Source organism: Roseibium sp. 10G30-5, assembly GCF_055809635.1.
In genome coordinates, this window is record NZ_CM147918.1 from 2,848,971 (window position 1) to 2,906,641 (window position 57,671).

Consider the following 57,671-nt stretch of genomic DNA (forward strand, 5'->3'; position numbering starts at 1 on the left):
TACCCATGCTTCTGGCAGGAGCTTTTCTCGCACAGGTAAACACAAAAAAGGGGCCCTCGCAAAAGGGCCCCTCGTGATCGTTGTCTGCTGTGTGCAGATCAGCTCTTGTCGTCTGTTTTCTTCTTTTTCGGCATAAGGAAGCTGAGATTGTCCCACAGTTCGATCTTCACGCCCTGACGGCGCATGATGATGTACTGCTGGGTAACGGACAGCGTGTTGTTCCAGACCCAGTAGATCACCAGCCCGGCTGGGAATGACGCCAGCATGAAGGTGAAGACGATGGGCATCCAGGTGAAGATCATCTGCTGTGCCTTGTCGGCCGGGGCAGGGTTCATCTTCATCTGTACGAACATGGTGCACCCCATGATCAACGGCCAGACGCCGATCATCAATGCGTGCGGCGGCGTCCAGGGGATCAGGCCGAACAAATTGAACACTGTGGTCGGATCAGGTGCCGAGAGATCGCGAATCCAGCCGAAGAACGGCGCATGCCGCATTTCGATGGTGATGAACAGCACCTTGTAGAGTGAGAAGAAGACCGGGATCTGCACCACGACCGGCAAACAGCCTGCCAGAGGATTGATCTTTTCCTTCTTGTACAGCTCCATCAGCGCTTGCTGCTGCTTCTGTCGATCGTCCTTGTAGCGCTCGCGAATTTCCGTCATCTGCGGCTGCACAAGCTTCATCTTGCTCATGGAGACATAGGACTTGTTGGCCAGCGGGAAGAAAATCGCCTTGATCGTGATCGTCACCAGCAGAATGGCGATGCCGAAGTTTCCGACGAGATGGTACAGGAAGTCGATGAGATGGAACATCGGCTTGGTCAGGAAGTAGAACCAGCCCCAGTCGATCATCAATTCGAAATTCTTGATGCCGAGCTTGTCTTCATAGCCGTCCAGGACACGGGTGACTTTGGCGCCGGCAAAAAGATAAGAGCTTTTCTGTGCTGTCGCATCCGGAGCAATGGTCATTGCCTTGCCCAGATAGTCGGCCTGATAGTTGTCGGTCTTGGCGGAATAGGTGAAGCTCGGCTTGAAGTCGTCACCGGGTTTCGGGACAAGCGCTGTCGCCCAATACTTGTCGGTGATGCCGAGCCAACCTTGATTGATCTGCTTGGGCAGGTCTGCGCCATCGTCCTTCAGCGTCGAGTATTTGATTTCTTTCAGGCCGTCGTCGCCCATGACGCCGATCATGCCTTCATGAAGCAGGTAATAGCTCTTGTGATCAGGAGCGCCCTTGCGCACGACAAGACCATACGGGAACAGTGTCACCGGTTTGCCGGTGGTGTTCTGAACCGACTGGTCGACGGTGAACATGTAGTCGTCATCAAGCTTGAAAGTGCGCTTGAAGATCAGGCCTTCGCCATTGTCATAGGTCAGTGTAACCGGGGTGGAAGGTGTCAGCTCGCTGCTTCCATCGACAGACCAGACAGTGTTCGGTCCTAGCAGCTTTGTCTTGGAACCGCTGTTCGGCACCCAGCCGTATTCGGCGTAATAGGGGTGAGCGGTTTGGCGTGGCGACAACAGGACAATGGTCGGGCTGCTCTTGTCGACTGTCTCATGATAATCGTTGAGGCGCAGATCATCGAGGCGGGCGCCTGTCAGATTGATTGAGCCACTCACCTTTGGCGATTTGATCGAGACGCGCTGACTGGAGGCGAGAGCAGCCTCCCTGCTCATCTGAGCCGTTTTGCTAGAGCACGGCCGCACCAACATCCGGTGTTGCGGATGTGCTGGCGCTGGACGATCCTGCGTTGTCGGGCGTCGGGGCGGAACTTGCGGTCTGATCAGACGTTGTCGAGTTGTTCTGCTTCGCAGACTGGGCCTGCTGTTGTGCTTGCTGGCGTTCCATATGCGGGCTGGCAACGAAGTATTGCCAGCCAAGCAGAACGGCCAATGAAAGCACCACTGCTATGATTGTGTTGCGGTTTTCGGAGAACAACTGGTTTTACCCCTGTCTAGTCGAAGGTCCCTTGCCTGAAGCAGCCTTGGATTGGCCCCTACGCGTCTTGTTGCGAAGCTGGGGGGATTTGGGATTCAATGCAAGTGGCAGACCCGATTTCAGATCCGATACAAGCACCTCGAACGGCACGCGCAATGCGTCTTCACGGCCAATCAGCACAAAGTCGGCCATGTCAGGTATGTCCTGATGGTCGAGAGCTGCCACCGCAGAGCGGAGCCGTCGTTTGATTCTGCTTCTGACGACTGAGTTGCCGGTTTTCTTCGTCACCGTATAGCCAACTCGTGGCGGCAGATCCGTATCGCGTTTCAGCCCTTGAAGCACAAAAGCGCGCCGACCCACACGACCGCCTTTGGCGACCGCTAGGAACTCGGAGCGCTTTTTAAGTGTTTTCATTGGTTGCGGCGCAATTTGAATGTCAGGAATAGCCATGTCAGTTCACGCCGCATGCGTCGGCCTTATCAGGCACTCAGACGCTTGCGACCCTTGGCGCGGCGACGGGCCAGAACGAGACGGCCATTCTTCGTCGCCATGCGCGTGCGGAAGCCGTGACGGCGCTTGCGGACAAGACGGCTCGGTTGATACGTACGCTTCATTGTTCAAATCCGCGCGTGAGCGCGGCCCTCATTTTATAAATGTCAAGGATTGAGCATCCACTCAAATCGCTCGCAACTTGCACGCAACAAGTCGTGCGACCAGGATGCAAATCTCAGTCGTGCGCGCTTATACGAAGGTCGCAGCGTTGAGTCAACGTGGGATCTTTCGCGAGAGCCCGAAAAACCCGGGAAGCTGCCGCAGACTCGCCCGAACGTGATGAGAATGCAATAGGAATGTCTCTAAACTCGTTTCTGCGGGTCTCTCTTTGTGTTCGGGGCACCCGCGCGTGGAAAGACTATCTCCTGTGGTGAGCGCGACTGGAAATCAAACGGTGATGCACACGGGTGGCGTATGAGTGGTTTTCAAGTCTTTGTTTAAATTGTAGAAATAGAGAATACGATCGGAGTTTCACGCAACAATCAGGAGTGTCTTCCTTGGGGAGCCAGTCAGATCCGATGCCAACTGCACAGCTTAAGGCCGATGTTTGCGTCATTGGGGCGGGTCGTGCAGGAGCGCGTCTGGCAGGTCTGCTTGCGCAGGCTGGTGAGACGGTGGTGCTTGTTGAAAAGCCTGTCGGGAAACTGGAGCGACGTTATGGGGCGCATTTGCCGCTTGTTGCCTTGCAGGCGCGGGCGGCCGCTGCCTGGACCGCTCATCTTAATGGGGCCCCCGGGTGGGAAAGCGCGGCGGACATAGATTATGAGACGGCGGTGGCGCATGTCCGCGACGTCGTTACCCGAGCAAGTGCGCGGGATGGTCTGCCCACGTTACAGCAAAGGGGCGTTCTCCTGTTGACTGGCAAGGCGCAATTTCTATCCAGGCGGGCGATCCTTGTCGGGACAACGGAGGTGCGGGCAGCGCGGTTCGTGATCGCAACGGAGGGCAAGCCCGTGGTGCCGCGCATTGATGGGCTTGATCAGGTGCCGGTGTTGACGCCGCATAGTGTTTTCGCTCTCGAACGGATTCCCAATCACCTGATCATTCTAGGCGGCGGGCGAAGTGGGCTGGAGCTGGCGCAAGCCTATTCACGTCTGGGTAGTCGCGTGACTCTGATTGAGAAGCGTGACCTTTTGGCTCGCGCCGAGCCGGCCTTTGTGGCGGTCTTGCGAAGTGCTTTGCGGGCCGAAGGCATTCAGATTCTGGAACGCACAACGGTGGTCGCGGCGCAAATTGATGAGGAGTTGATTTCATTGACGCTGGATGGCAGCACGGATGTCGGGTCTGTCGTGGGGACGCATCTGGTGCTTGCCACGGGAAGTCAGCCTTCACTTGACGGGCTTGATCTCGATAAGGCTGGTGTGCGCTGGGATGCCGACGGAATTGACGTCAATAGATCCTTCCGCTCGCGCAATCGGAGGATCTATGCCATCGGCAGCGCGATCATGGCGCGCGGTGGTGGGGCCGCAGCGTCGCACCACGCACGGCTCCTGGCTCGCATTCTGACGGAACCCTTCCGACATCATCGCAAACGACCGTCACATGTGCCGTGGATTGTCGCCACGATCCCGGAGATCGCCCACTGTGGCGTATCGGAAGGGCAGGCGCAAAAGCTGGCGGGACGTCATCTCAGTGTCGTTACGGTTGGTTTTGATGCCTCCGACCGAACGCTTGCGGAGGGGAAAAGCGATGGTCAATTGGTTCTGTTCGTTGGTCGCCACGGGCGAATCCTTGGCGCTTCTGCCATTGGTAAAGAAGCGGGTGATTTGATTGCACTCGTCTCTCTCGTGATTTCGAATGGTCAAACATTGTCATTTTTCACGAGGGGTGCATTGCCAGAGCCAGTTCACGCCGATTTGCTACGTCAGGCGGCGCTGAAGTATTCGAGACGTGTTCGGAAGCATCTGTTGCTCAAGGTTTTCCTTAAGATGTATAGATTTTTTATGTAATTTAAGCGTTTCACGCAGGTCTCCGGGAGACTTGAATTAAAATCGCGGAAACGTGACTTCAGCTTGCAAAACGCCATTTGCTGACGCAAGATCAGTGCCATGAGACACGAGGTCTTCCATATCAGGGCTCGACGGTCAGACCAAGCTGGACTGACAAGTTCTCTTTTGCGTTCCTTTAAAAAGACTGTCGAGAGAGTGGAAAAGACTAGAAGACTTGGATGGGGGCTCTCGACAAAGCTGCTGGTCTTTACGATCGGCTTTGTGATGCTTGCCGAAATTTTGATTTACGTACCGTTCGTCGCGAATTTTCGCGAAACGTGGTTGAGTGATCATATGGTCACGGCGCGTGTTGGTGTGTCGATGGCGCATGACGGACCGCGCCTCTCTCCAGTTTTGCAACATGACCTTCTGAGTGCGGCCGAGGCTGTGGCGATTTTCGTCGATTATGGCGATGCGCGTCAGGTGATCGCCCGTCGTGAGACCACGCAGAAGGTGACGGCGACCTATGACATGGAAGATCTGAATTTGTTTTCGGATCTGGTCGGTACGGTGGCAACGCTGTTCCATCAAGGCAATGGCCTGATGCTTGTGCGTCAGAACCTCGAAGGTGTTCCGGGTGCAACGTTGGAGCTGGTGGCGCCTCTGTCCGTTCTGAAGCACGAGATGTGGGCGTTCTCCGGCCGAATTCTGTGGTTGTCTTTGCTGATCTCTCTGATCACCGCTAGTCTTGTGTATGTCACGCTGCAATTGCTGTTTGTGCGGCCCCTGCAAAAGCTGACAAGGTCGATGGACTATTTTGCTGAAGCGCCCGAAGAGGCATCTCGGATCATTCCGACGACGGACCGCAGGGATGAATTGGGTATGGCTCAACGCCGCCTCTCGGTCATGCAGGAGGGGCTGGCCAAGGCCCTTCAGCAAAAACAAAGGTTGGCCGAACTGGGCCTCGCGGTTTCCAAAATCAACCATGACATGCGCAACCTTCTGGCATCGGCGCAACTCTTCATGGAGCGGCTGGAACATGTGCCGGATCCGACCGTGCGGCGTATCGCGCCCAAGATCCTGACGACACTGGACCGGGCGGTCTCCTATTCGCAGGCCGTGATGTCATATGGCAAGGTGCAGGAAACCGCTCCGAAGTGTCGTTTGTTGAATTTGCGCCGTCTGGTGCAGGATGTCTCAAGCGTTCTGGGGCTGAAAGATCAGGACGGTATCCAGTTTGACAATCACGTTGCGGCGGGGTTGGAGATATATGCCGACCCTGAGCAGATGTTTCGTGTGCTTCTCAACCTCTGTCGTAATGCGGTCCAGGCGCTGGAAAATGATATCGACACCAGTTTGGTGAAGCGCATCACGCTTGAGGCCAGCCGTGCATCCGGCAAGACCATTATAGAGGTGCGCGATACAGGGCCGGGCATTCCGCCAAAAGTGCGCTCGGCCATGTTCAAGGCCTTCCACGGTGGCAGCAAGCCAGGCAGCACCGGTCTGGGTCTGGCGATCGCGTCTGAAATCGTTCAGGCGCACGGCGGGTGCATCAAGCTGGCAGAAGACGTCAAGGAAACCTGTTTCGTGATCACATTACCGGATCGGCAAGAGAAGGGGTCGGTTTGACAGCGTTCGTGTGCATGAAGTGCTCTCAGCAAGTTCGTGGATAACTCGGCAGTGGCATTCGCGGCGGTCCGCAGTTTTCATGAAACTCTGATGACTGTTGCCGGTTTCAAATACATTTTCTTGCGAAAAATAGAAAATGCCTCTTGCCAAGTCGCAGGCAGACCAGTAGACGTAGCGACCTGTTCGGGGGCATTGCCAACATGGCCTTTTTCGCGAACAAACAGAAGCGGAAACGTTAGAGAATTCATTGCTTTAGCAATTCGCTTGATGCACCGGTAGCTCAGCTGGATAGAGCACCAGACTACGAATCTGGGGGTCGGGGGTTCGAGATCCTCCCCGGTGCACCATTTCAGGCTTTCCTGAAATCTGAAGATCCATACAGATCCTCTTGCCCGGTCTATGGGTGATGACGGATCACCGAAGATGCACCGGTAGCTCAGCTGGATAGAGCACCAGACTACGAGATCTGGGGGTCGGGGGTTCGAATCCTCCCCGGTGCACCATTCCCCCTCAAAATTTTTCTCGAAAATTATAGCCTTTGCCGTGCGTTGAAGTGACGTGTGGTCTGCAGTGATGTTGCGCTTGCGTGGCTTTCGGCTCGCTTGCTTTCATCGTGGCGATCTCTATGAGCTGAATGTGCCCTGTGAGGTCCTCCTGATAAGGGCTGAAGGTTGGCCCGCGGTTTAAACGAGGGGATGGTTGCAGGCGGTCAACTCCTCTTGCGTGGCCAATGGCTTGGGCATTTCAGTACAGATTTTGCAGCGCCTTTCAAATTGGCTGCCTGAGCATATTTTCATCGTGAAAATTGCTTTTTCTCGGCGTAGGGTGAGGGCGAACCGACTGGCAGTCTGCATAGCTGGACCGTTGGACAGAGATCCGGACCAAGACCCGAAAGAGGACTTCGATGAGCCACTTGCCCAATTCCGCTGAAGCGCGGGACATCGCTTTTCACCTGCATTCCTACACGGATGCCCGCAAATTTGAAGCGGAAGGTCCGATCGTGATCGAGCGTGGCGAGGGCATTTATGTCGAGGACAACACCGGCAAGCGCTATCTGGAAGGCATGTCGGGCTTGTGGAGTGTGGCGCTAGGGTTTGGGGAAAAACGTCTTGTAGAGGCTGCTACCCGGCAGATGAGCAAGCTGCCATATTATCACACCTTCACCTCCAAGACGCATGGCCCGTCTGGCGAACTGGCGGAAAAGCTGGTGTCCATGGCGCCGGTGCCCATGTCGAAGGCCTATTTCACCAACTCCGGCTCGGAAGCCAACGATACGGCGATCAAACTGATCTGGTATCGCTCCAATGCGTTGGGGCAGCCACAGAAGAAAAAGATCATCTCACGTGTGCGCGGCTATCATGGCGTCACAATTGCTTCGGCCAGCCTGACCGGCCTGCCGAACAACCATCGCTCGTTTGACTTACCTCTCGATGGCATTTTGCACACGACCTGTCCGCACTATCGGACAATGAAAAAGGAGGGCGAGAGCGAAAGCGCTTTCGCCAAACGGTGTGCGCAAGATCTGGACGATCTGATTGTATCTGAAGGCCCTGAAACCATTGCTGCGTTCTTTGGCGAGCCAGTCATGGGCGCCGGTGGCGTTGTCGTGCCACCCGTTGGCTATTGGGAGGCTGTGCAGCAGGTTTTGCGGAAGTACGATATTCTGTTTGTCGCCGATGAAGTCATTTGCGGCTTTGGACGGACGGGCAAAATGTTTGGCTCGACGACCTACAAGCTTCAGCCGGACATCATGACTTTGTCCAAGGCTCTGTCCTCGTCTTATCTGCCGATGTCGGCCTTGCTGGTCAATGAAAAGGTCTATGGCCCGGTGGCTGATGAAAGCCACAAGATCGGCATCTGGGGTCATGGGTATACAGCCAGTGGCCATCCGGTGGCGGCCGCTGTTGCACTGGAAAACATCAAGATCATCGAAGAGCGCAACATTTTGGCGCATGTGCAGGATGTTTGTCCGTTGTTTCAGAAACGGTTGGCTGCATTGGGGGAGCATCCGCTGGTTATTGAAACGCGTGGCGTAGGGTTGATCGGGGCGGCCGAAGTATCGCATCCTGATTTTGCAGGCACGATCGGAGCGCTGGGCGGCAAGATTAACGGCATGTGCCAGTCCAATGGTCTGATTTCGCGGGCAATGGGAGATTCTCTGGCCTTCTGTCCGCCGTTGATCATCACGGAAGCGCAGATCAACGAGATGTTCGACATTTTTGAAGCCAGTCTTGAAGACGTCGCGAAGACCCTCTGACCGCAGGACCGAAAGGCGCAGCCAATGGTACGCATCATAGGAACCATGAGCGGCACGTCTGCTGATGGAATTGATCTCGCGGAGATTGAAACGGACGGCGAAACCGTCTCCCATTTCGGCAAGGCTTTCACAGTGCCTTATCGGGAGAAAACGCGCACGGCCATTATCAAGGCCATTCATGGTGGCTCTGGCGAGCGCAAGTCGTGGCCTGCTTTGGCGGATGAGATCACACAGGATCACCATGAAGCGCTGACGTTCTTCATGGCACGCACCGGTGTGCATCCGGACTTCGTGTCATTTCATGGGCAGACGGTCTGGCATGACCCTGATCATGGTGAGACGGTGCAGCTGGGTGATGCGCAGGCGCTTGCGGATAAGCTGGGTCTGCCGGTCGTAGGCGATCTTCGTTTGGCCGACATGGCGGACGGCGGGCAGGGCGCTCCGTTGGTGCCGGTCTTCCACCGGGCGCTGGCCGAGGGTCAGGAGCTGCCGATCTGTTTCCTGAATATTGGCGGCGTGTCCAATCTGACCTTTGTCGGGTCGTCCGAATTGGTGGCTTTCGACATTGGTCCGGGCAACGCGTTGATTGATGACTGGCTGACCCTGCACAAGGTGGGAGAGTTCGACGAGGATGGCCGTATCGCTGCCGCGGGCAAGGTGCATGAGCAGCGTATCGAGGCAGCGTTGTTGCATCCGTTCTTTGCCATGAAGGGACCAAAATCGCTCGATCGCAACGCGTTTTCATTATCGATGGTGGATGGGCTGTCGCTTGAGGATGGGGCAGCGACCTTGACCGCCTTCACGGCAGAGTGTGTTGCGCGCAGCGTCGACTTTTTGCCGCTGGATCCCAAGCAATGGGTGGTGTGTGGTGGCGGGCGTCTTAATCCGGTATTGATGCGCGAGCTGGACCTGCGTCTCACAGGCGACATTTCTCCCAGTGAAGCACTGGATCTCGATGGCAATGCCATGGAAGCGCAGGCAATGGCGTTTCTTGCTGCCCGGCTGTTGAGCGGCCTGCCAACCAGTTATCCGGAGACGACCGGCGTGAGTGCACCAACAGTTGGTGGGCGGCTGTATCGTCCCTCCACTTGAGCCGGGGGCGGGTGTTCGTCTGATGGAGCGTGTTTCTGTGTTAAGTTCTGCTGTCTAAATGAATGCAGCTTCGCTACATAAGGCAAAACCCTGTGCATCCTCAGGGTACGGAAAACACAAGAAGTATTTGGTATATGTCCGACAAGCCAACACAGCCGATGAATGGATCCGGCGTCTATCAGCGATTGATCCGAGCCATCGAAGACCGGCAACTCAAGCCGGGTGACCGGCTGCGCGAGGCGGATCTTGCGGTGGAGTTCGGTGTGTCGCGCACGCCTATTCGCGAAGGCTTGAAGCGGCTTGAGGCACAAGGCCTCGCCGTGCATGAGCCCAACCGCGGCATGGTGATCCCGACGTTGGATCATGGCCAGATCAATGAAGTCTATTTCATGCGAGAAGTGTTGGAAGGCACTGCGGCAGGGCTTGCGGCCAAGCATGCGTCGGCGCCCGAGGTGGAGATCCTGCAAGATCTCGTGGCTGCGGATCTGAAACGCATCGAAGATCAGGACAGCCTTGTCCGGTCCAACCGTGAATTTCATCGCAGACTTTGTCTTGCGTCCCACAATCGCTATCTGGTCGATCAGATCGAACATCTGCGCCTGTCGCTTATCCTGATGGCAGGAACGACGCTCGACACACCAGAGCGCCGAGAAACGGCTGTTGGCGAACATGCCGCTATTGTCGAGGCAATTGCGGAGGGCAACTCGGAACGGGCGGATCAAGCCGCGCGGCGTCATATCAACCATGCCCACAAGACCCGTCTGAAGCAGATTTGACACAAGAGACGTTCAAGGAACAGGTTCGTTCGTCTGTTTGTGGCGGAGATCAGACGATCTGCGTCAAGGAAAGCAGCAGGGTCTCAAACAGGCGCGGGGCTGTATGGATGATCAGGCCAATACTTTCTAAAAGCAGCACCAGAAACGTCAACAAGACGCCGAAGGTGCGCTAGGAGAGAGATTCAGGTGTCTTGCCAACGCCGTAGGCGTGCGCCAGCCGCCCGATGATCAGCAGGCCGCCAATCAGATGCAGGCTCATCGTGGGAATGCGCATCAACTCGCCGATCAGCAGCATGATCAGGGCGAATGGCACATACTCGATAAAGTTGCCATGCACTCTGATGCGACGTTGCAACTCGGCATCCCCGCCATCGCCAAGGCTGACCCAGATCTGTTGGCGGCGCATGATGACGCGGACGCTCAACATGATGTAAATCAGTCCAAGAAGACCTGCATAAAAAGGCGTGATGAGAACGGCCATGCGATTGCGAGTGGTCCTTTCGACGGTAAATCTGCGTGCGGCTGGGGCCAAGCGCTTTTGGCGACACTTAAGGGGCCTCGCCATTCGCAGCCCGCTTCCCTCTCCATACATTAGCGTGAAAAGACGCCGGGTGCATGTCTTCGTGATCAAAGTCTTCTGCAATTTCCGGGATCAAGGCGACATCAGTACTTTTAACGTTATGCCTTATTGGAGAAGCAGGCAGGCACATGCCGTTTTCTTTCTACCTCGCTCTGCGTCAAGAGCAGAGTTGCAGGACTGCGAGCAGGTGTTTGTGAGCAAACACCGGGATGCTGCCGACCGCCCCTTTGCGGATCGGTCAAGGCCAGTTTTGGAAACTTCGTCTGCTTGAAGGCGCAATTCTTGCAAAAAACATGATAAAAATGTCTATTTGTTGTGAAGTTCAGCCGCAAATCACCTTTTCCCTGCGCGACAGCGCGTGGGTCATGCGATATGTCGCCAGTGGGGATTGACTGGGTTGTTGTCGGATGCAGGTAAGCCAGCCTACAAGAGAGCAAGAATTTCCCGATAGATATGTCCGAAGCGTAATGAAGCTTTAAGAAGACTGCTTATGTTGAAGCGGCGAGATGAGGGCGAATGCTGGAACTGAACCAGCTTGTGATGGATTTTAACGGCTTTCGAGCCGTGAACGGGTGTTCCTTCAATGTGAAGGAAGGCAGCATCACCGGATTGATTGGTCCCAATGGGGCGGGCAAGACAACTCTTTTCAATCTGATTGCCGGGGCTTTGCCGCCATCCGGTGGCTCTCTGCGTTTTCAGGGCAAAGATGTGACAGGTTTGTCCAGCGACAAACTGTTCCACAAGGGTCTCGTTCGCACCTTTCAGATCCCGCACGAGTTTCATCATCTCAGTGTGCTTGAAAACCTGATGATGGTGCCACCGCACCAGCACGGCGAAGGGCTGCTGGCCAATTGGCTTGCGTGGGGACGCGTGCGCCAGGAGGAGAGCGCCGTTGCGCGCCGCGCGCATGAAACACTGGCGTTTCTGGAGCTGACCCACGTGACACATCTGCGAGCCGGGTCACTTTCCGGCGGGCAGAAGAAGCTGTTGGAACTTGGCCGCACCATGATGACGGACGCCAAGTTGGTGCTGCTTGATGAGCCTGCTGCCGGTGTCAACCGAACGCTGCTGCGCAAGCTGGAAGAGAAGATCCAGATCCTCAACCGCGAGCGCGGCTATACCTTCATCCTGATCGAGCATGATATGGAGATGATCGAAAAGCTCTGTGATCCGGTCGTTTGCATGGCGGAAGGGCGGGTGCTGATCGAGGGCGATTTCCAGACAGTACGCTCTGATCCTCAAGTGCTTGAAGCCTATCTCGGCGAAACCACGGAGGCGGTGGTATGACAGCCTTGCTTTCCATTGCACTGTTGAATGGTGGCTATGGCGATGCGGATATTCTGCACGATCTGTCTCTCAGTGTGTATCCCATGGAAATCGTCACGATTGTCGGCCCGAACGGGGCCGGCAAGTCGACAGCGATGAAAGCCGTCTTCGGCCTTTTGAAGATCCGCTCTGGTGAGATCTCCTTCGACGGCGACACCATCACCCATTGGGCGCCAAACCAGATCGTCCAGCGCGGCATTTGTTATGTGCCACAGGTCGATAACATTTTCCGGGACATGAGCATTCATGAAAATCTGGAGATGGGCGGTTTCCTCAAGACTGGCGATTTGTCGGCCGCCTATGACCGCGTCTATGAGCTGTTTCCGGATCTGAAAGAGCGTCGTCGTACACTGGCTGGGCGGCTCTCCGGCGGGCAAAGGCAGATGGTGGCCATGGGCAGAGCCCTGATGCTGGATCCGAAGCTGTTGCTGCTGGATGAGCCGACCGCCGGGTTGTCGCCACGCTACATGGAGCAGATTTTTCAGATCTGCCGGGGTGTGCGCAATGCCGGTGTTTCCATTCTGTTGGTTGAGCAGCATGCCAAGCAGGCGCTGGCATTTGCAGATCGTGGTTATGTTCTGGCTCAGGGTCAGAACCGCCATGAGGGCAGTGGACAAGAATTGCTGGCGGACCGTGAGGTCGCCGAAATGTTCCTCGGCGGCTGAGAGCAAGACATGACATTTTTGGATTTCATCAACTTCTATTTCTTGCCGGGGCTGGTGATCGGCTCTGTCTATGCGTTGGGTGCGGTGGGTGTGACACTGATCTTTGCCATCATGCGGTATGCGCATCTGGCACATGGCGACCTTGCGACACTTGGAGCGTTTCTTGCGCTGGCCGTGGTGACCGGGCTGGGGCTGTCTCCCTATGTCGCGTTGCCATTGGCCATGGTGATGACCGCGGCTGTCGCCATCGGTATCGACAAGGTGTTTTATGAGCACCTGCGTGAGCGGCCGAAGATCATCACTGTCATGGCATCGCTTGGTATCGCGCTGATGGTGCGATCTGTCGTTCAGGTCTTCTGGGGGGTCGACAGCGAGAGTTATGTGCGCGGCATTGTACGCCCGGAAGTGTTTTTCGGTCTGCGCATCAAGGATCGTGAAATCGTTACGATCGTCTTCCTGCTGGTCATGGTGGGAGCGTTGCATATGTTCCTGTCACGCTCCAAGTGGGGCAAGGCCATGCGGGCCATGTCCGACAATCCCAATCTGGCGCTGCTGTCGGGCATCGACAACCGCAAGGTGGTCATGTTGACATGGGGCATTGCCGGAGCCTTGTGCGCTGCGTCGGGCTTTTTCCTCGGCCTGAACACCGAGTTGAAGTCGATGATGGGCTGGAACATGCTGCTGCCGATCTTCGCAGCCACCATTCTGGGTGGTGTGGGGCGTGTGGAAGGTGCAGTTTTGGGCGGTCTGATCGTGGGAGTTGCCGAAGAGATGTCGGTGATGGTCGTGCCCAGCGAATATAAGTCCGCGACGGCCTTCGTCATTCTGTTGATCATGCTGCGTGTCCGCCCAACCGGGTTGTTGCGCGGCAAGGTACTGTAAGGGGGCTCGTCATGGATCTCATCGGATTTCTCAACTACGCGCTCTTCCTGTCGACCTTCATCGCGATTTATGCGCTGCTGGCGCTTGGCTTGAACATTCAGTGGGGATTCGCCGGTCTGTTCAATGCGGGCATCGCCGGGTTCTTTGCCGTTGGGGCCTATACTTCTGCCATTCTGACAAGCCCGGAGGCGGCTGGTCGCATCGGAGGCTTTGATCTGCCAACGCTGATCGGTTGGGTTGGGGCCATGGCCATGTCCGGGTTGATCGCCTGGCTCTATCGGCAAGATCTGTCTGCGGTTTCGGTCTGACTATCTGGCAATCGCGACCGTGGGCGTGGCCGAGATTATCCGTCTGGTGATCAAGTCGGAGCCAGAACTGACCAACAGTGCGCGGGGCATTTCCAATATCCCGCGTCCGTTTGGCGATCTGCCGTATCTGGAAGCGCAATTTGCCTATCTGGCGGTTGCCGTGGTGGTGTTGTTCGTGGCCTATCTGATGGTCGAGCGGCAGGTTCGCTCGCCATGGGGCCGCATGATGCGTGCTATTCGCGACAATGAAGTTGCAGCGCGGGCGATGGGCAAGAACATCGAGGCGCGCCGCTTGCAGGCCTTCATCTTCGGTGCCGTTCTCATGGGACTGGGCGGTGCGCTCTATGCGCATTTCAATCGCTCGATCACACCAGAGGCAATCGACCCCATGGTGGCGACCTTCCTTGTCTGGATTATGCTGATCCTGGGCGGGGCTGGCAACAACCGAGGCGCAATCCTGGGCACGCTGGTTGTCTGGTTGATCTGGTCCATGTCGGAAATCGCAACGGACCAACTGCCGAGCCACTATGCCATCACGGCAAAGTATATCCGCCTGTTCCTGATTGGCCTGCTCTTGCAGGTTGTGCTCAAGTTTCGGCCGGAAGGGCTGCTACCCGAGCCGCAACGATCGGATGAAGCGGTCGTGGACAAAACGGGCAAGACGTAAAACAGGGAATGTGGACTTGCTGGGAGCCGAGGGGCTCGCGTGTCGAGGACCACATTTCGAGGGGATCAAACTGTGGAGGTTTTTGAAATGAAAACTGGACTTATGAAACTGGCCGGCGGCCTGATGGCAGCCACGATGCTGGCTGCCGTGCCGGCCAAGGCCGATGTCAAGATTGGCGTTTTGGGTGGGATCTCCGGTCCGATTTCGGCGATGGCGCCTTCGATGATTGACGCGGCCAAGTTCGCTTTCAAGCAGGTCAATGATCAGGGCGGCGTTCTGGATGGTCAGAAGATCGAAGCCGCAGTTGCAGACAGTGCCTGTAATCCTCAGGGTGGTACGGATGCGGCTACCAAGGCCATCAATATTGAAGGCGTAACCGCCATCTGGGGGCCGATGTGTTCAGGGTCGACTTTGGCTGCCGCGGGGTCTGTGACCATTCCTGCTGGCGTCGCTCTCATCACACCGTCAGGAACTTCGCCGGAAATCACTGGCTTGAAGGACAATGATACCGTTTTCCGGACCGTATCCTCCGACGACTATCAGGGACGAGCTCTGGCGCGTGCGCTCATTCAGCGCGACGTCAAGAAGGTAGCTGTTGCCTATCTCAACAATGACTACGGCTCCGGCTTGGCCAAGTCCTTCAAGGAAGAATTCGAAAAGCAGGGCGGCACCGTTGCCGGTTATGCAGCACATGAGAACGGCAAGGCGTCTTATCGCTCGGATCTGGCGGAACTGGCTCAAAAAGGTGCCGACACGCTTGTCATCTTCGACTATGGCGATGGCTCCGGCTTGACGTTGCTGCGTCAGGCGCTCGAAAATGGCTTCTTCACCAATTTCATTGGCGCTGACGGCATGAAGTCCGAAGCTTTGATCCGTGAATTGGGAGCCGATAACCTGAAGACCTTCATGACGTCCTCTCCGGTTGGCACCAAGTCACAGGCGCTTGAAAACTTCAACACGGAGTTCAAGAAGGCTGGCTACGACCCGAACGCAGTCTTCGTGACCACGTCCTATGATGCAGCGTTCCTGCTGGCCTTGGCCGTGGAAAAGGCAAAGGGCAAAAAGGCAGACGTTCCTGCGGCGCTACGGGCCGTTTCCAACGGCACGGGCGAGAAGATCCTGCCGGGGGAATGGAAGAAAGCGAAGGCGCTGATCGATGCTGGCAAGGATGTCGATTATCAGGGCGCTGCCGGTGAAGAAAACTTCGACAAGAACGGCGATGTCCCAGGCAACTACGCCTTGTTCAAGGTCGACGGCAAGACCTACACGTTGGTGCAGGACATGAAATAACAGGCTTTTGTCTGTTGGAGTGCTGAAAGAGGCCGTCGTCCCGCGAGAGGCGATGGCCTTTTTTCATGTTCCCGCCCTGCGGCGGTAGAAGCTTGGGTTACTTTGTCAGGATGAGCTTACCCAGCTTCGTGATCGACAGGCGATAGGTCTCACTATTGTGCAGGATCTTCAGTTCCTTGCTGCCCTTGAACAGCGCGCGTGTGTCCAGCATCACCTCTTCAGTTCCAACCTTTGTTCCGGCTGGCGATGGGTTGGCGTCAGCACTGTGACCAAGTGAGAGCTTGTCCTGTCGGACCTTTCCATAGTGTGTAATTCATAATGTCCCCTCAGTGTTTCTTGCGATGTCCGGGACTGTATAAAATATGAGTTTTATACTCAAGAAAAAAATCTTGACACAAATAGTCATATTTAGCTAAAAAGGCAGTGTCTTACCAAGGGCCTTGCGGAACTCGCGTCCTCCGCTTTGCATCTGGTCAGGCTCGGCAACATGCCGATATGCGATCTGGCAAGCCAACCGCCTCTCCTCTCCCTCAACGGTCAGCCAGCCATCGTCATTGCCACAAGACAAGACACCATGACCCACATGCGTCACCGCTTGTGGGTCTTTTGGTTTTTGGAAGGGGCGTTGCCTGCTTGCAATTTGCTCGCCATGTAACCGACGCAGGAGAGGTGCTTCAGGCATTAAAAAAGGGCCGCGAAAACGGCCCTCGTTCAGTTTGCATCCATAAACGCACATCGGCGTTGGTGTCAGCTTGCCGTCACTGCTGGTTGATCGATCTTCAACCATTGGCGAAGGTCGGTGCGGTTCTCGGACAAATCCGCTATGGTCTTGGTGTCGAGCACATCCATGAAGGCTTCCAGCGCTTCATGCAAGATGCCGTTGAAACCACAGGACATGATCAGCGGGCAATCTGTACGGCCGGAATCGAAGCATTCGGCAAGCAGGAAGCTTTCTTCTGCGGCGCGAACAACTTCGCCAACCGTAATGTCTTCCGGGGGACGCGCCAATCGAATGCCGCCGTTGCGACCTCTTATCGTCTGGATAAGGTTCGCGTCCACAAGCACCTTCATGATCTTGAAGAGATGGGTTTCGGACATGTCAAAGCTGGCCGCGATGTCCGCGACCTTGCTGGGGCGCTCCGGGTTCGCGGCGCAATACATGAGCGTACGAACAGCGTAGTTGGTTTGTTGTGTCAGGCGCATGTCAATAGATATGCGGTCTCTGTGCCCGAACGTCAATGTTTCTTATTGAGTTTTTTATTCCAGTTCTAAAGAGGCTTTTGTCTTGAATGACTGACAAGAAATTATAAAATGTATTTTTGGATTTTACTTTCGAAGAAACAATTATACTAAATTTTTTTGATAGATTTTATTGTTTTCAGTATATCTGAAATATTTATTTTTAACTTATTATAAAATTTGTTCATGAAAAGAAGATAATATGTTAAAATGCGATATTTTTGCGCATGAATAAGAGGATAGTGTCGATAAAATCTGTCATGTTTCTCTGTTTTTATTGATCTGACTGATCTTCCTTGGTGCGGATGTGCAGCCGCCTGCGACGGGGAATATGGCGGTATTCGCTGCGCCTTGGAGTGACGGTGCGGTTGACCTGCTGCCATTAACGAGCAAAGTGCCGCGACTGACGAAATTCATGCAATGTGAGCGAGGTTGTAGAAGGAACACAGCGGGTCGCAAACTCGCTTGACTTGGTACAATGACGCGGTGCCCAGAACATCGGAGACCGCCGTCACTGTGTCCGATGTCCCGGAAACGCTGGAACGCGAAGCGAAGACGATCCGCCTGTTGTCGATTGAAAATTCCTTGCCGACGTCCTGCCTGATCCATCGAGCTCGATGGTTGGTCTGAGATAGAAATCTGCTCAATCTCCGCCGTTACTGGCACCTTTGATTGAGCGGATTTTTCTGTAATCGGCAAGGAGTGGATTGGTTTAGACAGCTTGTCCGGCAGCATGGCCGGAAGACCAGGACCCATTGGAAGTTGAAGCCGCCAAGATGGCCGGTCACGTCGACCACTTCGCCGATGAAATACAGGCCCGGCACATCACGCGCTTCCATGGTCTTGGAACTAAGCGCATTTGTATCAACGCCTCCGAGCGTCACTTCTGCCGTGCGGTAGCCTTCGGTGCCAACCGGCGTCAGCTGCCAGTGTGTCAGGTTGTCTTCGGCGCGTTGCAATACCTTGTCCGACTGATCGGCCAGACGGCCTGTCAGCTTGAAGACCTTGACCAGCTCATCTGCCAGACGGCCTGGGAGCAACTGGGAAACTGCCGTCTTGAGATCCTGCTTTGGATTGCTCTGCCGTGCCGCGCGCAAGTGTTCGAATACGCCACCAGACGGACACAGGTTGACGCTGATCGATTTGCCTTCCTGCCAATAAGACGAGATTTGCAGGATGGAGGGGCCGGACAGACCGCGGTGTGTGAACAGCAGGCCTTCGCGGAAGGAGGTCTTGCCAAATGACACCACTGCGTCACTGGACAGACCCGCAAGCCGCTTGCACAAATCCTTGTTGCTGTCGGAGAAGTTCAACGGCACCAAAGCAGCACGTGGTGGCACAACATCCAGCTCAAACTGACGGGCAACATCATAACCGAAACCGGTCGATCCCATTTTAGGGATTGACGGGCCGCCAGTGGCAATCACCAGAGACTGTGCAGTAATCTCTTCCTTGTTGGTCGAGATGCGGAAGGTGTCGTCCGGTTTGGAGATAGAACGCACGGTGGTCTCAAGTTGAAGACGGCCACCTGCCGTCTTCAACTCGCTCAACAGCATATCGATGATTTCCTGAGCCGATCCGTCACAGAACAGCTGTCCGAGCGTCTTTTCGTGCCAGAGCAATGCGATGTTTCTCGACCAGCGCAAGAAAATCATGTTGCGTGTACCGCTTGAGCGCCGATACGCAGAAACGTGAGTTTTGCGACAGAAAATTGGCCGGTGCGCAGTGCACATTGGTGAAGTTGCAGCGACCGCCGCCAGAAATGCGGATCTTTTCCGCAGGCTTGCGGGCGTGGTCGATCACCAGGACCGAGCGACCGCGTTTGGCGGCTTCGATGGCGCACATAAGCCCGGCAGCGCCGGCTCCAATCACCAGAACATCTATTTGTCTCATGAAGATCGCTTAAAGGTGGACGCTCTCCCGCACAAGTCAAAAGACTGGCAGGAGAGCGTCCTGTTTTGAAAGGAAGACTGTGTGGGAGCTTAAAATGCGGCTTCGACGTCGCCCATTTCCACGTAAACACTCTTGATCTGGCTGTAATGCTCGATTGCAGCGTGGCCGTTTTCACGGCCGATGCCGGAGTTCTTGTAGCCGCCAAAGGGCATTTCGACAGGGGTCAGATTGTAGGTGTTGATCCAGCACGTCCCTGCTTGCAGGCGGTTGACCACCCGATGAGCACGCTGAATGTCGCTGGTGAAAACACCCGCAGCCAAGCCAAATCCGGTATCATTTGCTTGAGCAATGGCGTCTTCTTCTTCCTCGAAGGTGAGCACGCACATGACCGGACCGAAGATCTCCTCGCGCGCAATGCGCATGTCGTTGGACACATCGGCGAAGACGGTCGGCTGGACGAAATAGCCTTGCGGGAAAGATGCGACTTCGGCCTTGCCGCCGCCGAACACAAGTGTCGCCCCTTCTGATTGGCCAAGCTTCATATACTCCAGAACCTTGTCGTATTGTGCCTTGGAGACAAGCGGACCAATGCTGGTGGTTTCATTCATCGGATCGCCGAGAATTGCGTTCTCGGTGCGTTCGGCCAGCCGCTTCAGGAAGGAGTCCTTGACGTCTTTTTGCACGAAAACGCGAGTGCCGTTAGAACAGATTTGGCCGGTCGAATAGAAGTTGGCGTTGATTGCAGCGGACACCGCATTGTCCAGATCGGCATCATCAAAGATCACCAGAGGCGACTTGCCGCCGAGCTCCAAGGTGGCTTTGGTCAGGGTTTCACCTGCCGCCGCGGCGACCTTCCTGCCTGTCGGGACCGACCCGGTCAGCGAGACCTTGGCGATTTCGGGATGCGCAATCAGGTTGGCTGCAACATCTCCAAAGCCCTGGACCACATTGAAAACGCCGTCTGGCAGACCGGCATCCTTGTAGATTTCGGCGAGCTTGAGAGCTGTCAATGGAGTCACTTCAGACGGCTTGAAGATCATGGAGTTGCCGCAGGCAAGGGCCGGTGCCGACTTCCATGCCGCAATCTGCATGGGATAGTTCCACGCTCCAATCCCAAGGCAAATGCCCAGAGGCTCCCGCCGTGTCAGCGCGAAGGATCCACCAAGGTCAATGTATTCGCCCGTCAGCGTTGCAGCCAGGCCGCCATAATATTCCAGACATTCGGCGCCGGATTCTGCGTCTGCGACAAGCGTTTCCTGCAAGGGCTTGCCGGTGTCGAGGGTTTCCAGCTCGGACAGTTCGCGGTTGCGGGCGCGGATCAACTCGGCAGCTTTGCGCAGCACCCGGCCACGTTCCACTGGTGATGTCGCTGCCCAGACCTTCTGCCCTTCGCGGGCCGCTTCGATAGCCTGTTCGATGATAGCAGCATCCGCTGTCTTCAATTCGGCGATCGTTTCGCCCGTCGCCGGGTAGATCGACGTAAAGGCCGTGCCTTCGGTGCTTTCGATATAAGTGCCGCCGATGAAATGGGAGGCTGTTGGATGTGCACGCATAAGTGTCTCTCTCGGGTCAGAGGTGTCTCGGGACGGTTGAGCGTTCAGCGCTGACGACTTTCCCAATCGGGATGAATCCAGGGTTCTGCATTGGAAGCGGGCAGCGGTGCCTTGCCTAGAATATGATCTGCGGCCTTCTCGCCCACCATCAGCGATGGTCCGTTGAGGTTTCCATTGGTGATTTGGGGGAAAATTGAGCTGTCGGCAACCCGCAATCCATCAACTCCGATGACACGGCACTCAGGATCGACCACAGCGAGCGGATCGGTGGCCGCTCCCATCCGGCAAGTGCCGCAGGGATGATAAGCGCTTTCGACATGCTCGCGGATAAAGTCATTGAGGTCCTCGTCCGACTGCACCGCGTCGCCCGGCTGGATTTCCTTGCCTCGATACGGCGCAAAGGCTTCCTGTGCGAAGATCTCGCGTGTCATGCGGATGGCAGTGCGGAAGTCCGCCCAATCGTCTGCATGCGCCATGTAGTTGAACAAGATCGACGGTTTGGCTCTCGGGTCGGAGGAGGTCAGCTTGACGTGGCCGCGCGATTTGGACCGCATCGGCCCGACGTGTGCCTTGGAAGCCATGGCCTTCGGCCGCCGCTTTGCCATCATAGCGCACGGCAAAGGGCAGGAAGTGATACTGGATGTCCGGATACTTGACGCCTGCCTTTGAGCGCAGAAATGCTGAGCTTTCAAACTGGTTGGAGGTGCCAAGCCCTTTTTTCAGGAACAACCACTGTGCGCCGATAAGGGCTTTGGAAAACACGTTCCAGTGCTTGTAAAGCGTGATCGGCTGAATGCAGGCCTGCTGAATATAGAGTTCCAGATGGTCTTGCAGATTGGCCCCGACGCCAGGGCGGTCGGCGATCACATCAATCCCGAGCGCTTGCAGCTCGGCCGCATTGCCGATACCCGACTGCATCAGGATTTTAGGAGAGTTGATCGAGGAGGCAGACAGGATGATTTCTGAATAAGCGTGCGCTGTCTTGATCTCTCCGCCAACTTCATATTGCACGCCGACCGCGCGCTTCCCGTCAAACAGCACCTTGTGCACGAGGGCGCGTTGTACAAGTTTGAGGTTCGACCGCTTGAGGGCAGGCTTCAGATAGCCATTGGCCGCAGACCAGCGACGGCCCTTGTAGACGGTCATCTCCATATCGGAGAAACCTTCCTGCCGTTCGCCGTTGTAATCTTCGGTCAGACCATATCCGGCTTCAACACCGGCCTGTTTGAAGGCGTCGTAAAGCGGGCTCCATTTGGTGCCGCGCGTGACATGGATCGGGCCGTCAACACCGCGCCAGCCTTTTTGGCCGCCGTGGCTGGTTTCCATGCGCTTGTAATAGGGCAGTACATCGCGATAGCCCCAACCTGCTGCGCCCATCTCCTCCCAGGTATCGAAGTCACAGGCGTGACCGCGCACATAGACCATGCCGTTGATTGAAGAAGATCCGCCAATGACCTTGCCGCGTGGGGTCGCCAGACGGCGCCCCCCAGATGCGGTTCCGGTTCACTCTCGTATCCCCAGTCATAGCGCGGCATGTTCATCGGATAGGACAACGCTGCGGGCATCTGGATCATTGGTCCGGCATCTGTTCCGCCGAATTCCAGCAACAACACCTTGTTGTTGGAGTCTTCCGACAGACGGTAGGCGAGGGCGCAGCCAGCAGATCCGGCACCGACGATGATATAGTCGAAATATCCTTCCATCAGAAACTCCCTTTGGATTTGGTTTTCCGTGCCGCGCTCCGACAGGTGATTTGGCTTTCCACGAAGTCTTCCACCATAGTGATGGCTTGCTCGGGGTCGGCGTCTCCCTTACTCAGGGCTTGGCGAATCCAGACGCCATCGATCAGGGAGGCGGTGGTTTCGGCAACTTTTTGAGCCTGTTTGCGGCCCATGAACTTTGTCAGATCGTATGTCAGGTTGGAGACCAACCGGGCGGAATAGATTTGCAAAAGGCGGCGACTGGTCTCCTTGGTGCGGGCCTGATCGTAAAAGGCCAGCCATGCGCCGATGACCGAGCGACGAAACTGGCTCGGTGCAAAGTTGCCGGCAATGATCGCTGAAATCCGCTCGCGGGGCGTGGTGGCCGCTTCCAGTCGTTCACGTACGCTGTTCGACAGATCCCGGAGGAGATGGCGCATTGTCGCGGCCAGAAGTTGCTCCTTCGTGCCAAAATAATGCAGAGCCAGTCCGCTGGAGACACCCGCGCCTCTGGAAATCTGCGCTAGGGTCACTTCGCTGTAACCGCGCTCGCTGATGGCTTCTACCGTCGCAGCGATGAGGCTTTCGCGTCTTTGAAATTCGACACCGATTTTAGGCATAGGCGCACTCCTTCGCTGCTAGGTTTATTTTTGATTGAATAATCAATCAATAAAAAACTTGAGAACACGGCGGGAAAGTGTTTTGTTGTGCATCTCAAACAAGAAAATGATACGTGTTTATGCGAGGGGTTTCCTCCTTGGGTGGAAGCCTTGCGAGATCCATGGCGCTGTGTGCAACGGGCGTCTGACACGTGATTTTGGACGTTGCACAATCTGGAGGGTTCTATTGATGAAGCTTGTTCAAAAGTTGGTGGCCGGCGCGGCGATCGGTCTGACGTTCAGCACCGCAGCATTCGCAGCCGATGCGCAGAGCTGCAAGACAGTTCGTTTTTCTGATGTAGGCTGGACGGACATCACCTCGACAACAGCTGTCACGACGACCATTCTCGATGCGATGGGGTACAAGACAGAGGTCAAGCTGCTCTCTGTTCCGGTGACGTATGCCTCGTTGAAAAACAAGGATATTGATGTCTTCCTCGGCAATTGGATGCCAAGCATGAAGGGCGACATCGCACAATACACCAAGGACGGCTCGGTTGAGACGGTTCGCGCCAACCTCAAGGGGGCGAAGTACACGCTGGCAGTGCCGAAATACACGTATGAAAAGGGCCTGAAGACCTTTTCCGACATTGCCAAGTTCAAGGATGACCTGGGCGACAAGATCTATGGCATTGAACCGGGCAACGACGGCAACCGTCTGATCCTTGAGATGATCAAGAAGGATGCCTTCAAACTGAAGGGGTTCCGTCTGGTTGAATCGTCAGAGCAGGGTATGCTGGCGCAGGTTGGTCGGTTCGAGAAGCGCAAGAAGGACATTGTCTTCCTTGGCTGGGCTCCGCATCCGATGAACACCAAGTATGACATGAAGTATCTGTCCGGTGGCGATGACTACTTCGGTCCTGATTTTGGTGGCGCGACAATCTACACCAACGTGCGTGCTGGCTATCTCAAAGAATGTCCCAATGTTGGGCAGATGCTGAAGAACCTCAAGTTCTCGCTGCCAATGGAAAACGAGATCATGGGCAAGATCCTCGACGACAAGAAGAAGCCGGCTGTTGCGGCCAAGGAATGGCTCAAGGCCAATCCGGATGCCATCAAGCCGTGGCTCAAGGGCGTGAAGACGGTTGATGGCAAGGACGCCGACAAAGCCGTCAAGACAGCTCTCGGCCTCTGAGACTTCCTCTGATTTCCGGATCCGCGGGGGCCTTGGCTTTTGCGGGTCCGGTCTGCTCATGACCGACAAGAATAAGGAGAGTCGACCTTGCATTGGCTGACCGACAACAAGATCCCGATCGGGGATGTTGCGTCCAACTTCGTTGACTGGCTGACCCTGCATGCCGGAGGCGTTTTCGACACGATTTCTCTGGTGTTGGGATGGGTGCTGAGTGGCATCCTCTGGGTTTTGCAAACACCGCCGCCGCTTTTGGTGGTGCTGGTGGTTGTGGCATTGGCCTATTTCGTGCGCCGCAAGATCTCCTTCACGATTTTCGTCCTTTTCAGTCTGCTGTTGATCATCAATCAGGGGTACTGGGAAGAGACGACCGAAACAGTCGCGCTCGTCATTGCCGCGTCTCTCGTCTGCATGATTATCGGCATTCCAATTGGTGTTGCCGCAGCGCATAGGCCGAAATTGTTCGCCGTGCTGCGCCCCATTCTGGATCTGATGCAGACAATCCCGACCTTCGTCTATTTGATTCCGGCATTGATCCTGTTTGGTCTCGGAATGGTGCCGGGGCTGATTGCAACCGTGATCTTTGCCATCCCCGCACCTATCCGCCTGACCCAGCTCGGCGTGTCGTCTACACCAACGCATTTGCTGGAGGCTGGCAAAGCATTCGGCGCAACCAAATCGCAGTTGTTGTGGAAAGTCGAACTGCCCTACGCTCTGCCGCAGATCATGGCCGGTCTGACCCAGACCATCATGCTGTCGCTGTCCATGGTGGTGATTGCCGCTCTTGTCGGCGCGGATGGTCTTGGTGTGCCGACCGTTCGTGCGCTGAACACGGTGAATATTTCGATGGGCTTTGAAGTGGGTGTCGCAATCGTTCTGATTGCCATCGTGCTGGATCGTTTCTTCCGCCGTGACGACAAGGGAGGCACCAACGGATGAGCCATAAACCTGTTGTGAGCTTCAAGGACGTCGATATTATTTTCGGCGACAAGCCTCATATCGCCTTGCCATTGGTTGATGATGGCAAATCGCGCGAGGAAATTCAGGCTGCTACCAATCAGACCCTGGGTGTGACCGGCGCCAACTTCGACGTTGAAGAGGGCGAGGTCATCGTGTTGATGGGCCTGTCCGGTTCGGGAAAATCGACCTTGCTGCGGGCCGTGAACGGTCTCAACCCGGTGATCCGGGGAGAGGTGCAGGTACATACCGAGACCGGCCATATCAACCCGCATGGGTGTTCCGAAGCCGAATTGCGCGATCTGCGACGTCACCGCATTGCCATGGTGTTCCAGCAATTTGCCCTGCTGCCATGGCGCACGGTCGAGGACAACGTTGGCTTTGGTCTGGAGCTTGGCGGAATGCTTGAGAAGACCCGCAAGGCCAAGGTGCGCGATCAGCTTGAACTGGTCGGCCTTGATGGGTGGGGCAGCAAATATGTGCATGAGCTTTCAGGGGGGATGCAACAGCGTGTGGGTCTAGCGCGCGCGTTTGCGACGGATGCACCAATCTTGTTGATGGACGAGCCGTTTTCTGCGCTTGATCCGTTGATCCGTAACCGCTTGCAGGACGAGCTTCTGGAATTGCAGCGCTCGCTGAATCGCACAATCATTTTTGTCAGCCACGATCTGGATGAGGCTGCCAAGATTGGATCTCGTATCGCCATAATGGAAGGGGGCCGTGTCATTCAGCTTGGAACGCCGCAGGAAATCGTGCGCCGTCCGGCAACGCCCTATGTCGCGGATTTCGTCGGACACATGAACCCGCTGAATGTGCTGCGCGCGCGTGACATCATGGCCGATCCGCATGGCCGGGATGTGTCGGCTGATGCCGTGTCCTGCTCGCCGCGTACGCCTATCCGCGAGGTCGTTGCGGCGAAGAAAACCTCCAACGGCCCGATTGTCGTGGAAGATGCCGGCAAGATCGTCGGGATTATCGGTGAGGCAGAAATTCTCGACTGTCTCGAATAGGCGGTTTGGGTCGGCATACCGATCCACTCCGTGTCCCGCAAACGACAAAAGCCCCTGAAGCAGCGCTGCTTCAGGGGCTTTTGTGTGTCATGTGGAGGAGTGGTTTGTTGATCAGATGTCGCCAGCAAGCGCCTTGTCGAAGATCTCCAGCGCGCCTTCCTTGGTCAGCTTGCGTGGATTGCCTCCGGCGGTCGGGTCGACGATTGCCATCTCCGCCACCAGTTCGCGCTTTTCTGCGCCAATGTTGAGACCGGCAAGTGTGTGGGGGATCTCGAACGCCTCACGCAGATCGAGAATGGTCCTCATGAAGCCGTCAAACCCACCGGAAATGCCAAGAAAGCCGGTCAGCCGGGCCATCTTGTCCTCGATGGCAAGGCTGATTGAAAGCCAGCACATAAGGCATGAAGACGGCATTGGTCAGACCATGGTGCGTGTCATAGAGAGCCCCGACCGGATGCGACAGGGCGTGGATCGCGCCAAGGCCTTTCTGAAACGCGACAGCCCCCATGGCTGCGGCACTCATCAGGTGACCCCGGGCCTCCAGATCATTGGGTGTGTCGACGACCTTAGGCAGATTTTCGAGCGTCAGACGCATGCCTTCCAGCGCGATACCCTCAGACATCGGGTGATAGGCGGGCGCACAATAGGCTTCGATGCAATGAGCCAGCGCATCCATGCCGGTGCCGATTGTGATCATCCTGGGCATGCCAAGCGTCAGTTCCGGATCGCAGATGACGATTTCCGGCAGGATCATCGGGTGGAAGATCACTTTCTTGGTATGCGTCTCCTCATTGGTGATGACGCCAGCGCGACCGACTTCTGAGCCGGTGCCTGCGGTGGTCGGCACGGCGATAATCGGCGCGATGCCTTCAACGTCGGCGCGGGTCCACCAGTCACCGATGTCCTCAAAGTCCCAGATCGGGCGAGTTTGCCCGGCCATGAAGGCAATCAGCTTGCCTGCATCCAGTCCGGAACCACCGCCACAGGCAATGACGCCGTCGTGGCCGCCTGCCTTGTAGGCGGCGACGCCTGCCTCGACATTGGCATTCACCGGGTTCGGCTTGACGTCTGAAAAGACTGCGGCCTCAAGGCCAGCGGCTTTGAGGAGGCCAATGGCATCGGCGACCATCGGCAGCCCGGCCAGCCCCGGATCAGTGACAAGAAGCGGGTTCTTCATGCCGATGGTCTGCACGGCCTCGGCAAGTTCCTGGATCCGGCCTGCACCAAAACGCATGGACGTCGGATAGGACCAGTTCATACTCGGAAGGGAAGACATGGATATTCTCTTTGGTGCTTGAGCAGGTTGAAAATGGGGATCAATGGTCGACGCGGAAGTGGAAGGACTTCGGTCGCGTCAGATTATGAAAACCGATTTCCGACAGGGCCGCGCCCTTGCCGGTGTCCTTGACACCGGTCCACACGAGGGCCGGATCGAGGTAATCGCATCGGTTCATGAAAACGGTGCCAGTCTCAATGCCATCGGCTAAGGCTGGAGGCGGCGTCAACGTCTTCCGTCCATAGCGAGGCTGTCAGGCCATAGGGGCTGTCGTTCATGAATTGCAGCGCTTCGGCATCGTCTTTGACCTTCATGATGCCGACAACCGGACCGAAGCTTTCTTCGCGCATCACTGACATCTGATGATTGACGTTGGTCAACACCTGTGGCGCCAGATAGGGCGAGCCTTCCTTGTTCGCGGCAAAACTGGAGGTGTCGATGTGGGCTTTGGCTCCCTTGCGCAACGCTTCCCCGGTCTGCTCGCGCACCCAATCCGCAAAGCGCGTCTGCGCCATTGGTCCGAGTGTGCTTTCGCTGTCCAGCGGATTGCCCAGCTTGTATTGCGATGTCAGATCGACGAAGCCATCGACAAAGCGGTCGAACAGGCTCTCATGCACATAGAACACGCTCGATGCCGCAACAGCATTGTCCGGCATTGAAGAAAGCGCCGTCAACAAGGTTCTCTATCGCGTAGTCCAGATCGGCGTCCGCGCGGACATAGGCGGGATCCTTACCGCCCAGTTCGAGGCCGAGTGTTGCAAAGGTGCCTGCGAGAGCTTTCTCGATGGCGCGGCCACCGCCCACCGAGCCGGTGAAATTCACATGGTCGATCAGACCGGAACCGAGCAGCTTCTCGGTACCCTGGTGCGTCAGAACGATGTTCTGGAACACGCCGTCGGGAAGCCCCGCCATTTCGAAAGCCTTTGCCAGACGCTCGCCGACCAGCAGTGTCTGATTGGCGTGCTTCAACACAATGACGTTGCCTGCCATCAAGGCGGGCATGATGGTGTTGATTGCCGTCATGAACGGATAGTTCCAAGGTGCAATCACCATGACGACGCCAAGCGGTACGCGCTTCAGGTAGCGCTTGAAGCCCGGCTTGTCGGTGCGTTCGATATCGGCCAGCGCCTCTTCTGCAATGCTGGCGCAATAGCGGGTACGTTCTTCCGTGCCGCTCATTTCTCCGCCAAAACGAACAGGACGGCCCATCTGCCAAGCCAGTTCGGTGACAACATCATCGTTCATGCTTTTCAGCGCTTCTAGCGCCTTTTCACAATACGCCACGCGCTCGACGACAGATTGTGCCTGCCAGTCTGCCTGCGCCAGTTTGGCGCGGGAGATCGCATTGACGGTAGCTGCTTCGTCCAATGCAGGACGTTCGGCATAAACAGAGCCGTCGATAGGGGAAATGAGCTTCAGCGTCTCGGACATAATGTCACCTCGGATGGCTGCCGGTTTACGGTCAGTGTCAGTCTTTGCGGGCCGAGCCTGCTTTTTCAGACAGGGTCGTGTTTGCCTCAGGTAGAGTTGCGGTGCGGATCAGGCCCGTTCAAATCCCCTGTTGATTTCATAGTCTGTCACGACGCGCTCGAAGTCCTCAAGCTCCCATTCTGCTGCACGCACATAATGATCGACGACGGCGTCAGAAAACGCTTCTCTCATCATGGCAGAACCTCGCAAAGCGGTTGTGGCTGCACTCAACGTGGTTGGGACATCGCCCACCTCTGCGGCTTGATAGATGTCGCCACCTGCCGGGGGAGCCAGTTCCAGCTTGTCTTCAATGCCCTTCAGTCCGGCGGCGATCTGCGTGGCCAGGGCCAGATAGGGGTTGAGGTCCGACCCGCCGATACGGCATTCGATGCGCACCGACTTGGTGCCCTCCCCACACAGACGGAAACCTGCGGTCCGGTTGTCGACGGACCAGGTCGTCTTGGTCGGTGCAAAGGTGCCTTTTCGGAAACGCTTGTAGCTGTTGACGTAGGGGGCAAGAAAACAGGTGTAGTCGGGCGCATAGGCGATCAGCCCGGCGACGTAATTCTTCATAAGAGCCGACATGCCATGTGCGTCGGAGGCGTCGAAGAAGACGTTTTCACCAGCCTCATTCCACAAGGACTGATGCACATGTGAGGAACTGCCAACCTTGTCGTGATGCCATTTGGCCAGAAACGTAGCGGAGCAGCCCTGTGCCCAGGCGATTTCCTTGACCGCATGTTTGGCGATGCTGTGATGATCGGCACAGTCCAGCCCTTCGGCGTAGCGGATGTTCAGTTCTTCCTGTCCGGCTTCGGCCTCGCCCTTGGTGTTCTCCACGGGGATGCCTGCGGCATAGAGATGGTTGCGCACCGGGCGCATCACATGCTCTTCCTTGGTGGTTTGCAGGATATGATAATCTTCATTGTAGCCGGAAATCGGAGAAAGCGCGGTAAAACCCGCCTTGCGGTTTTCATCCAGCGTGCGCTCGAACAGAAAGAACTCCAGCTCGGTCGCCATCAAGGGCTTGAGTCCCTTTTCGGCCAGTCGGGCAATCTGCTTTTTCAAAATTGCGCGCGGTGAATGAGCGACTTCCTCGTGGGTGTGATGATCGAGCACATCGCACAAGACAAGTGCGGTGGCCTCCAGCCAGGGCGCACGCCGCAGCGTTGTCAGATCAGGCTGCATGATGTAATCGCCATAGCCTCCAGACCAGCCGGTGGAGGTATACCCTTCAACGGTGTTCATCTCCAGATCAGTGGCCAGCAGGTAGTTGCAGCAATGGGTTTCTGCATAGGCACTGTCGAGAAAATGCTGGGCATGAAACCGCTTCCCCATCAGGCGGCCCTGCATGTCGACAATGCACGCAAGAACTGTGTCGATCTCTCCGCCAGAAACAGCGGTCTTCAGGGTGGTCATGGTCAGGGTGCCGGGCATTCTGGAAGGGTCCGTTCAAAGTCTGCAAAAGGTCTGAGGCGGGAAGGGCGGGGCCAAATGGCCTCGCCCTCAAAAGATCAAGTCATCCGAGTGTATTAGGTATCCTGCCCGTAGCGATAGGGGCGTCCTGCCTTCTGCATGTCGGAATTGTACTTCTTGAAGATCTCGACGACCTTGGCTTTGGTCTCGGACTCCTGTGCAATCTCGTCCCAGAACTTGATGGCTGCGGTTTCGACCTGCTCCCACTCCTTGTCGGGAATAGAGGTCAGCTTCATCTTGGTGCCTTTGACCCGCAACGAGGCTTCCCCGCCCCAATACCACCACAGGCGGTGATAATGAGAACTGTCCATCGCCATTTGCAGCAGAACCTTCAGCCGGTCCGGCAGAGCATTCCAGCGCTCCATATTGGCGAAGAAAGATCCTGCCCATGCTCCTGAAATGTTATTGGTCAGGAAATAGCCGGTCACATCGGCCCAGCCCACGGTGTAATCTTCTGTGATGCCTGACCAGGCCACGGCATCAAGTTCACCTGTCTGCATGGCCACTTCGACATCTTCATAGGGAATGGAAACCGGCACGACACCGAATTGGGCCATGAAGCGGCCTGCCGTCGGGAAGGTGTAGGTCTTCAGGCCCTTCAGATCCGCCAGCGAGGTGATCGGCTTGCGCGTGGCGAAGTGACAGGGATCCCAGGCCCCGGCGGAGATATGCTTGACGCCGACCTTGGCGTATTCTTCTTCCCAGATCTCCTTGAGGCCGTATTGGTTGAACAGCACCGGCACATCGAGCGAATAGCGCGAGGCAAACGGGAAGTAACCGCCGAAGACCGTTACCTCGGTGGGAGACGCCATGGAGTCATCGTCCGACTGGACGGCGTCAATGGTGCCCGACTGCATGGCGCGGAACAATTCGCCGGTCGGCACAAGCTGATCGGCGGTGTAAAGCTCGATCACCATCTCGCCATTGGCGGCCTTGTTAAAGGCCTCGATCGACGGCTGGATCACATGCTCCGCAAGGGCTGCGCCCGCATAGGTTTGCAGGCGCCATTTGATAGGTGCCTGCGCATGCACGGCCGGTGCTGCAAGTGTTGTTGCTCCGGCGGCAGCCACGGTGCCCATGCCTGCCTTTTTCAGAAAGTCACGTCTGCTACTAGTCATTTCCAATCATTCCCCTCAATTATGAAACAACTTTGAGAAACTCCGGGTCTTTGGACGTTTGTTGTGCGGACTTTCTCGGCTCTTTTGCACTCCTTGATGGTTTCCTCGGTCGCTCTCCTGGCGATTGACACTCAGCTATCGACCGTAGACTTCATGTGGAAGCCACAGGGCGATTTGCGGAAACAACATGACGATGATCAATGCCAGCACCATCACCCCGACAAAGGGCACGATGGACTTGTAGATATCGCCCATGGTGATTTCTTTCGGAGCCATGGCGCGCATCAGGAACAGGTTGTAGCCAAACGGTGGCGTCATATAAGCAATCTGGGTGGTGATCGTGTAGAGTACGCCATACCAGATCAGGTCGAAGCCGAGTGCACGCACCAGCGGCACGTAAAGCGGTGCGACGATGACCAGCATCGCTGTATCGTCCAGAAAAGTGCCCATCACCAGAAAGGAAAGCTGCATCAGAACCAGGATCATCCATGGTTCCAGCCCGAGCTGATCCGTGAACAGGTTTTCGATGGATTTCACCGCGCCGAGGCCGTCAAACACCGCGCCAAAGCCCAGGGCCGCAAGGATGATCCACATGAACATGCAGGAAATGCCAAGTGTTTGCCGCATACAACTGATCAGGATGGGCAGTGTCAGCCGACGCCGGAAGATCGCTGCGAGAAGGGCTGCAAGCGCGCCGATGGCGGAGCTTTCGACCAGCGAAGTCCAGCCGTTGACGAAGGGCACCATCATGCAGGCAAAAATGACCAGAGGCAGGATGCCGGAGGCAAGAAGCATGTATTTTTCACGCTTGGGCGTGAAGCGTTCTTCCTTGCTCAGGGCCGGGCCAAGATGCGGCTGCAACTTGCAGCGGATCGCGATGTAAAGGATGAACATGCCCGCCATCATCAGGCCGGGAAGAATGCCTGCCAGCCACAATTGGCCAACGGGCGCGCGGGCGATCATCGCGTAAAGCACCAGGACGACGGAGGGCGGAACGAGAATGCCCAAGGAGGACCCCGCCTGGATCACCCCCGTGACCATGTGCTTGTTGTAGCCGCGCTTCAGAAGTTCGGGCAGGGCGATGGTCGCACCAATGGCCATTCCGGCGACGGACAGGCCGTTCATGGCCGAGATCAGCACCATCAGGAAGATCGTGCCGATGGCGAGGCCTCCGGGAAGAGGTCCCATCCAGACATGGAACATCTTGTAGAGATCGTCGGCAATCTTGGTTTCCGACAGGATGTAGCCCATGAAGATGAACATCGGCAGCGTCAGCAGAGGATACCATTTCATCAGCTTCATGGCGGCTGAAAACGGAATGTCGCCGCCACCGGTGCCCCATAGCATGATGGCGGCAATGGAGGCGATACCGCCAATGGCCCCGAACACGCGCTGTCCCGTCAGCAACATCAGCATCATCGACGAGAACATCAGAAGAGCGATCATCTCATAGGACATCGGAACGGCCTTCCCTGATGTGGATGATGTCCTTCAAAAACTCGGAGATCGCCTGGAGAAGCATGAGCGTGAACCCAATGACCATCACCAGCTTCACGGGCCATAGAAACGGACAGCCAGGCGGTCGGGCTGCGTTCGATGTAGCCCATGGTCTTGGAAGCTCCTTCCGGGCCACCGCTCAGGAAAGACCAGATGAGATGCCCGAAAAATGCAAGGCTGTGCTTGCCAAAATAGCCAAGCGAATAGGCGAAGGAATTGAGTGCGCCGTACAACAGGACACCGAGATAGAACATCAGCAGAAGCACGGTAAAGGCATCGACCAGGCTTTCTTTGTTGGCGACCACTCCGCATAAAACAGGTCCATGCGCACGTTGGACCCCATCTGGATCGAGTATGGTCCACCCAGCACATAGTAGGCGACCATCGCGAATTGCGCGACTTCCAGCGTCCACAGCGAGGGATGAAAAAAGGTCTTCGAGATTGAGGACCACAGCAAGATGCCAGCCATGGCGAAGATGCCCCACATCATGATCTTGCCGAGACCGCGATTGAAACCGTCCACCCAGCGAATATAGGCGTGTGCTGCGTTCATGGCTGCGCTTCCGCTCTATCGTCAAGACAGGACTGGAGAACATCGCTCAGCAGTGTGCCCCAGTGCATTTCGCTGTCCGCGTCGGTGATCTGATCGTTGCGAACCTCAATCATGAGGGTTTGCAGTCCCTGATCATCGCCATGGGTTTTCAGAGTGTAATAAACGCCGTCCTCTGGCGTGTAAGGGGCGTTGAGGCCGACAGTCAATTCTGGGTGAGCCACGGACAGTCGGTTCACAAATCGGCGCGCCAAAACGCCATCGGCACCATGAATGAGGCCAATCTCCCAAGGGCGGTCTACTCCCTTGTAGGTGGGGGTGAAACTGTGAACGGAGACCAGAACCAACTGTCGACCTTCATCGAGGCGTGGGGCCAAAACCTGATCGATTGTCGTATGAAAAGGGATATGAGACAGGCGGATGCGTTGGGCTTTTGCGTCCGCGTCGAGATTGGCATTGCCGGGAATGCGTGTTGTTTCACTGGTCTCTGGGATCAGGTCGTCGGCGGTTTCCGCGCGATTGCAGTCAATCACCAGACGCGACACGTTGCTTGAGACAAGTGTCGCGTCCAGTTGCTCAGACATGATCCGCGCAACGCCAAGCGCGCCCGGATCCCAGGCGATATGGGCTTTCAGATCGTCTTCCTCGAGGCCAAGATCTCCAAACTGCTGCGGAATATGCCGACTGGCATGATCGCACAGCAGGACGACCGCGCTTTTGCCAAACGCGTTGGTGATCGTGACCGGAGAGAGCTCCGTGCTCTCATCCCTCACACATGCCATCACTGTTCCCCTCAGAGCATCGCGGCGGTGTGTATTATTTATTACATCTTCTACCTGGTGCGAGCGTCTATGTAATATTTGATACAAGTTCTTCCGTAAAGTCAAACGGAAAAGCACAGCAATAATGCCGATGTGAGGGTGTGCGGTGACATCAAGAAAGATGCCTGCGACGGAGCCGTCGTTGCGCGATCAGATCCGTGCCGAGGCTTGACGATTTTACGACGACAGAGCGCAAGGCTGCTCGGGCGCTCCTGAGCAATTATCCCATGCTGGGTCTGGAAACAGTGGCCCGGTTTGCCGGGATGGCCGATGTGTCTGCGCCGTCGATCCTGCGATTTGTCGCCAGGCTCGGCTTTCCCGGCTTTCCCGACTTTCAGGCGCAGTTGCGCAGCGAACTGGAGGCGCAACTCAACACGCCTCTGGCCCGCACTGCCAACATGCAGCTTGGGTCTGCGCCCGAGCGTGATACGCCAATGGTAGAGCGCATTCTGGCCAATATCCAACAGACGTTCGAGCAGCTTGCCTCATCCGACCTTGAGGCGGCGGTGGCGATTCTGGCAGACGAAACCCGCTTTTTACACATGATCGGCGGGCGTTTCACCGACGCGTTGGCCCGTTATATGACAGCACATTTGCGCATCATCCGCCACAACGTGTTTCATATCGCCGGTCAGGAGGCGAGTTGGCTGGATCAGGTGATCAATCTGGGCAAGGGCGATGTCATCGTAGTGTTCGATATTCGCCGCTATCAGCGCGATCTGATTGGCTTTGCCGAGCAGGCGGCACGGCAAGGCGCAGAAATCATTTTGCTGACGGATAGCTGGCGCTCTCCCATTGCTGGCAGCGCCACTCTTGTCATTCCGGCAGAAGTGGCTGTGCCTTCCATGCTAGGATTCAAGCCTTGCTTTGATGGCTTTGGTGGAAGTGTTGATTGAGGGGGTCACGCAGGCCAACCCGGATCGCAGTCTCAAGCGCATGAAGCATCTGGAAAGTCTGCGTGATCTTCAGGACGAAGGGAAAGCCAAGGATGACCGGCTTTGAGGCGCGGCCCATTGAGAGCTCTGAGATTTTGGAATACCATGGCGTAAAGGCCCTGAGTAGTGCGAGGAGAGGCCTGAGACAACTGGCTGTCCTGCACGGGCACACTACTGGAAATGGCGAACCTCAAACAGGAAACGCCGGAGCTGCTCGGCACCGACGTTTCTTTGTGATTAGGTTTCAGGGTGAAGTGATCTGCGGTCACGCCACATGACACTGCAGTCTTGCTTCATCCCCTGAGTCAATCCATCAAATTAGACCAGCTCGAGCTGCGAAGCCTGCTTGCCACGTCCACGACGATCATCTTCAGCAATGAAAGAGATCTTTGCGCCTTCCTGAGGTGTCTGCAGACCGGCTTGTTCGAAAGCGGTGATATGGACGAATACGTCCTTGCCGCCATCGTCCGGAGTGATGAAGCCAAAGCCACGATCGTGGTTGAAGAACTTGATGGTGCCGTTCTCACGCATTGGAGAAGCCTTTCCGTAGTTGTATGCACATCTTTCAGACGCCAGACGATGGTCTGACTACAAAATCCCCGAAAGAGGCGGAAACGAGCAGTCTTCTAGAAACGGAAAAGTCTCGAATTTCAGAGCATGTCAAACACATGCCGAAGTCAATCTTCACCGGGTCTATTTCTGTCCCGTCCGGCCTGTCGCCAAGCCGATGGGTCGAACGATAGGTCGTCACCTAATGAATAACAAGAAAACTTTTGGAAGGTTGCGAGCAAGCATGCGTGAAAATTCGGCAACTCGCGCCTTTTCCTTTTGAATGGCTTAAAACTATTCAAAAGTGGAAGCAGACGATCTTGTTTCTTATCGTCATTTTTGGCGTATTTCTGCGAAATACGGCATGTCATTTTTACGAGGCTGCGGTTCTGGTTGCTTGAGCAAGTTCACAATCACTTGAATAGCCATGGAAACTTCAAGCCGACTTGCGCAGAGCTGCTCGCACCAGCGTTTCCATCTGGTTCAGGAAGCGTGATCGATCCTGTTTGGTATAGCCGGAATTGCGTTCCTGTATCTCTCCGGCTTCGCGAAGCTGGGTGTTCAGATTGCGTACCGCGAGCCGCATTCCCATAGCGTCTTCGCGAAACGGTTTGCCACTGGGCGAGATGACTCAGGGCCCCCTTGTCGACGCATCTTGCGGCAAGGGGGACATCGGCGGTCACCACCAGATCTCCGGGAACGGCCTGATCTGCAATCCAATCATCGGCGGCGTCCAGACTGTCGTTGACAATGACACGCTCTATAAGATCGCTTTCAGGCAATCTCATCCAGCTGTTGGCAACATATTTGACGGACACCTTGTGGCGCTCTGCAACGCGAAGGGTCTCTTCCTTGACGGGGCAACTGTCCGCATCGACGTAGATGATCGTCATGTGCCAAGCCCCTTCTGCGCCTTAAGCAGGGTGTTCATGCCATTTGCGGCGCTGTGGGCGAGCGAGAAACAGGCTTGCAACAGATAACCGCCGGTCGGAGCTTCCCAGTCGAGCATTTCACCTGCCACGAACATGCCGGGCACCTTGTGCAATTGCAGGTCCGGGCCGACTTCGGACCAGACGATCCCGCCCGCAGACGAGATGGCCCGCTCAATGGAATAGGGCGCTTGAAGGGTCAGGGGCAGAGATTTGATCCGACTGGCAAGGCCGTCTGCAGTTTCCGGCAGTGGGCCTGCCTCGTGCAGCAGTGCAATTTCGGCGGGGGTCAGGGAGACTGCCTTGCGCAGAAATGTCGAAAGGGATTGTTTGGGTTTGCGCGTTGTCAGGCGCTTGGCCAGTTTATCGTGGCTCAGGTCTGCCGCAAGGTCCAGCACCAGTGTGGCAGTGCCATCGGTCTCGATTGCTTTGCGCAGTTCGGCTGAAACAGCATAGACAACGCCGCCCTCCAACCCCTTGTCCGAAAGGATGGCGTCCCCCATGACATGACGCTCGCCGATGGTAAGTCCAAGCCGTTTCAACGGGGTCCCAGAAAATCTGTCGCGCAGGAAAGCGCTCCAGTTGATGTGGAAGCCGCAATTTGCGGGCTTTAGTGTCGCGATCTCGACGCCTTGGTCTTGCAGGGGAGTGATCCAGCGCGCCGTCGCGCCCAGTTTCGGCCAGCTTGCACCGCCCAGTGCCAGCAGGGTGCAACGAGCGGCGAGGGTGAACTGGCTTTTGTCGGGAGCTTCAATAATGGCGTTGCCAGAGGTGTCGAGACCAAGCCAACTGTGGCGGGTGTCAATGCGTACGCCACGTGTTGCAAGGCGTTGCAGCAGCGCGCGCACCAGAGGCGATGCCTTCATGGCCTTGGGGAAGACACGTCCGCTGCTGCCGACGAAGGTTTCCGCGCCCAATTCATCACACCAAGTGCGCAAATCGGTTGGAGAAAATTGCGCAAGATGAGGAGCGAGATGGTCGGCAGCCTCTCTGTAGCGCGCGCCAAACGTTTCCATAGGGTCGCTGTGCGTCAGATTGAGGCCGCCACGTCCGGCCATTAGCAGTTTGCGTGCCACTGAGGGCATCTGCTCGATGATGCGGACCTGATGCCCCTGTGCGCTGAGCAGGTCTGCTGCCAGCAGGCCGGCAGGGCCGGCACCGATAATGAGAACGTCTTCCATGCGGATCTTATAGCAAGTCTCGGCGAAGAGGAAAGCTCAATTGGCATTTTTACAGTGTCGAGTTGAGGTTCAGAACTCCAGATTGAAACTATAAGTAACTTCACTTAAAGATAATTTTTAACTTATTGTTTGAATGTAATCTGTATTTATTAACATCTGTGTGAGAAAAATAAGATGTAAAAATATATTGTAAGAAGTACGGAAGACAAAAAGTATCGTCTTCTGGCAGGAAAGGTTGCGCATCCCGTATAAAGACGTAGCCGAGAGTGAGGCGACTATGCGTGCAATGCCCACAGGTACTTGTGGTGGATGATGATCCGAAGGTCCTTGATGCGCTGAAGCGGCTGTTTTCAGATCGTTATAGCGTGACAGGCTGTTCAGATACGGAAGAGGCGTTGCGCTGGGTGCGGGACAACGCGGCAGTGACCGTGATTATCTCCTGTGTCAACGTTCCCTCGCGCGGCGGCATCAGTTTCCTGAAGATGTGTGAAAGCCTTGCCCCACGTGCGGCCCGTATCCTGCTGACGGCTGAAAAGTCGATTGATGTGTTCAAGGACGCAATCAACACGGCCAGTGTGTTCATGGTCTTGTCCAAGCCTTGCGCATCGAGTGAATTGAGCGCCGCCCTTCAGGCTGCTACCGCCTATCACGACAAGATTCTTCAGGATCGGCAGTTGTTGGAAAAAACTCTTGGCGGTTCCGTCAAACTCCTGATTGATATGTTGGCGCTGTTTCATGGCGAAGCGTTCCGTCGAACCACGATCATGCGTCCACAAGGTGCGAAGATCGCGCGCCGTCTAGGTCTGAAGCAAACCTGGGAACTGGAAATGGCCATCCTGTTTTCGCCTCTCGGCGAGGCCTTGTTGCCGGTTGAAATCCTGACCCGTTACCGGGCGGCTAAAGCGCTGACCGAACAGCAGAAGGAAATCCTTGAGGCGGCTCCGGCCCAGACCCGCAGTCTCTTGAAGAACATCCCGCAACTGGAGCGGGTGGCCGAAGCGCTGTATTTGTCCAACTGTGGGTTTGACGGATCGGGATTTCCTGCTGATGGCCCGAAAGGCAAGGACATTCCACTGACGTCCCGTATCGTCAAACTGCTGACGGATCTTTGGTACGCCAGTCCGGACAGCGGTGTTGACGCTGCCGCCTTCGAAGCGCTGGCCATCAATCGCAAACAATATGATCCAGAGCTTCTGGAGATCGCGCGGGCGGAGTTGCTGGTCGAGGAGGTGGCGGGCACCGAAGAGCCGAAGCCGACGCTTTGTTACATTCGGGCATTGAAGCCGGGCGATGTGCTGATGGATGATGTTCTGACAGAGGGAACGCATCATCTGGTGCTGTCGCGTGGTCATCAACTGATGGAAACCACCATCCGCCGCCTTGATCATTACAACCATGTTGCTGGTATTCGCCAGCCCATTCGTGTCTTGCGTCCGGTAACGGCACCGACCGCGCCGGATCGGCTGCAAGAGACGGCGGCCGTCGGTTAGGATTTCGCCGAGTGACTGTGCTGGTTGCCTTTGAGCAAAATCGCCGTGTGATGTGAGGCACTCACCTTATGGTTTGTCCGTTTTGGTGTGGCGTTCTCTCAACTCGGTCTCATAAGCCTTGGCGATGCGCAGAAACCGTGCGTGAGCATAGTTGACCGACAGGATAAAGCCCCACCAGCCGTAGCGGCGATACTTGCGCACGAAGTAGGCCTTCAAAAAGGCGGCCGGGAATTCAAATAGCAACCGTGTTCGGGGCAGGGTGCGGCCCTTGTCGCGCAGATCCCGCACCTGCATGCAGGAATAGCGGTTGTACTTGCCGACCTGAAATTCCAGAGACCGGATGGAGCGATGTGCAACGATGCCCTCTAGCGACTGGATGCGCGTGCTTGGCTCCGGGCGCACCGTGTCGTGGACCGGTGAGTCTGAAAACCGTCCCTTGGTTCGATCGTACAGGCGGATCTGGTGGTAGCCATAAGCCCAGGGAGCCGGTTCGCTCTCATGCGAAAACTGATCGCGGATCATGATGCGCCAGTGATCGGCATCGTGATGTCGGCCGGACGTCATTAATGTGCGAATTTCTTGTGCCAACTCCGGCGTGACTTCTTCGTCGCTGTCAAGGTTGAGCAGCCAGTCGTTGCGGCACTGATCTTCCCCGAATCGCTTTTGTTGTCCGTAGCCGGGCCAGTCATTGTCGATGACAGTTGCCCCAAGGGTGCGGGCGACATCTTGCGTCCCGTCCGTCGAGCCACTGTCGATGACGATAATCTCATCGACCCAATCCCGCACACTTAAAATGGGTTTGGCGATGCGGTCCGCTTCATCCTGGGCAATGATGAAGACGGAAAGTGGGAGGCGATCACTCATGACAGACTGCGGCTCCAGAAAAGATCGGATCGTGTGCTTCAGGTTCAGCGCATAGCAAGGACCGTACCCTAGCACCTCTTTCCGATAGGGTGCAGGCAGAGTAGGGCCATAATTGGATCATGGCCCTGGAGAACAGTCTGTTTTCAAGTGTTATTTGAGGTTTGCAAAGAAGGCATCGAGGGCTGGCACGGTCATTTGCGTTCCTTTGTCGCTTGTTGTCACGGTGCCATTGAAGCCGGAGCCTTCCAGCGGGCTGATGTCGCCCAGATCAAGCGTGATGCTCAGGGGGGTGTCCGTCAAATTGAAGGCGCAGAGGATTTGATGCCCTTCATAGGTTCTGACAAAGACCAACAGATCGCCAACCCCGTCAATGAATTTGATGTCGCCCTTGATCAGCGGAGCAAGGTGTCTGCGCCATTTCAGAAAGGCTTTTGTGCGCTCCAGAATGCTGGTTGGCACACCTTTCTGGGCTGCGACCGCAAGCGGAAGATGATCAGGGCTGACGGGGAGCCAGGGTTCATGCGTACTGAAGCCGGCGTAAAGGTCATCCGTCGTCCATGGCATCGGCGTGCGGCAGCCATCGCGGCCCTTGAACTTCGGCCAGAAGCGGAGACCGTAAGGGTCCTGGATCTTGTCGTAAGGCACATCGGCCTCCGACAGTCCCAACTCCTCTCCCTGGTAGATGCAAAGTGTGCCTCGCAAGCTGGTCAAAAGAGCCGTTGCCAGAGGCGCGAAGCGGTCGACGTTCTGATCGTTGGCCCAGCGGGTGGCCACGCGCGGCACATCGTGGTTCGAGAGAGACCAACTCGGCCAGCCGCTGCCGATAGTTGCCTCCATCGCTTCCATGCGTGAGCGGATGTAATCGCCGGAGTGCTCATGTGTCAGCAAGTCAAAACTATAGGCCATATGCAGCCGCTTGCCCGCAACGGTGTAGGCCGCCGTGGTGCTGGGAACGTCGCGATCCGCACCGATTTCACCAACGGCGGTTATGGCCGGGAAACTGTCCAACAAGCCACGCAAACGTTCCAGAAATACAAGGTTCTCGGGGCGGGTCTTGTCGTAAAGATGGTACTGGAAGGAATAGGGGTTCGTTTGCTCGACGCCCGTCAGGATCATGCCTTCGGGGAGGGGAGGATTATCGCGCAGCTCCGCATCATGGAAGTAGAAATTCGCCGTATCCAGACGGAAACCATCGACGCCACGCTTCAGCCAGAAGTTTGCCGCAGACAGAACTGCGTCCTGCACCTCCGAATTATGGAAGTTCAGATCCGGTTGGCTTTGCAGAAAATTATGCAGGTAATACTGGCAGCGTACGCTGTCCCACTCCAGAGCGGATCCGCCGAAGATCGAGAGCCAGTTGTTGGGGGGAGACCCTTCCGGTTTTGCATCTGCCCAGACATACCAGTCAGCTTTGTCATTGCTGCGCGACTTGCGGCTTTCGACAAACCATGGATGTTGGTCAGAGGTGTGTGAGATGACCAGGTCGATCATGACTTTGAGACCCAGGGCATGGGCGTGGGCTGTCATTTCATCAAAGTCGGCCAAGGTGCCGAACATCGGATCGACATCTTCAAAGTCGGCCACATCATAGCCGAAGTCTGCCATTGGTGATGTAAAGAATGGCGACAGCCAGATGGCGTCAACGCCGAGTGACGCGACATGATCAAGCCGGTCGGAAATGCCTTTGAGATCGCCAATGCCATCGCCGTTGCTGTCTTGAAACGAACGAGGGTAAATCTGATAGATGACTGCGCCGCGCCACCAGTCCGCGTCGTCGACGATTTCGTTTTGTAGCGAGGAGTTGGCGGCGGATTGGGGAGACATGAAACACCCTTTCAGGAAGACAGCAGGTTGCTTCTGGAGTGGATCCGAATTCAGGATCGCACCAGAAGCGTCGTCATTTCGGACGTCTATTTATTCAAAGCGCTTTGAATTGGCTAAAACACGCTTCCCGTTAGGTCAAGCGCAAAACAGGCGGCAAGTGTTCTGCTGGCGTCAGATATCAAGAAAGATGGCATTTCGTGCGCTGAAACGGCGAGGGCCGGATCGTATGTTTTCTTTTGTCGTCACTCTGCGCCAATTGCGTTCCCGGTGAAGTGATGGCGTAGAATAATTTATTGCATCCTCGATGGTGACAATAAGCGGAATCCTTTTTCTTCTGTTTGCATGTCTTTGAAATATCATGCCCGTTAACGGGTGGGCGAAATGAGTACATTGAAGAAACACTACAACACCTCCTTCGACAGGACGCGGGTCATGGCCAGACAGGATCAAAGACACTCAGATCGCCGCCTTGATGTGTTCCCGACCTTTTTCAAGGTTTCGGGTGAGCGTGTGCTTGTGGTCGGTCATGGCGATGAGGCTGCCGCCAAGGTTCGTCTGCTTGGCGAAACCAATGCTGTCATTGAAGTCGTGGCAACGGAAATTGAGCGATCTCTGCTCGATGCCATTGAAGCTGTTGGCGCGCGTCATATCGCAGAAGCCTTTGCCCCGGATCACTTGACGGGCGTCGTGCTGGTCTTCAGCGCCTGCGAAGACGAGCCTTTGGATCGTGCTGTTGTCGCGGCGGCCCGCAGTGCTGGTGTGCCGGTGAACGCTGTCGACAAGCCGCATCTTTGTGACTTCTACACTGGCGCACTGGTCAATCGTGCGCCGATTGCAGTTGCGATCACTTCGACCGGCGTGGGGCCGGTGCTGGCACGTCACATTCGGGCGCGTATTGAGGCGATGCTGCCGCGCTCGACAGGAGATCTTGCTCGGTTGGCCGAAAGCTTCCGCGATGCCGCAGCGCGTATGATCCCGGATGGTGCAGCGCGGCGCAGGTTTTGGGCGCGCTTTTTCTCCGGCAGCGTGGCGCGGAACATCTATGCAGATCGCATTGATGAGGCGCGCTCCGATGCACAGCGTCTTTTGAACAGCGAAACATCTGATGCTGGCTACGTCTGGCTTGTGGGTGCGGGTCCCGGGGCGGAAGATCTTCTGACCCTGCGCGCCCAGAGGGTGCTTCAGGAAGCAGATGTGATTGTCTATGACGCGCTTGTTCCGGAAAAGGTTGTTGCGATGGGGCGGCGTGACGCGGAGCGCATTTCGGTGGGTAAGCGCAAAGGTGCGCACAGCGTACCGCAGAACGAGATCAATCGTCTGCTCGTGGAGTTGGGAGAGGCTGGCCACAAGGTTGTGCGTCTCAAGTCTGGTGATCCGATGATTTTTGGTCGTGCTGCCGAGGAAATGGACGCGCTGCGCAGTGCCCGAATTGACTTTGAGGTCGTGCCGGGCGTGACTGCAGCGTTTGCGGCTGCGGCTTCGGCGCAGTTGCCGCTGACACTGCGCGGTGTCGCCTCCACTTTGGTCTTTGCGACGGGGCATAACGCGAAGTCGGAAACGCTGCCCGGTTGGGCTGATCTGGCGCTGAATGGTGCAACGGTTGCCGTTTATATGGGGCGTTCAGTGGCCGCATCCGTTGCGGAAAAGCTGATGGCTGGCGGTCTGCGTCGTCAGACTCCGGTGGTGATCATCGAAAACGCCAGCCAGGTCAGCGAACGGCAATTTTCCGGCTCCTTGCAGGAATTGGCTGGCCTGTCCGAGCGAGATGATGTCCCGAGGCCCAGTCCTGATCGTGATTGGGGAGGCCGTAGGCCACGCGGATCTGCATCAGGCAGAACCGATCGTGGCCCTGCCTGCCCGTGAAGAATATGCCGCCTGAGGAGTAAGGCAATGAAAGTAATTACGGCCAACCGGCTGATTGATGGCGAAGTTGTCTGGCTTGGTGAAGGCGAAGCTTGGGTCGAAACCCTGCAAGGGGCACGCCGTCTGGACGGCAAGGATGATGTTGCCACCGCCATGGAAATCGCAGCGCGCGCCATTGCCGCCCGACTGGTGGTGGAAGCCTATGACATGGATGTGGTCGATGAAGAAGGGCAGCTCGTGGCCGTTCGCCTTCGTGAAAAAATCCGGGCTGCCGGGCCGACGACCCATCCTGATTTTGGCAAGCAGGCCCGTACAGGCGCCTGACCGTTTTTGAAAAGACTTGCGATCGGCGCCCGACGCGAGGACGCGATCTCTGGTTCAAGTGAATTTGGGCCACTGGCACAAAGCCGGGGTCTGAGGGAGAGTTTGAAGATGTATCGTTACGATGAGTTCGACCACGAGTTCGTCAGCCAGCGTACCCAGCAGTTTGCTGATCAGGTGCGTCGACGTCTGGCCGGAGAGTTGACCGAGGAAGAGTTCAAGCCATTGCGTCTGATGAACGGCCTCTACCTTCAGCTCCATGCCTATATGCTGCGTGTGGCAATCCCCTATGGCACCTTGAACGGGCGCCAGATGCGCAAGCTCGCCCATATTGCCCGGACCTATGATCGCGGCTATGGCCATTTCACCACGCGTCAGAACATCCAGTACAATTGGCCCAGCCTGAAAGATGTGCCGGCAATTCTTGGTGAGTTGGCCGAGGTCGAGATGCACGCCATTCAGACGTCGGGCAACTGTATCCGCAACGTGACGGCGGACCATTTTGCAGGCGCTGCCGCCGATGAGATCGCCGATCCGCGCCCATATGCTGAAATTTTGCGCCAGTGGTCGTCACTGCACCCGGAATTCACCTATCTGCCGCGCAAGTTCAAGATTGCCATCACGGGCGCGCCGCATGATCGTGCTGCCGTGCAGGTGCATGACATCGGCTTGCAGCTGACGCGGAATGAGGCGGGGGAACCCGGGTTTGTGGTGTTCGTCGGCGGTGGCCTTGGCCGCACGCCGATGATTGGTCGCAAGGTGCGCGACTTCCTGCCGGAAGAAGATCTGCTGGCCTACACGGAATCGATCCTGCGCGTTTACAACCGCTTCGGTCGCCGTGACAACAAGTATAAGGCACGTATCAAGATCCTGGTGCATGAAACCGGACTGGACGTTCTCAAGACCGACATTGAGGCCGAGTTTGAAAAGATCCGTCATGGCGTCCTGCGCCTGCCGGAGGACGAAGTTCAGCGGATTCAATCGTATTTTGCGCCGCCGACATTAGAAGTTCTGGACGTGACCAGCGAGGCCGTCGAGGCGCGCCGCAAATCCGATCCGGCTTTTGATCAGTTCGTCGCTCACAATCTCAACCCGCACAAGGTGGATGGGTACACCAGCCTGACGATCTCCATGAAGCCGATTGGGGGCATTCCCGGGGACGCCAGTGCCGATCAGATGGATGTGATTGCCGACCTTGCCGAAAAATACGGTTTTGACGAGATCCGCATCAGCCACGAGCAGAATGTCATCTTCCCGCATGTGCGTGTGGCTGACCTTCCCGCGCTCTTTGACGTTCTGGTCGCAAACGGTCTGGCCGAGGGTAACTCTGGCCTGATCACCGACATCATCGCCTGCCCGGGGATGGATTATTGCGCGCTGGCGACAGCCCGCTCGATCCCGATTGCCCAAGGAGATTTCCGAGCGCTTTGGCACGGCCGCGCGGCAGGATGATATTGGCGATCTGAAGATCAAGATCTCCGGCTGCATCAATGCCTGTGGTCACCACCATGTCGGGCATATCGGCATTCTTGGCCTTGGAAAAGAAGGGTGAGGAATTTTACCAGATCACGCTCGGCGGATCGGCCAATGAAACCTCGTCGATTGGTGAAATTGTCGGTCGCGGCTTCTCATCCGAAACGGTCGTCGACGCTGTCGAAACCCTTGTGGACACCTATCTTGGTCTCCGCACCAAGCCGGAAGAAAGCTTCCTCGATGCCTATAGACGGGTCGGGGAAGCGCCATTCAAGGAGGCGCTTTATGGGGCAAATTAGTCAAGCCTGTCTGGCCACGAGCCAAAATCTTGCTGCCCTTTCTCCCGTTGAAGAAGTTGCAGCTCTCAACGAGATCTTTGCCGATGCGACCGCGCAGGATGTGCTGCGCTATGCGTTGACCGAAAGGTTCAATGGTGAAATCGCCATGGTCTCCTCCTTTGGAGCGGATTCTGCCGTGCTGTTGCATCTGGTATCGCAAATCGACGCGGCAACGCCGGTGGTGATGGTTGATACGGGCAAGCTGTTTCCAGAAACGCTGCGCTATCGTGACAGTCTGACGGCGGCGCTGGGCTTGACCAATGTTCAGTCGCAAAGCCCTGCGCGTGAAGATCGGGAACGTGATGACCCGGCAGGTATGCTGTGGATGAGCGATACGGACCGTTGTTGTCATATCCGCAAGGTGTTGCCGCTGGAACGTGCGCTTGAAGGCTTTGGCGCATGGATTTCCGGTCGCAAGCGGTTCCAGAGCAAGACCCGTGCAACCTTGTCTTACTTTGAATATGAAGACGGTCGGGTGAAGGTCAATCCGCTGGCCAATTGGTCAGCTTCGGATATTCTGGACTATGCCAAGGCACATGATCTGCCGTCGCATCCGCTGGTCGCACAGGGCTATCCGTCGATTGGCTGCATGCCATGCACGGACAAGGTCAAGCCGGGCGAAGATCCGCGTGCCGGGCGCTGGCGCAATCAGGAAAAGACCGAGTGCGGCATTCACATGCCAACGCATGGACGTGAAATCGACGGCAGCGGGATCTGATTGTCCGCTGGATTGCCCGCTAACAGACGATGAGCGATCCCCGGATCGCAAGAGGGACGCGAAACACCAATGACGAAAATTTTTGCGAACAATCTTCTCAGCGATGAGGCCTGGGTGCGGGTGAGCGATGAGGACACCACCATCCCGACGGGACAGGACGTTGTAATTCCATTGCAGCGCTATCTCGACGAGAAGGCGACGTTCGAAGGTACAAACCGGCGTGTCGCAGTTCTGGTCGCGGCAGGGGATCAGGTGGAAAAGCTTGCACCGGTCTTGAGTATGCTTGACATCATTGCTGTCGACTTTCCTAAATTCACCGATGGTCGCAGCTTTTCGTCGGCGCGGATCTTGCGCGAAGAACTGGGCTTTACCGGTGACATCCGAGCAACCGGTGATTTCATCCTCGACCAGATGCCGTTGATGCGGCGATGTGGCGTGAGCAGCTACGAGATTTCCAAGCCGGAGATCCTGAAGGAACTCGAAGCCGGGGAGTGGCCTGAAGTCACGAACTATACGCAACCGGTCGGCACAGTGGATGAAGTTTCTGCGGGGCATCGCCCTCGGGCACGCCGTCCAGCTTCTGTCTGACACGAGACGATCGCTCAAACGCGGTTGACCTGCGTGTAAATTTGAAAAAGGCCGATGTCGGACAACGACATCGGCCTTTTTCATCTGTACTTGCGTTTTGTACAACGTCGGATCAGACGATCTTGCTGTCTTTCTTCAGCGCGTCATACGTCTGGTCGAGTGTTCTGGTGGCGCGGGCCGCCAGGTCGTCAGCTTCTTCGTGGGTAAGCACCAGCGGTGGCGAGATGATCATCGTGTCGCCCACGGCGCGCATCACCAGCCCATTGGAGAAGCTGATGTCGCGGCACAATGTTCCAACGGTGCCGGTATCGGCAAAGCGGCGTGCACGATTGCCTTTCTCAGGAGCGAGCTCAAGTGCGCCCATCAGGCCGGTCATACGTGCTTCGCCGATCAGCGGGTGCTCGCCGATCTTGGCCCAATGCTTTTGCATGTAGGGCCCGATGTCGTTGGCAACGTAATCGACGACGTTTTCACGCTCCAGAATTTCCAGATTGGCGAGAGCGGCTGCCGCACAGGCCGGGTGACCAGAATAGGTATAGCCATGGTTGAAGTCGCCGTTGGTGGCAATTGTGTCCGCAACCTTGTCGGAAACGATGACACCACCGATTGGCAGGTAGCCGGAAGAGAGGCCCTTGGCGATGGCCATAAGATCAGGTTTCAGATCGAAATGGTCTGAGCCAAACCAATGTCCCAAGCGACCGAAGCCACAGATCACTTCGTCGGCCACGAGCAGAATATCGCGATCTGCGAGGATCTTCTTGATTTCCGGCCAATAGGTTTCCGGTGGGATGATGACGCCACCTGCGCCCTGGATCGGTTCGGCGATAAAGGCAGCGATGTTGTCTTCGCCAATTTCATCAATCGCGGCTTCCAACTTGCGGGCAACGGCAACACCGAAATCGTCTGGCGACATATTGCCACCTTCACCGTACCAATAGGGCTGGTCGATGTGATGAACCCCTGGCACCGGCAAGTCGCCTTGCTTGTGCATGCCCTTCATGCCGCCAAGGCTGGTGCCTGCCAGCGTTGAGCCATGATAGGCGTTCCAGCGTCCGATGATCACCTTCTTGTCGGGTTTGCCCATGCAATCCCAATAATGGCGCACCATGCGGAAGACTGTGTCATTGGCTTCCGACCCCGATGAGCAGAAGAACACGCGGTTCATGTGGTCTGGTGCAAGCGATGCAACCTTTTCGGTAAGGGCGACCACTGGTGGGTGCGTCGTCTTGAAAAAGGTGTTGTAGTAGCTCAACTCGCACATCTGCTGGTGCACGGCATCGGCGATTTCCTGCCGCCCATGACCGACCTGGACACACCAGAGGCCAGCCATTCCGTCAAGGATCCGGTTGCCCTCGGAATCCGTCAGCCAGATCCCTTCAGCTCTGGTAATGATACGGCTGCCTTCCGTATTCAGCGCCTGCGTGTCGGTGAAAGGGTGAATGTGATGCGCGGCATCCTTGGCCTGAAGATCGGCCGTGGAATGCAAGTTGGAAACAGGCTTCATGAAAACTCCGTCGTTCGCACTGATCGGCTGACAGAACGTCACACGTTCAAGAGAAGATATTCGCGCTCCCAGGGGCTGACCACGGACATGAATGTCTCGTACTCTTCCTGTTTGATGGCGCGGTAGGTTTCAACAAATCGATCACCAAAGATGTCGCGAATGTCGTCGCTGTTCTCGAAATATCCAACGGCTTCCATCAGACCCCGTGGCAAGGCTTTTTGTAGATTGGCGCAATCCACATCACGTGGCGCATCCGGACGCAAGCCGTTTTTCATGCCGAGATAGCCACAGGTCAACGACGCTGCGATGGCCAGATAAGGATTGGCATCCGAGCCGGGAATGCGATTTTCAAGTCGCCGTGCCTGTCTGTGAGAATAGGGCACACGCAGTCCAACAGTGCGGTTGTCATATCCCCAATAGACGTTCACCGGTGAGGTCGAATTTGGCGAAAAGCGTCTGTAGGAATTGACGTAGGGTGCCATCAGGCAGGTGACATACGGCAGGTATTTCTGATGCCCGGCAATGAACGACAGAAAGTCGGATGTTTCATCGTCTTCTGGCGTCGAGAAGATGGTATCGCCGGTCTCAATATCGACCACAGACTGGTGAATGTGCATGGCCGAGCCCGGCTGATTGGACATGGGCTTGGACATGAAGGTTGCATACATCTCGTGGCGCAGGGCTGCTTCCCGGATGGTCCGCTTGAACATGAAGACCTGATCGGCCAAAGCCAACGGGTCGCCGTGGCGCAGGTTGATTTCCATCTGCGCCGCACCTTCTTCGTGAATGAAGGTATCGATCTCCAGTCCCTGCTTCTCTGAGAGGTCGTAGACATCGTCAATAAGATCATCGAACTCGTTCAAAGCGGAGATCGAATAGGACTGACGACCCACTTCAGGACGACCGGACCGACCGCGTGGTGGTTCCAGAGGATAGTCAGGATCGGTGTTCGGGCGCACCAGATAGAATTCGATCTCAGGTGCCACAACGGGACGCAGTCCACGGTCTTCGTACAGTTTCAGGACGCGCTTCAGCAGGTTGCGCGGTGCGGTTTCCACCGGCGTTCCGTCGCGTGTATAGGCGTCATGAATGAGCTGCGCCGTCGGATCTGTTTCCCAAGGCACTTCGGCAAGCGTTGAATAATCGGCGCGAAAATACAGGTCGCCGTCGACCGGATTATGCTGGAAGCGGTCATCGTCTGCCGGATAACTGCCCGAAATTGTCTGGGCGAAGATGCTGGCGGGCATCGTCATGTCTGGTCCTGAGAAGAACTTTTCCGTCGGCATCATCTTGCCACGAGCAACACCGGCAAGATCGGGCACCACGCATTCGATGTCCTCGATGTTGCGTTTGCGAAGCCAGTCCCGGGCTTGGTCCATTCCGGGAACGCCGCGGTTCTTGTTGACTGAATTTTCGGGAGAGGATGGGTCCTGGCTCACGATTAGCTCCGGGTCGGTGTTGAACTTGAAAGTCTCTGCTGATCTTCCAGACGCAGCAACCACGGCTGTCGCATCGGTGGGCAGCAGGAGCGTTGCAAATGTCTGTCCCCAAGGGCTTTCGTCCGACTGGAAATTGCGCCTCGCATTTTCGCCAGTTCAGCGAAACCACAGTGCATAGCCAAGCGGTGATCACGGTTTGGCAAGTCTGCGCGGCAAGTCTGCAAGACGAAATAGGGGCTCATGATGGCGGCATCATTTCGTGTCTTACAGGGGCTGTCAATTGCCAAAAGATTATCTGAGTCAGTGCTGCATTGGTTTTTGCAATGTCCCCACGACTATCGATAAACCATTTTGCTCGCTCAGTAAAAAGGCAAGCCTGCCTCTTTCTGCATCTTGACACTTGAACGTGCGCAGGCTCAGATCCAGACGGAGCCGACATTGGCGCTGAGTGCGTGAAAAAATGTCGTCAAATACGAATGGAACAGGCCGAATAGAGGAAGCCTGGGAAAGGTGAGCTTTCGTGGGAGAGCAAGAGACGTCCGTGGAATTGCCGCAGCAGATTTTATCCCATCCGGATGCGCGCAAGGATACTGGTGAAGTTGAGCGTTTTCTGAAGGAGCATCCCGATCTCGATACGGTCGAAGTGGTGCTGCCGGATACGAATGGTGTGTTGCGTGGTAAGTGGCTGCCGGGCAGTGCGGCACAGAAGGTTTTCGAGCAAGGCATTGCCTTTCCGTTTTCGCTCTACGGGCTCGATGTCTGGGGCCGGGAAGTCGAAAGCACCGGCATGCACATCGAGACAGGTGACCGGGATGGCGTGTGCTGGCCTGTTCTGGAAAGCCTGAAGATTGTGCCCTGGGCCGACCGTAAGACGGCACAGGTTTTGTTGTCGATGTATGACCGTGACGGCAACCCGTTTGATGTCGATCCGCGCAACGTGCTGCGGAACATGGTCGACAAACTGGCCGCCAAGGGGTTTACCGCTACGTGTGCGTTTGAGCTGGAGTTCTACCTCTTCGAGGAAGAAGCCGACGGCGACTGGTCGGGTCAGCCCAAGCCGGTTTTCTCCACCAGTCTGGGGCCAGCCCGACAGAACATGTATGCCTTGTCGGATCTGGAAGCGCTTTGGCCACTGGTCGACGACTTGCGCCGGGCCACCGAAGTGCAGGAAATTCCGGCTGACGCGGCTGTTTCGGAAGCGGCTCCCGGTCAATTTGAATTGAACCTGCATCACCGCCGCAATCCGCTTCAGGCTGCGGATGACGCTGTGTTGTTGCGCCGTCTGGTGACGGGCGTTGCTCGCAAGCACAACCTGAAGGCGTCCTTTATGGCCAAGCCTTTTGTGGAATGGCTAAGGTAGCGGTATGCATGTGCATGTGTCGTTGGAAGACAAGAACGGCAACATTTTCGCCAACCCTGACAATGGCCAGCAGCGTCTCGGTCACGCGATCCGCGGTCTTCTCGATACCATGCCGGAAGCGCTGCTGCTGTTCACCAGCACCTTTAATGGCTTCCGCCGCATGCAGCCGGGCTCTTATGCTCCGACGTCCTTGTGCTGGGGTTATGACAACCGTTCGGTTGCTCTGCGGGTTCCGGCCAGCACCCCGGAAGCAACCCGGATCGAGCATCGCATCGCCGGTGCCGATTCCAACCCTTATCTGGTGTTGGTGGGGGTTCTTGCTGGAATGCTGGCGGGTCTGGAAAAGCAGGAAGATCCGCCCGCGCCGGTGATCGGCAACGCGTATGAAAAGCGTCACAAGCGTCTGACGCCCTGGATGGACGAGGCCATCGATGCGTTTGAGGCGTCTGACCGGATGAAGGAGGCCTGTGGCGAAGAGCTTCACAAGGTTTTGACGGAAATCAAGAAAGAGGAACTGGCGGCGTTCGGGCGCGAGATCTCCGGCCTTGAACGTCAGACCTATCTTTGATCGAATTGAAAGATCAGGAACAGCTGCCAGACAAAAGGTGGCCTGATGATGCGAGCAGGGCAGGCATGCCCGACAACACCTGGAGGGGAGTTGAAGTAATGCTGAAGAGTATACTGATGGGGCTGGCAGCCGTGGGTCTGATGACCAGTTCGGCACTTGCGCAGGAAGAAAAAGTCGTCAACGTCTACAATTGGTCCGACTATATCGACAAGTCGGTTCTGGAAGATTTCACCAAAGAAACCGGCATCAAGGTCAACTACGATGTCTTCGACAGCAACGAAATGCTGGAAACGAAGCTTCTGGCCGGCGGCACGGGCTATGATGTGGTTGTGCCGACGGGAACCTTCCTGGGGCGTCAGGTGCAGGCAGGCGTATTCCAGAAGCTGGACAAGTCCAAGCTGCCGAATCTGAAGAACATGTGGCCGATGATCATGAAGCGCGTGTCCAAGTATGACCCGGACAATGCCCATGCGATCAACTACATGTGGGGCACCACCGGCATCGGCTACAATGTCGACAAGGTAAAGAAGATCATGCCAGACGCGCCGGTGAACAGCTGGGCGTTGGTCTTCGATCCCAAGATCGCGGCGAAGTTCAAGGATTGCGGCATCTACATGCTGGACACGGCCGACGAAATGTTTCCGGCCGCTCTCGCCTATCTCGGTCTTGATCCTGACACCAGCAACCCGGACGACTTCAAGAAAGCCGCAGCTTTACTGGAAAAGGTTCGTCCTTACGTCTCCAAGTTCGATTCCTCGCAGTACATCAATGCGTTGGCAAATGGCGACATTTGTATCGCAGTGGGCTGGTCGGGAGACGTTCTTCAGGCGCGTGATCGTGCCGATGAAGCCAAGCAGGGCGTGAAAGTCGCCTACTCGATCCCCAAGGAAGGGGCGATGATCTGGTTTGACAACATGGCGATCCCGGCGGATGCGCCGCATCCTGAAAATGCTTTGAAGTTCCTGAACTTCATGATGAAGCCGGAAGAAATTGCCAAGTCGTCGAATTATGTTTTCTACGCCAACGGCAATCTGGCCAGTCAGAAATATGTCAATAAGGACATCCTGAATGATCCGTCGATCTACCCGAGCGGCGATGTCATGAAGAAACTCTTTGCGACAACTACTAAGGGCCCAAAGGTTTTGCGCGTGCGCACGCGCCTTTGGACCAAGGTCAAGACCGGTCAGTAAGCACGGCGAGAGGGAAGGGCACGCTGTGCCCTTCCCCCGTTGATAGTGGACCGTTCGTTTCGAATAAATGGCCGGGCATGAAGCGAGGGAACGGATTGCGTTCCCCTGACTTCTCATGGAAAGAATTTTTATCTCAAGGGTTTGGTGTTGCCTGTCAGACTTTTGTAGAGCGACTTGAGATCCGGGGGACGGGCACAAGTTGACGTTTGTGATGGGCGTGCAAGGCGCATCATCCATTTGGGGATCGGCGTGCGGGGGCTGGCAGCTTTGCCCACGTGCCGCCTGTATAGGGAAGAGGGAGACAAGGCTTGTCTAAAAAACCGATCGGGCCGGTGCGGCGTGCTTTTGCGCCGTGGGATGATCCTTCTGCCACTCCTTTCATCGAATTTCGAAATGTTACCAAGCGTTTTGGTGACTTTACCGCGGTCGATAATCTGAGCCTCAAGATCTTCGAGCGTGAGTTTTTTGCCCTGCTCGGTGGATCCGGCTGCGGTAAGACCACCATGATGCGGATGCTTGCAGGGTTTGAAACTCTGACAGAAGGCCAGATCCTGCTGGACGGCGAAGACCTGGCAGGTGTGCCCCCCTATAAGCGTCCCGCCAACATGATGTTCCAGTCCTACGCCCTGTTCCCGCATATGAATGTCGAGAGCAACATTGCGTTTGGTCTGAAACAGGAAAAAATGCCCAAGGCGCAGATCAAGGCCCGGGTCGAGGAAATGCTGCATCTCACCAAATTGGAGACCTTTGCCAAGCGCAAGCCCGAGCAGCTCTCGGGCGGTCAGCGCCAGCGTGTGGCCTTGGCGCGCGCTCTTGCCAAAAAGCCGAAGGTGCTGCTGCTGGACGAGCCATTGGGCGCGCTCGACAAGAAGCTGCGTGAAGAAACCCAGTTCGAGCTGATGACCATTCAGGAAGATCTGAAAACCACTTTCATGATCGTGACGCATGATCAGGAGGAAGCCATGACGGTGGCCGATCGGATCGCCGTCATGGATGCCGGGCAGATCGTTCAGCTCGCCACGCCGGCTGAAATTTATGAGATGCCGAAGAACCGCTTCGTGGCCGACTTCATCGGCGACATCAATCTGATTGAAGCCAAAGTGACGATGAGTTCCGCCGACGGGTGTCGTTTGCAGGTTCTTGGGGACGATGCGGTGATCGAGACCACCCAGACGACGGACGCCTCAGTCGGCGAAACCGTCTGGTACGCCATCCGGCCGGAGAAGATCACCCTGTCTGTGGGCGAGGTTGATCCGGCGGCCGTCAACCAGACTGCGGCAGAAGTCTGGGACATCGCCTATCTGGGGGATGTCTCGATTTTCCATACCAAGGTCAATGAAAGCATGATGCTGCGGGCAACCGTGGCCAATGTGACCAGACTGGTGGAGCGGCCCATCACTTGGGATGATCGGGTGGTTTTGAGCTGGGACAAGAATGCAGGTGTCATCCTGCGCGGGTGAGATAAGCCACTGGCACTATCAGGCCTGCCGTTCAGCGGGCATCCAACAACATAACATGAGGTGCTGAATGGCATCGGCGACCAAAAAGGCAAAACGGACACTGGGCGGAAAACTGCTGATTGCAGCCCCTTTCCTGTTCCTGCTGGTATTCTTTCTGGCGCCGTTTCTGATCGTCTTCAAGATTTCGCTGTCGGAAATTGCCGTGGCGATCCCTCCCTATGCACCGACCTTTGACCTGTCCACCGGGTGGCATGCACTTCTTGACAAGCTGTCGGTGCTGTCTCTCGATAATTATATCTGGCTGACGCAGGATGACCTTTATTGGAAATCTTATCTGTCCAGTGTCGAGATGGCCGCTGTCTCCACGGTGTTGACGCTGGCACTTGGATATCCACTTGCCTATGGCATTGCCCGCAGCCCGAAGGGCTGGCGCGCAGGGCTCGTGATGTTGGTCATCCTGCCGTTCTGGACAAGCTTTCTGATCCGCGTTTACGCTTGGGTCGGCATCTTGAAGAACGAAGGGCTCTTGAACAATCTGCTGCTGTGGCTGGGTGTGATTGATCAGCCGTTGATCATCTTGAACACCAATATCGCTGTCTATATCGGCATTGTTTATTCCTATCTGCCGTTTCTGGTGCTGCCGATCTATTCCAGTCTGGAAAAGCTGGATGGCAGCCTGCTGGAGGCGGCAGAAGATCTCGGCTGCCCACCGTGGAAGGCCTTCTGGAAGGTCACGTTGCCCCTTTCCATGCCGGGTGTCATTGCGGGCTGTTTCCTCGTCTTTATCCCGGCTGTCGGTGAATTTGTCATCCCCGATCTGTTGGGTGGCTCTAACACGCTGATGATTGGCAAGACCCTCTGGATGGAGTTCTTCTCAAACCGGGATTGGCCAGTCTCTTCCGCCGTGGCGGTTGTGCTTTTGTGCATTCTGGTAATCCCGATCGTGCTCTTCCAGCATCAGCAGCAAAAGATGGGAGATCGGATATGAGATCGCGCCCATCCTGGTTCAACATCACGTCAATGGTCCTCGGCTTTTCGTTCCTGTATCTGCCGATCGTCATCCTGATCATCTTTTCGTTCAATGAATCGAAGCTCGTCACAGTCTGGGCCGGGTTCTCGACCAAGTGGTATGGTCAGCTTTTGCAGGATCAGCAACTTCTCGATGCGGCCTGGGTCACATTGAAGGTGGCCACACTGTCGGCCAGCATAGCCACGGTTCTGGGCACCATGGCAGCACTCGTGCTCAATCGCTCGGGGCGGTTCCATGGCCGTACTTTGTTTTCGGGCATGATCTATGCGCCTTTGGTGATGCCGGATGTGATCCTGGGGCTGGCACTGCTGTTGCTGTTCGTGTCGATGGGCTTTCCCCGCGGGTTCTGGACAGTGATGCTGGCGCATACGTCGTTTTCAATGTGCTACGTCGCCGTTGTCGTGCAGTCACGGCTGGTGGGGCAGGATCGCAGTGTCGAGGAGGCAGCGGAGGATCTTGGTTGCCCCCCGCTGAAGACTTTCTTCCTGATTACCTTGCCGATGATCCTGCCGGGTGTTCTGGCGGGATGGATGCTGGCGTTCACGCTGTCGCTGGACGATCTGGTCATTGCCAGCTTCACCACGGGGCCAAGTGCGACAACCTTGCCGATGAAGATCTATTCGCAGGTCCGCCTTGGCGTCACGCCAGAGATCAATGCGGTTTGCACGATCCTGATTGGTCTCGTCACCTGTGGCGTTATCATCGCGTCGGTCTCGGCCAAGCGGAACCATGTGCGCCGGATGCGCAACGAGCAGGCAGCTCAGGCGTCCGGATAAGATCGCGCGAGATACGGCAATGCCCGCGCGCCTCGGGTCAATGGGGCCAAAGCGGAAGCCGTGTTTGATTGCCTTGAGAAAATCGTATTGCGGGCGCACACAAAGCAGCAGAGCAGATGCGAAAGCGTTTCTGTGCACTGCAATGTCTTGACGCCCGAGGTTGGCTGCGCTCAAGTGGCTAGGACGACTTCAGACGTCTTGTGGGAGAATAATATGGACAAGATTTATCCGGACGCCGCATCCGCTCTTGAGGACGTGGTCTCTGACGGTATGTTGGTGATGGCGGGTGGTTTCGGTCTGTGTGGCATTCCTGAAAACCTGATCACGGCGTTGCGTGACACCGGCAAGAAAGATTTGACATTTGTGTCGAACAACGCCGGGATTGATGATTTCGGTTTGGGCCTCTTGCTGCAAACGCGGCAGATCAAGAAAATGATCTCCTCCTATGTGGGTGAAAACGCGCTGTTTGAGCGCCAGTATCTCGACGGCGACCTTGAAGTGGAGTTCAATCCGCAGGGCACGCTGGCAGAGCGTGTGCGGGCGGGCGGCGCGGGCATTCCGGGCTTCTATACCAAGACGGGCGTTGGCACGCTTATTGCCGAAGGCAAGGAGCACAAGGAATTCAATGGCGAAACCTATATCCTTGAAACCGGCCTCGTGGGTGATCTAGCGATCATCAAGGCCTGGAAGGCTGATAAGGAAGGCAATCTTGTCTACCGCCACACGGCGCGCAACTTCAATCCGATGATGGCGACGGCCGCCAAGATGACCGTGGTGGAAGTTGAAGAGATCGTTGAAGTGGGTGAGCTGGACCCGGATCATATCCATACACCGGGCATCTACGTCGACCGCCTCGTCAAGGGCAGCTTTGAAAAGCGTATCGAAAAACGCACAACGCGCGACGCCTGAGGGCGCAGCCAGAACTTGTTTGAAGGAGGTAGACATGCCCTGGACACGTGAAGACATGGCCAAGCGCGCGGCGCAGGAACTCGAAGACGGGTTCTACGTCAATCTCGGCATCGGCATT

Annotated in this window: 47 protein-coding genes, 2 tRNA genes and 11 pseudogenes (1 of these 60 only partly in view); 34 read left to right on the plus strand and 26 right to left on the minus strand. The window is 56.2% G+C overall.

What is annotated here, in order from left to right; genetic code table 11:
* Positions 1-98: 98 nt before the first annotated feature.
* The 3 genes and pseudogenes from yidC to rpmH all read right to left on the minus strand — a co-directional run bounded on the left by yidC (position 99) and on the right by rpmH (position 2,555).
* Positions 99-1,941, minus strand: a pseudogene (gene yidC, locus AC0L7U_RS14450) (membrane protein insertase YidC).
* A 6-nt stretch (positions 1,942-1,947) separates the two neighbouring features.
* A complete protein-coding gene (gene rnpA / locus AC0L7U_RS14455) occupies positions 1,948-2,355 on the minus strand; it encodes a ribonuclease P protein component (RefSeq protein WP_473691667.1) in 408 nt (135 codons plus the stop codon).
* Between the two features lie 65 nt (positions 2,356-2,420).
* On the minus strand, positions 2,421-2,555 hold the full coding sequence (rpmH, locus tag AC0L7U_RS14460) for a 50S ribosomal protein L34 (RefSeq protein ID WP_473691669.1): 135 nt from the start codon (positions 2,553-2,555) through the stop codon (positions 2,421-2,423).
* A 435-nt stretch (positions 2,556-2,990) separates the two neighbouring features.
* On the opposite strand from rpmH, the gene AC0L7U_RS14465 reads away from it, so the two are divergent.
* The 7 genes from AC0L7U_RS14465 to AC0L7U_RS14495 all read left to right on the plus strand — a co-directional run bounded on the left by AC0L7U_RS14465 (position 2,991) and on the right by AC0L7U_RS14495 (position 10,175).
* A complete protein-coding gene (locus AC0L7U_RS14465; RefSeq protein ID WP_473691671.1) occupies positions 2,991-4,442 on the plus strand; it encodes an FAD-dependent oxidoreductase in 1,452 nt (483 codons plus the stop codon).
* A 195-nt stretch (positions 4,443-4,637) separates the two neighbouring features.
* Positions 4,638-6,050, plus strand: coding sequence for a sensor histidine kinase (locus AC0L7U_RS14470; RefSeq protein WP_473691672.1), 1,413 nt, complete (start codon positions 4,638-4,640; stop codon positions 6,048-6,050).
* Positions 6,051-6,319: 269 nt separating this feature from the next.
* A tRNA-Arg gene (locus AC0L7U_RS14475) sits at positions 6,320-6,397 on the plus strand.
* A gap of 78 nt (positions 6,398-6,475) precedes the next feature.
* Positions 6,476-6,553, plus strand: a tRNA-Arg gene (locus AC0L7U_RS14480).
* A 401-nt stretch (positions 6,554-6,954) separates the two neighbouring features.
* Entirely contained in the window at positions 6,955-8,307 is a 1,353-nt protein-coding gene (locus AC0L7U_RS14485; protein ID WP_473691673.1) for an aspartate aminotransferase family protein, read from the plus strand.
* A 24-nt stretch (positions 8,308-8,331) separates the two neighbouring features.
* Positions 8,332-9,399, plus strand: coding sequence for an anhydro-N-acetylmuramic acid kinase (locus AC0L7U_RS14490; RefSeq protein WP_473691674.1), 1,068 nt, complete (start codon positions 8,332-8,334; stop codon positions 9,397-9,399).
* Positions 9,400-9,557: 158 nt separating this feature from the next.
* Positions 9,558-10,175, plus strand: coding sequence for a GntR family transcriptional regulator (locus tag AC0L7U_RS14495; protein WP_473695839.1), 618 nt, complete (start codon positions 9,558-9,560; stop codon positions 10,173-10,175).
* 169 nt (positions 10,176-10,344) lie between these two features.
* On the opposite strand, the gene AC0L7U_RS14500 is transcribed toward AC0L7U_RS14495, so the two are convergent.
* Positions 10,345-10,656, minus strand: coding sequence for an MAPEG family protein (locus tag AC0L7U_RS14500; protein ID WP_473691675.1), 312 nt, complete (start codon positions 10,654-10,656; stop codon positions 10,345-10,347).
* Between the two features lie 308 nt (positions 10,657-10,964).
* On the opposite strand from AC0L7U_RS14500, the gene AC0L7U_RS14505 reads away from it, so the two are divergent.
* From AC0L7U_RS14505 to AC0L7U_RS14530, 6 genes and pseudogenes are all read left to right on the plus strand, one after another.
* The gene (locus tag AC0L7U_RS14505) at positions 10,965-11,147 is read left to right on the plus strand and encodes a hypothetical protein (protein WP_473691676.1); all 183 of its coding nucleotides are present in this window, start codon (positions 10,965-10,967) and stop codon (positions 11,145-11,147) included.
* 124 nt (positions 11,148-11,271) lie between these two features.
* Positions 11,272-12,042 carry an ABC transporter ATP-binding protein gene (locus tag AC0L7U_RS14510; RefSeq protein ID WP_473691677.1) on the plus strand — a complete coding sequence of 257 codons (771 nt, stop codon included), beginning with the start codon at positions 11,272-11,274 and terminating at the stop codon, positions 12,040-12,042.
* A complete protein-coding gene (locus tag AC0L7U_RS14515; RefSeq protein ID WP_473691678.1) occupies positions 12,039-12,746 on the plus strand; it encodes an ABC transporter ATP-binding protein in 708 nt (235 codons plus the stop codon). The genes AC0L7U_RS14510 and AC0L7U_RS14515 overlap by 4 nt, the downstream gene beginning before the upstream one ends.
* 9 nt (positions 12,747-12,755) lie before the next feature.
* A complete protein-coding gene (locus tag AC0L7U_RS14520) occupies positions 12,756-13,628 on the plus strand; it encodes a branched-chain amino acid ABC transporter permease (RefSeq protein ID WP_473691679.1) in 873 nt (290 codons plus the stop codon).
* An 11-nt stretch (positions 13,629-13,639) separates the two neighbouring features.
* A pseudogene (locus AC0L7U_RS14525) lies at positions 13,640-14,603 on the plus strand (branched-chain amino acid ABC transporter permease).
* An 87-nt stretch (positions 14,604-14,690) separates the two neighbouring features.
* A complete protein-coding gene (locus AC0L7U_RS14530) occupies positions 14,691-15,893 on the plus strand; it encodes an ABC transporter substrate-binding protein (protein WP_473691680.1) in 1,203 nt (400 codons plus the stop codon).
* Positions 15,894-15,990: 97 nt separating this feature from the next.
* Here the strand turns inward: AC0L7U_RS14530 and hemP are convergent, their stop codons facing one another.
* Complete coding sequence (gene hemP, locus AC0L7U_RS14535; RefSeq protein ID WP_473691681.1) at positions 15,991-16,104, minus strand: hemin uptake protein HemP; 114 nt, start codon at positions 16,102-16,104, stop codon at positions 15,991-15,993.
* Positions 16,105-16,640: 536 nt separating this feature from the next.
* Positions 16,641-17,096: an iron-responsive transcriptional regulator RirA gene (rirA, locus tag AC0L7U_RS14540; protein WP_473691682.1), complete on the minus strand. Its 456-nt coding sequence runs from the start codon at positions 17,094-17,096 to the stop codon at positions 16,641-16,643.
* Between the two features lie 501 nt (positions 17,097-17,597).
* Here rirA and AC0L7U_RS14545 point away from each other — a divergent pair.
* Entirely contained in the window at positions 17,598-17,762 is a 165-nt protein-coding gene (locus AC0L7U_RS14545; RefSeq protein WP_473691683.1) for a hypothetical protein, read from the plus strand.
* A gap of 82 nt (positions 17,763-17,844) precedes the next feature.
* Here the strand turns inward: AC0L7U_RS14545 and AC0L7U_RS14550 are convergent.
* The 4 genes and pseudogenes from AC0L7U_RS14550 to betI form a co-directional block, all read right to left on the minus strand.
* Positions 17,845-19,025 (minus strand): annotated as a pseudogene (locus AC0L7U_RS14550) (BaiN/RdsA family NAD(P)/FAD-dependent oxidoreductase).
* A gap of 89 nt (positions 19,026-19,114) precedes the next feature.
* Complete coding sequence (gene betB / locus AC0L7U_RS14555; protein ID WP_473691684.1) at positions 19,115-20,578, minus strand: betaine-aldehyde dehydrogenase; 1,464 nt, start codon at positions 20,576-20,578, stop codon at positions 19,115-19,117.
* 44 nt (positions 20,579-20,622) lie between these two features.
* Positions 20,623-22,281, minus strand: a pseudogene (betA, locus tag AC0L7U_RS14560) (choline dehydrogenase).
* Positions 22,281-22,898 carry a transcriptional regulator BetI gene (betI, locus tag AC0L7U_RS14565; protein ID WP_473691685.1) on the minus strand — a complete coding sequence of 206 codons (618 nt, stop codon included), beginning with the start codon at positions 22,896-22,898 and terminating at the stop codon, positions 22,281-22,283. The pseudogene betA and the gene betI overlap by 1 nt, the downstream one beginning before the upstream one ends.
* 229 nt (positions 22,899-23,127) lie before the next feature.
* Here betI and AC0L7U_RS14570 point away from each other — a divergent pair, with 229 nt between their 5' ends.
* From AC0L7U_RS14570 to choV, 3 genes are all read left to right on the plus strand, one after another.
* Positions 23,128-24,072, plus strand: coding sequence for a choline ABC transporter substrate-binding protein (locus AC0L7U_RS14570; RefSeq protein WP_473691686.1), 945 nt, complete (start codon positions 23,128-23,130; stop codon positions 24,070-24,072).
* A gap of 87 nt (positions 24,073-24,159) precedes the next feature.
* Positions 24,160-25,008 (plus strand): choline ABC transporter permease subunit, encoded by an 849-nt coding sequence (gene choW / locus AC0L7U_RS14575; protein WP_473691687.1) that lies wholly within the window; start codon positions 24,160-24,162, stop codon positions 25,006-25,008.
* The gene (choV, locus tag AC0L7U_RS14580) at positions 25,005-26,036 is read left to right on the plus strand and encodes a choline ABC transporter ATP-binding protein (RefSeq protein ID WP_473691688.1); all 1,032 of its coding nucleotides are present in this window, start codon (positions 25,005-25,007) and stop codon (positions 26,034-26,036) included. Before choW ends, choV begins: the two co-directional genes overlap by 4 nt.
* A gap of 111 nt (positions 26,037-26,147) precedes the next feature.
* Here the strand turns inward: choV and AC0L7U_RS14585 are convergent.
* The 8 genes and pseudogenes from AC0L7U_RS14585 to AC0L7U_RS14620 form a co-directional block, all read right to left on the minus strand.
* Positions 26,148-27,312, minus strand: a pseudogene (locus AC0L7U_RS14585) (iron-containing alcohol dehydrogenase).
* A 40-nt stretch (positions 27,313-27,352) separates the two neighbouring features.
* A pseudogene (locus tag AC0L7U_RS14590) lies at positions 27,353-28,743 on the minus strand (aldehyde dehydrogenase family protein).
* Between the two features lie 108 nt (positions 28,744-28,851).
* On the minus strand, positions 28,852-30,219 hold the full coding sequence (locus tag AC0L7U_RS14595) for a glutamine synthetase family protein (RefSeq protein ID WP_473691689.1): 1,368 nt from the start codon (positions 30,217-30,219) through the stop codon (positions 28,852-28,854).
* 95 nt (positions 30,220-30,314) lie between these two features.
* Complete coding sequence (locus tag AC0L7U_RS14600) at positions 30,315-31,376, minus strand: TRAP transporter substrate-binding protein (protein ID WP_473691690.1); 1,062 nt, start codon at positions 31,374-31,376, stop codon at positions 30,315-30,317.
* A gap of 135 nt (positions 31,377-31,511) precedes the next feature.
* Positions 31,512-32,834, minus strand: a complete 1,323-nt coding sequence (locus AC0L7U_RS14605; protein WP_473691691.1) for a TRAP transporter large permease — start codon at positions 32,832-32,834, stop codon at positions 31,512-31,514.
* Positions 32,819-33,178, minus strand: a complete 360-nt coding sequence (locus AC0L7U_RS14610) for a hypothetical protein (protein WP_473691692.1) — start codon at positions 33,176-33,178, stop codon at positions 32,819-32,821. Before AC0L7U_RS14610 ends, AC0L7U_RS14605 begins: the two co-directional genes overlap by 16 nt.
* Positions 33,127-33,426, minus strand: a complete 300-nt coding sequence (locus AC0L7U_RS14615; protein WP_473691693.1) for a TRAP transporter small permease subunit — start codon at positions 33,424-33,426, stop codon at positions 33,127-33,129. The genes AC0L7U_RS14610 and AC0L7U_RS14615 overlap by 52 nt, the downstream gene beginning before the upstream one ends.
* Complete coding sequence (locus tag AC0L7U_RS14620; RefSeq protein WP_473691694.1) at positions 33,423-34,205, minus strand: N-formylglutamate amidohydrolase; 783 nt, start codon at positions 34,203-34,205, stop codon at positions 33,423-33,425. Before AC0L7U_RS14620 ends, AC0L7U_RS14615 begins: the two co-directional genes overlap by 4 nt.
* A gap of 197 nt (positions 34,206-34,402) precedes the next feature.
* On the opposite strand from AC0L7U_RS14620, the gene AC0L7U_RS14625 reads away from it, so the two are divergent.
* Both AC0L7U_RS14625 and AC0L7U_RS14630 read left to right on the plus strand, forming a co-directional pair.
* Positions 34,403-35,140 carry a MurR/RpiR family transcriptional regulator gene (locus AC0L7U_RS14625; RefSeq protein ID WP_473691695.1) on the plus strand — a complete coding sequence of 246 codons (738 nt, stop codon included), beginning with the start codon at positions 34,403-34,405 and terminating at the stop codon, positions 35,138-35,140.
* Positions 35,115-35,246: a hypothetical protein gene (locus AC0L7U_RS14630; RefSeq protein ID WP_473691696.1), complete on the plus strand. Its 132-nt coding sequence runs from the start codon at positions 35,115-35,117 to the stop codon at positions 35,244-35,246. The genes AC0L7U_RS14625 and AC0L7U_RS14630 overlap by 26 nt, the downstream gene beginning before the upstream one ends.
* A gap of 251 nt (positions 35,247-35,497) precedes the next feature.
* Here the strand turns inward: AC0L7U_RS14630 and AC0L7U_RS14635 are convergent, their stop codons facing one another.
* The 4 genes and pseudogenes from AC0L7U_RS14635 to AC0L7U_RS14650 all read right to left on the minus strand — a co-directional run bounded on the left by AC0L7U_RS14635 (position 35,498) and on the right by AC0L7U_RS14650 (position 37,838).
* Complete coding sequence (locus AC0L7U_RS14635) at positions 35,498-35,710, minus strand: cold-shock protein (protein ID WP_473691697.1); 213 nt, start codon at positions 35,708-35,710, stop codon at positions 35,498-35,500.
* A gap of 454 nt (positions 35,711-36,164) precedes the next feature.
* The gene (locus tag AC0L7U_RS14640) at positions 36,165-36,314 is read right to left on the minus strand and encodes a DUF188 domain-containing protein (RefSeq protein ID WP_473691698.1); all 150 of its coding nucleotides are present in this window, start codon (positions 36,312-36,314) and stop codon (positions 36,165-36,167) included.
* Positions 36,315-36,420: 106 nt separating this feature from the next.
* Positions 36,421-36,621: pseudogene (locus AC0L7U_RS14645) on the minus strand (DUF188 domain-containing protein); the annotation flags it as partial.
* The gene (locus AC0L7U_RS14650; RefSeq protein ID WP_473691699.1) at positions 36,618-37,838 is read right to left on the minus strand and encodes a BaiN/RdsA family NAD(P)/FAD-dependent oxidoreductase; all 1,221 of its coding nucleotides are present in this window, start codon (positions 37,836-37,838) and stop codon (positions 36,618-36,620) included. The gene AC0L7U_RS14650 and the pseudogene AC0L7U_RS14645, both read right to left, overlap by 4 nt.
* A gap of 281 nt (positions 37,839-38,119) precedes the next feature.
* Between AC0L7U_RS14650 and AC0L7U_RS14655 the strand changes: the two genes are divergently transcribed.
* Entirely contained in the window at positions 38,120-39,328 is a 1,209-nt protein-coding gene (locus AC0L7U_RS14655; protein WP_473691700.1) for an HD domain-containing phosphohydrolase, read from the plus strand.
* A 66-nt stretch (positions 39,329-39,394) separates the two neighbouring features.
* Here AC0L7U_RS14655 and AC0L7U_RS14660 read toward each other — a convergent pair whose 3' ends face one another.
* Positions 39,395-40,192: a glycosyltransferase family 2 protein gene (locus tag AC0L7U_RS14660; protein WP_473691701.1), complete on the minus strand. Its 798-nt coding sequence runs from the start codon at positions 40,190-40,192 to the stop codon at positions 39,395-39,397.
* 150 nt (positions 40,193-40,342) lie between these two features.
* Positions 40,343-42,016 (minus strand): alpha-glucosidase, encoded by a 1,674-nt coding sequence (locus AC0L7U_RS14665; RefSeq protein ID WP_473691702.1) that lies wholly within the window; start codon positions 42,014-42,016, stop codon positions 40,343-40,345.
* A gap of 432 nt (positions 42,017-42,448) precedes the next feature.
* Between AC0L7U_RS14665 and cysG the strand changes: the two are divergent.
* The 6 genes and pseudogenes from cysG to AC0L7U_RS14695 all read left to right on the plus strand — a co-directional run bounded on the left by cysG (position 42,449) and on the right by AC0L7U_RS14695 (position 47,317).
* A pseudogene (cysG, locus tag AC0L7U_RS14670) lies at positions 42,449-43,895 on the plus strand (siroheme synthase CysG).
* 11 nt (positions 43,896-43,906) lie between these two features.
* Positions 43,907-44,203, plus strand: coding sequence for a DUF2849 domain-containing protein (locus AC0L7U_RS14675; protein WP_473691703.1), 297 nt, complete (start codon positions 43,907-43,909; stop codon positions 44,201-44,203).
* Between the two features lie 108 nt (positions 44,204-44,311).
* A pseudogene (locus tag AC0L7U_RS14680) lies at positions 44,312-45,200 on the plus strand (nitrite/sulfite reductase); the annotation flags it as partial.
* A 68-nt stretch (positions 45,201-45,268) separates the two neighbouring features.
* Positions 45,269-45,972 (plus strand): annotated as a pseudogene (locus tag AC0L7U_RS14685) (nitrite/sulfite reductase); the annotation flags it as partial.
* The gene (locus tag AC0L7U_RS14690) at positions 45,959-46,729 is read left to right on the plus strand and encodes a phosphoadenylyl-sulfate reductase (protein ID WP_473691704.1); all 771 of its coding nucleotides are present in this window, start codon (positions 45,959-45,961) and stop codon (positions 46,727-46,729) included. The pseudogene AC0L7U_RS14685 and the gene AC0L7U_RS14690, both read left to right, overlap by 14 nt.
* A gap of 69 nt (positions 46,730-46,798) precedes the next feature.
* Positions 46,799-47,317, plus strand: a complete 519-nt coding sequence (locus tag AC0L7U_RS14695; protein ID WP_473691705.1) for a DUF934 domain-containing protein — start codon at positions 46,799-46,801, stop codon at positions 47,315-47,317.
* A gap of 112 nt (positions 47,318-47,429) precedes the next feature.
* Here the strand turns inward: AC0L7U_RS14695 and AC0L7U_RS14700 are convergent, their stop codons facing one another.
* The gene (locus tag AC0L7U_RS14700; protein ID WP_473691706.1) at positions 47,430-48,821 is read right to left on the minus strand and encodes an aspartate aminotransferase family protein; all 1,392 of its coding nucleotides are present in this window, start codon (positions 48,819-48,821) and stop codon (positions 47,430-47,432) included.
* A gap of 38 nt (positions 48,822-48,859) precedes the next feature.
* A complete protein-coding gene (locus tag AC0L7U_RS14705) occupies positions 48,860-50,260 on the minus strand; it encodes a glutamine synthetase family protein (protein WP_473691707.1) in 1,401 nt (466 codons plus the stop codon).
* A gap of 541 nt (positions 50,261-50,801) precedes the next feature.
* On the opposite strand from AC0L7U_RS14705, the gene AC0L7U_RS14710 reads away from it, so the two are divergent.
* The 8 genes and pseudogenes from AC0L7U_RS14710 to AC0L7U_RS14745 form a co-directional block, all read left to right on the plus strand.
* Positions 50,802-51,620: a type I glutamate--ammonia ligase gene (locus tag AC0L7U_RS14710; protein ID WP_473691708.1), complete on the plus strand. Its 819-nt coding sequence runs from the start codon at positions 50,802-50,804 to the stop codon at positions 51,618-51,620.
* A 16-nt stretch (positions 51,621-51,636) separates the two neighbouring features.
* Complete coding sequence (locus tag AC0L7U_RS14715; RefSeq protein WP_473691709.1) at positions 51,637-52,188, plus strand: type I glutamate--ammonia ligase; 552 nt, start codon at positions 51,637-51,639, stop codon at positions 52,186-52,188.
* A gap of 98 nt (positions 52,189-52,286) precedes the next feature.
* Positions 52,287-53,378, plus strand: coding sequence for a polyamine ABC transporter substrate-binding protein (locus AC0L7U_RS14720; protein WP_473691710.1), 1,092 nt, complete (start codon positions 52,287-52,289; stop codon positions 53,376-53,378).
* 308 nt (positions 53,379-53,686) lie between these two features.
* A complete protein-coding gene (locus AC0L7U_RS14725) occupies positions 53,687-54,838 on the plus strand; it encodes an ABC transporter ATP-binding protein (protein ID WP_473691711.1) in 1,152 nt (383 codons plus the stop codon).
* A 67-nt stretch (positions 54,839-54,905) separates the two neighbouring features.
* Positions 54,906-55,826: an ABC transporter permease subunit gene (locus tag AC0L7U_RS14730; protein WP_473691712.1), complete on the plus strand. Its 921-nt coding sequence runs from the start codon at positions 54,906-54,908 to the stop codon at positions 55,824-55,826.
* On the plus strand, positions 55,823-56,644 hold the full coding sequence (locus tag AC0L7U_RS14735; RefSeq protein ID WP_473691713.1) for an ABC transporter permease: 822 nt from the start codon (positions 55,823-55,825) through the stop codon (positions 56,642-56,644). Before AC0L7U_RS14730 ends, AC0L7U_RS14735 begins: the two co-directional genes overlap by 4 nt.
* A 213-nt stretch (positions 56,645-56,857) precedes the next feature.
* Positions 56,858-57,553 (plus strand): CoA transferase subunit A, encoded by a 696-nt coding sequence (locus AC0L7U_RS14740; protein ID WP_473691714.1) that lies wholly within the window; start codon positions 56,858-56,860, stop codon positions 57,551-57,553.
* Positions 57,554-57,587: 34 nt separating this feature from the next.
* Positions 57,588-57,671 (plus strand): annotated as a pseudogene (locus AC0L7U_RS14745) (CoA transferase subunit B); it runs 545 nt beyond the window's last position.

Coding starts and splice junctions, on each gene's coding strand:
- betB (WP_473691684.1), bottom strand. CDS start 20,578: ATGCGTGCACATCCAACAGCCTCCCATTTCATCGGCGGCACTTATATC.
- AC0L7U_RS14510 (WP_473691677.1), top strand. CDS start 11,272: ATGCTGGAACTGAACCAGCTTGTGATGGATTTTAACGGCTTTCGAGCC.
- AC0L7U_RS14600 (WP_473691690.1), bottom strand. CDS start 31,376: ATGACTAGTAGCAGACGTGACTTTCTGAAAAAGGCAGGCATGGGCACC.
- AC0L7U_RS14485 (WP_473691673.1), top strand. CDS start 6,955: ATGAGCCACTTGCCCAATTCCGCTGAAGCGCGGGACATCGCTTTTCAC.
- AC0L7U_RS14570 (WP_473691686.1), top strand. CDS start 23,128: ATGAAGCTTGTTCAAAAGTTGGTGGCCGGCGCGGCGATCGGTCTGACG.
- rpmH (WP_473691669.1), bottom strand. CDS start 2,555: ATGAAGCGTACGTATCAACCGAGCCGTCTTGTCCGCAAGCGCCGTCAC.
- AC0L7U_RS14505 (WP_473691676.1), top strand. CDS start 10,965: ATGCTGCCGACCGCCCCTTTGCGGATCGGTCAAGGCCAGTTTTGGAAA.
- AC0L7U_RS14640 (WP_473691698.1), bottom strand. CDS start 36,314: ATGCGGCTCGCGGTACGCAATCTGAACACCCAGCTTCGCGAAGCCGGA.
- AC0L7U_RS14665 (WP_473691702.1), bottom strand. CDS start 42,016: ATGTCTCCCCAATCCGCCGCCAACTCCTCGCTACAAAACGAAATCGTC.
- AC0L7U_RS14720 (WP_473691710.1), top strand. CDS start 52,287: ATGCTGAAGAGTATACTGATGGGGCTGGCAGCCGTGGGTCTGATGACC.
- AC0L7U_RS14650 (WP_473691699.1), bottom strand. CDS start 37,838: ATGGAAGACGTTCTCATTATCGGTGCCGGCCCTGCCGGCCTGCTGGCA.
- AC0L7U_RS14605 (WP_473691691.1), bottom strand. CDS start 32,834: ATGTCCTATGAGATGATCGCTCTTCTGATGTTCTCGTCGATGATGCTG.
- hemP (WP_473691681.1), bottom strand. CDS start 16,104: ATGCTGGACACACGCGCGCTGTTCAAGGGCAGCAAGGAACTGAAGATC.
- AC0L7U_RS14520 (WP_473691679.1), top strand. CDS start 12,756: ATGACATTTTTGGATTTCATCAACTTCTATTTCTTGCCGGGGCTGGTG.
- AC0L7U_RS14695 (WP_473691705.1), top strand. CDS start 46,799: ATGACGAAAATTTTTGCGAACAATCTTCTCAGCGATGAGGCCTGGGTG.
- AC0L7U_RS14490 (WP_473691674.1), top strand. CDS start 8,332: ATGGTACGCATCATAGGAACCATGAGCGGCACGTCTGCTGATGGAATT.
- AC0L7U_RS14660 (WP_473691701.1), bottom strand. CDS start 40,192: ATGAGTGATCGCCTCCCACTTTCCGTCTTCATCATTGCCCAGGATGAA.
- betI (WP_473691685.1), bottom strand. CDS start 22,898: ATGCCTAAAATCGGTGTCGAATTTCAAAGACGCGAAAGCCTCATCGCT.
- AC0L7U_RS14690 (WP_473691704.1), top strand. CDS start 45,959: ATGGGGCAAATTAGTCAAGCCTGTCTGGCCACGAGCCAAAATCTTGCT.
- AC0L7U_RS14735 (WP_473691713.1), top strand. CDS start 55,823: ATGAGATCGCGCCCATCCTGGTTCAACATCACGTCAATGGTCCTCGGC.
- AC0L7U_RS14635 (WP_473691697.1), bottom strand. CDS start 35,710: ATGCGTGAGAACGGCACCATCAAGTTCTTCAACCACGATCGTGGCTTT.
- AC0L7U_RS14595 (WP_473691689.1), bottom strand. CDS start 30,219: ATGCCCGGCACCCTGACCATGACCACCCTGAAGACCGCTGTTTCTGGC.
- choV (WP_473691688.1), top strand. CDS start 25,005: ATGAGCCATAAACCTGTTGTGAGCTTCAAGGACGTCGATATTATTTTC.
- AC0L7U_RS14615 (WP_473691693.1), bottom strand. CDS start 33,426: ATGAACGCAGCACACGCCTATATTCGCTGGGTGGACGGTTTCAATCGC.
- AC0L7U_RS14620 (WP_473691694.1), bottom strand. CDS start 34,205: ATGGCATGTGTGAGGGATGAGAGCACGGAGCTCTCTCCGGTCACGATC.
- AC0L7U_RS14630 (WP_473691696.1), top strand. CDS start 35,115: ATGGCTTTGGTGGAAGTGTTGATTGAGGGGGTCACGCAGGCCAACCCG.
- AC0L7U_RS14730 (WP_473691712.1), top strand. CDS start 54,906: ATGGCATCGGCGACCAAAAAGGCAAAACGGACACTGGGCGGAAAACTG.
- AC0L7U_RS14530 (WP_473691680.1), top strand. CDS start 14,691: ATGAAAACTGGACTTATGAAACTGGCCGGCGGCCTGATGGCAGCCACG.
- rnpA (WP_473691667.1), bottom strand. CDS start 2,355: ATGAAAACACTTAAAAAGCGCTCCGAGTTCCTAGCGGTCGCCAAAGGC.
- AC0L7U_RS14700 (WP_473691706.1), bottom strand. CDS start 48,821: ATGAAGCCTGTTTCCAACTTGCATTCCACGGCCGATCTTCAGGCCAAG.
- rirA (WP_473691682.1), bottom strand. CDS start 17,096: ATGCGCCTGACACAACAAACCAACTACGCTGTTCGTACGCTCATGTAT.
- AC0L7U_RS14500 (WP_473691675.1), bottom strand. CDS start 10,656: ATGGCCGTTCTCATCACGCCTTTTTATGCAGGTCTTCTTGGACTGATT.
- AC0L7U_RS14515 (WP_473691678.1), top strand. CDS start 12,039: ATGACAGCCTTGCTTTCCATTGCACTGTTGAATGGTGGCTATGGCGAT.
- AC0L7U_RS14495 (WP_473695839.1), top strand. CDS start 9,558: ATGAATGGATCCGGCGTCTATCAGCGATTGATCCGAGCCATCGAAGAC.
- AC0L7U_RS14740 (WP_473691714.1), top strand. CDS start 56,858: ATGGACAAGATTTATCCGGACGCCGCATCCGCTCTTGAGGACGTGGTC.
- AC0L7U_RS14675 (WP_473691703.1), top strand. CDS start 43,907: ATGAAAGTAATTACGGCCAACCGGCTGATTGATGGCGAAGTTGTCTGG.